The organism is Candidatus Binataceae bacterium, assembly GCA_036495685.1.
In the GTDB taxonomy this organism is placed as follows: domain Bacteria; phylum Desulfobacterota; class Binatia; order Binatales; family Binataceae; genus JAFAHS01.
Window position 1 is genome coordinate 1 of the sequence record DASXMJ010000074.1, and the last position, 51,488, is coordinate 51,488.

The window sequence follows — 51,488 nt, forward strand, 5'->3', positions numbered from 1 at the left end:
GACCAAGCGCATCGAACTCGAACCTGCCGAGACGGTGGAGAAGCGGATCGAGGAGGCGAGTCGCTTCTTCCCCCGCGAGCAGCTGGCGCTTTCGACCCAGTGCGGCTTCGGAACGGTCTGGGAAGGAAACCCGATTCCCGAATCGACCCAGGAAGCGAAGCTGCGGCTGGTCGCCGATATCGCTCATCGCATTTGGAAATGAGGCATCCCAAGCGTTCGTGAGCGTGATTGCGAACCAGACGGGAACACGACCGCCTCCATGCGCCTGAGGACGAAGTGCGCGCACGCAAAATGGCATTCATCAGGTCGTCGGTTTGAATCCGACGGGTGGCGACAGAAAAACGGCGATTTCAACAAATCCAAGGCATGCTAGAAACGCTTCGTCGGAATGTCGCGATTGCCCGAGAACGCAATTAAAGCGCGGCTTCGCGCAGAATCGGTATAACGCGGGCGCCGAAGTCGCGATACCAACCCTTCTGCTCTTCTGGAGATATCCCGCGGCCGAAAATCGCGGCGAAGTGGCCGGCTCCTGCGATGCGGCACTGATTCACGATCTGCTCGGCGACGGCGGCCGGCGTGCCGGCGATAAACTCCTCGTCACCGATCGAAAACGCATGCGCGGTCGGCGTATCGAGCAGCGCGGGACGCTCCGGCGTGTCGACGCGCGGATCGATTTCCAGAAACTTGCGGAAAATGCGGGCTTGCGTCGATTTGATCGACTCGGCGTCGCGATCGCTATCCAACATCGTCACTACGCGGCGCAGGCAGATGTCTTCGGGTTCTACCGGGCGGCCGGCCTTATCGGCTTCGTCACGATAGGCGTCGAAGATCTCAACCACCTTGCTGAGCGGATGAAAGCCCGTGCAGATCTTGGCGCCGCGGCGCGCCGCCTTGCGCGCGGACGCGATACTGACCACCGTCACCCATTTGGGCGGGGAGGGCTGCTGCAACGGGCGCGGGGTCAGGCGCAGGTTGTCGAAATTCCAGAAGCGGCCGTGATGCGAAATCACCGGACTGGCGAGCGCCTGATCGATGATCTCGATCGCTTCGTCGTTGCGGGCTCGCGCTTCATCCGCGCCCAGCCCGACCTGCGCCATTTCCTGCGGGATGCCGGCCGCGGTGCCGATCTCGAGCCGCCCTCCCGTGAGATGGTCAAGCATGCCTATTTCCTCGACCATCTCCCACGGCGAATGATACGGCGGCACCACGCCCATCACACCGAGGCGAATCTTTTTGGTGCGCAGCGAGACGGCGGCGATCAGCAGGTTGGGCGCGGGCGAATAACTGAGTCCGAAATGGTGCTCGCTGAAAAAGATTCCTTCGAAGCCTGCCGGCTCGGCGCTCGCCCAGAGATCGAGATACGCATCGAAATACCGCTGCGATGCTTCCGGATCGAAATGCTGCCCGGGCGAGTGCGGCGAAGCAAAAAATTCAAAGATCCATGGTCTGATCATCGACTCACTCCTATCGCGGTCTTCCCGCTGCTTCAGCGCCGCGTCAACTTCGCGCGAACATTTCATCGCGTTGCCATTTCGATCGCGCACAGGTCGCCGGCATTCAGAACCGGCTCCAATTCAGCTCCTTTATCATCTGCGCCGTTGCTGCTTCCGGCTCGAATGGTTAGTCGCTGCCGGAGAGAATATGGGAGGAATCGAAAATCGTAAACAAAGAAGCAAACGAATCGTCACGCCATGCGCGAACGCTGTCGTAAGAGAATCTCTGCAACGCAGTGATAAATCCGTTGGCTTCGCGCCCGCTCTTCGCAGATTCATTCGGGCTGCCGCTCTTGCGATGCGTCTGGCTAGAAACGGTAGCGTCCCCGAGCGGGCGGTACGATGATCCGCAAATCGCGGCAACGTTCCAGCATGCCGCTCATTACGAGGTTGGTGACTGTGCAGGTGCTGTCGAACGGAAATTCAATAATCGGGCGCGGCAGTCCATGCTCATGGTCGATGGCTTCGTGATGATGACGAACTGCTGCAGCGTTTATCTCGGCGACGCCAAGTTTGATTCGGAGTTCGACGAGCTCAACCGCCATCGCGCGATCATATTTACCCATTCGACTTCGCGCCGTGCCGGGAACATATAGGACTGGGCACGCCAGCGAATTCACCAGACAAGAGTTTTCGCGGCTTCGCTCTTACGATTGCCCGAGCACTCGGCGAAAAGCCCTGTAAGCAGCCTCAACCTCGGTATCGGTGGCATCATAAGGGATACCTGGCGGCAGCCGCTTCGCGTAGAAGTACAAAACGTCGGACGACAGGTTCAGGATCCTTTCCGAGTTGCTCTATCACGCTATCTTTGGCGGCTACCGGCGATCGTGCTCAAGGTCGTTGAGGAAGGGCGGCAGTACCCTTCGACCATCTCCTCGGCGGAGACTCTCTGCGACGCATTTCTGCGTGAGACCAGAGGCCTTGCGCGCCGCAACGATCGCTTGTCCGAAGCTTTTCATCTCATCAGACCCTGATTCGGAGTTTCTGAGAACGAGCATTTGAAAACCACATTTGCCGAAATCCGTTGGCGATTCGCGAGGGCAAAACTGTGGGGGATTTTGTGGGGGGTCTCAATCATTTTCGATACAACTTGGTGCACATCGGTAAGCATGCGCCGCAACCTCGAAGTCCTTGGCAGAGAAGGGCTTGATGCGTATCGAACGATAACAAACGATCCCGACCGAAACCGGCCTTTAACGTCTGTTAACCGTCGGAGCGCTGGTTCGCTTCGTCTGGGGGATCCAATTCGAAACCTCCTGTATACGTTTTTGTGACCGGAATTGGCCTGCAGCGGCCAAATTCTAAGCTCCAGAGAACCTTCATTTCCTAATGTTTTGTTGGTCATTTTGGCGGCGTTGGAGAAGCAAGAGGTTTTGAAGACCGGTGGGGCCACCGGGCCCCTTCCTCCTCCAGGATACTTCTAATCTATCGGCTTCTTGCCGATTTTGGCGGCGCATCATGTATCTCTGCTGGGGTTGTAACCTGCCACCTACGGTCTAATGTCCGTCAGTTTAGGGGCTAGGTTCGCCCAGCGCATTGGCGGGCCTGACCCAGCAGCTCGTCGCCAGTTTTGGATTTACGCCACATGATGACTACCTGGCCGACCCGATACCACCGGATTCTTCTGCAGAGAGCGAGAGGACACCGGGCATTGTTGGCTGATAACCATGAGCAACAGATGTCTGTAAGAGATACCAAAGTGTTGTGCATCGGGTCGGACCACACAGAATTCCTCGCGACTGCCTCGGTGGTTTGGTGACTCTATGGTGAATCGACTGAGGTAAGCTCGAGCCCGAGGTGCATCCGTGGACGCTATCGAGAAATATCAGAAGCAGCTTCTGGAACAGACGCTCAGCATCTACCGTGAGACGCCCATCAGTGAGGCCACCCAGCGAGCGTATCTGGCAACCCCCCGCCATCGCTTTGTGCCGCGCTATCGGGAATGGGGCACCAAAGAATGGCACGAGATAGCGGAAGAAAATTTGACCGAGCACGTTCCGATTTTGTACGCAGATCGGCCGTTGATCCTTCATGGAGACCAGGAGGAAGACGAAAACGTCCCCTCCACGATTTCACAACCCTCCTTCGTCCTTCGAATGCTCGACCTGCTGCAAATAAAGCCAGACCACCGCGTCTTCGAACTCGGGACGGGCAGCGGATGGAACGCGGCACTGATTGGTCAGCTAGTCGGACCGGGTGGGCACGTCCAGAGTGTTGAGATTATTCCGGAGGTGGCCCGCAGGGCGTCGAGCACCCTTCGGTCACTGGGAATTTCGAACGTTCGGGTAGTCGAGGGAGACGGAGCAGCAGGGTATCCCGACGCTGCTCCCTATGATCGTGCCATCTTCACGGCGGGTACGTTCGATCTACCGCGCCACTTCTACGAGCAGATCCGCGTGGAAGGATTGCTGCTGGTCGTGATCAAGACCCCCGGTGGCGGAGATAATCTATTTCTGCTGCGCAAAGCCGGCGATCACTTTGAGTCGGTCGAATCCATGATCTGTGGGTTTGTCCAGCTGCGTGGTAGCTACGAATTCAAGGATCTAGAACCTGCCCTCGTGGAAAAAGCGGTGCCGGAATGGAACGAGCTTAGGAGTCATGAGATCAGCAGACGGCGCTTTTGGTGGGGCAGCAAAGGAAAAGCGTTTTTCGTATGGGCGACCCTGGGTATCCGTTCCTTTCTTGGAATTGTCGAGCCCACTTTTCGTGCATTCAAGACCGCCAAGGACGACATCGGTAACAAGAGGGAACATCACTACTTCGGTCTTTGGGACGCCGAACATCATTCACTGGTCATCGCAAACGATGACTGGCTGATCGCCTACGGCAACCCGCGTGCTGAGGAGCGGCTGTCGGAAAGGCTCCGCTCCTGGGTAGAGCTCGGCATGCCCACTGCGGCCTGTCTTGACCTCAAGACGTATCCCATAGAGGTGCGATTGGAAGCTGACGATCACCAGTGGATTGTGAGACGAAGGGATTCGCAGTTTCTGTGGAGTTTGCAGAGATAAGGAATTTCGTAGGCAACTTGCTGCATGGTCTGCAAAAGAGCATTTGACGGACCCCTCGAATGGCTTGGGGGATCGCCGCCCCCCCCGGGGTGCAAGTTCAAAGCTCAGGTTGCTGCGCCGCAAAATTAGCGTGGCGAATGGACGGCAGCAGTATATCTTTTCGTGACTCCAATTCTCCGGGTTCACGACTCACCGCCTTCAAGGAAGGGTTAGACTTTGTTAATTTTGCCCGGTCGGCGCGGCTTGGTTTTGAAGCCGGGCGGGGTCACCGGAGTCTTCTCACTTCATCGGTGATCCTGTTTGCGACCCGTCGACGGTCGAACCTTCGTGCAAAAACAGGACTACGCTTTGCCATATTTGGGATTGGGCAATATGGTTGGGTTGAAGTCTGACCGTGGAGATGAACCGCCATGCCTGTCGACGAAGATGAAGCGCTACGGCGCGAAGCCGAGGAATCCCCGGGCCCTTCTGAACTTGAATCTGCCTTGGCCAACGACACGCTCGCTGATGTCGTTACCCAACCTCCACTGATCCTTGAGGGTGCCACTTCGCTAGCCGATGCGATTAGCAAGATGCGCGACGAGCGGCGCGCGTGCGTGCTGGTTGTTGAAGCGGGAAAGTTGGCAGGGGTTTTCACCGAACGCGACATCCTGATGAAGGTAGCGGCAACTTCGATGGACCTCGAACGCACGCGTCTCGAGGAGGTGATGACGCGCGATCCAGTTACGCTCCCCGCGGACTCCAGCGTCGCTTATGCTCTCAACCTCATGGTCATCGAGGGATTCCGCCACATTCCGATGGTCGACGAGGACGAGCATCCAGTCGCCGTCGTCTCGATGCGCAGTCTGATCGAGTATTTGGGGTCTTTTTATAGCCGCGACCTTCTCACCATCGCGCCCCATCCACACTTGTCGCGCTTCAAGAATCGCGACGGCGCCTGAAAGGAACGCACACGACCTGTAAGGGCGTTGTTCGAAAAGCGGCGGCCACACGGGAGTCGGGTCATGAATATGCAAACCACAAATGCTGGCGTGACGTGCTCTTTGGTGCGCGCAGTTCGCGACATTCGCTGGGAAGAGAGCCCCGCGGACGCGCGCGAGGCAGCGCGTCAATGTCTTCTCGATTTTCTAGGCTGCGCGGTCGCAGGTTCGCGCCAACCGCTCGCGCAGATTCTGCTAACCGAGATCGCTGCGCGAGAAGGATCGTCCGAAGCGACACTGGTCGGCCGACAGGAACGGTGTTCGCGGTCAACGGCCGCTTTAGTCAATGGCGCGGCCGGCCACGCGCTCGACTTCGATGACACCCACATGGCAATGGGTGGTCATCCGTCCGTTCCAGTAATTCCGTCCGCGCTGGCACTGGCGGAGACGATCGCAGCCAATGGCCAGTCCTTGCTGGAAGCAATCATCGCTGGCATCGAGCTTGAGTGTCGGCTGGGCGCGATCGTCGGCGGGGAACACTATGCAATCGGGTTCCACTCCACCGGCACCCTCGGCGCGTTTGGAGCGGCCGCGGCGTGCGCGCATCTCTTGCAACTGGACGAGGATGGGTGGCTCCGTGCGATGGGTCTTGCGGGAACCCAGGCGGCCGGACTCAAGTCGGCCTTTGGCACTATGGCGAAACCGCTGCACGCCGGGCGGGCGGCGTCGAACGGATTGTTGAGCGCGCTCGCGGCACGCGGCGGGTTTACCTCCAGTGCCGCTATCCTCGAGGCTGAGCAAGGATTTCTGGCGAGCCACGCCGGCGCAGCGCCCTCGGCGCAGCCGATCGATCAGGTCGCCGGACGCTTCCTGATTCGCGACACGCTCTTCAAGTACCACGCGTCCTGTTATCTTACGCATGCCCCCATCAACGCGGCGGCGCGTATTCAGGCGGAACAGCATCTCGACCCGAAAACGATCGATGATGTGGAGGTTCGGGTGGCGCGCAGCTTGCTCAAGGTGTGCAATATCCAATCGCCAACCACCGGACTCGAAGGAAAGTTCAGCTTGCGCGCCACCACCGCCATGGCGCTGCGCGGAGAAGACACCAGCGACCTTGGGACCTTTAGCGATGCTCGACTGACAGATCCGGATTTGGTGGGGCTTCGCGATCGCGTCCGTATCGTAACCATCGACAAGACGCCGCAGACACGGGCGCGCGTGATCGTTAGAGCCCGGGGACAGCAATTCGAAGCGGAATCTGATTCCGGACAACCCGCCTCCGACCTCGACCTTCAACGTGAACGACTCACGAGAAAGTTCCGTGGTCTGACGTCGCCAATTCTCGAGCGCTCCGGCGCCGAGGCCCTCGCGCGCGCTGTGATGGAGGTCGAAAAGCTAGCAACCGTATCCGAGCTGATGCGGTTGACGATGCCACACTAGAATTCTCGCGCCCACCCCAGTCCCCTTCGACAGAGCGCCTTTCGTGTCCATCCGCCTATAGGCTAACCTGTCGGCGATTCATCGCCCTTAAAATGCGCATCTACGCCCTCACGATTTTTGTCGGTGCCTTTCTTCTCTTCCAGATCGAGCCGATGATCGCGAAATACCTGCTGCCGTGGTTTGGTGGCACCGCGATGGTCTGGACGACCTGCCTGCTGTTTTTCCAGATTCTCCTGCTCGCCGGCTACACCTACGCTCACCTCATCGGCACGAAACTGGCGCAGCGCTACCAGTTCATCGTTCATGTGGGACTGATCGGGATATGCGTCGCCGCGATGTTGCTCCTGGCGCTGCTGTCGAACTCTCCGGTGATGCCCAGCGCGAGCTGGAAGTCCGTGCACCCCGCTTTTCCAGTGCTGCGCATCCTGCTCGTACTCGGGGTGAGCGTCGGATTGCCATTCTTCGTGCTCTCGGCAACCGCGCCGCTGCTCCAGTCCTGGTTCGCAACCATCTATCCGGGCGCTTCCGTCTACCGTCTTTACGCGCTTTCCAATCTTGGTTCGTTGCTGGCGCTGCTCACCTATCCCTTCGTGGTGGAGCCGACTCTCGCTCTCCGAACCCAGGCGAATTTGTGGGCGGCGCTCTACGGGACGTTTGCGATCGGAATGCTGTTATGCGCGCTACCGCTTCGCAGCCGACAGGCGCTGGCGCGCGCAAGTGTGGACGAGTCCGCAGATCCCAGCGTAGGTACCAAGGTGCTCTGGATAGCGCTCGCCGCCTGCGCTTCAGTCCTCCTCTATGGGGCCACCGGTCAGATGACCCAGGATGTGGCGCCGATTCCGTTCCTGTGGATTCTGCCGCTCGCGCTTTATCTGCTCTCCTTTATCATTTGTTTTGACAGCGACCGCTGGTATCGGCGCGGAATTTTCCATCCGTTGCTGGGCATCGCGATCTTCGCAAGCTTCTTGATAGTCATCTACCTCAATGCGATCGCGCCGCCGATCGGGCATGTGTTTCTGTCGCCACAGATCGTCACCCTCGCCATCGAGGTCGGAAATCTCTCGCTGCTGTTGTTCGCTGGATGCATGGTTTGTCACGGAGAGCTGGTCCGTCTGCGGCCGCATCGGCGCGATCTCACAGTGTTTTACCTGCTGGTTTCCGTGGGCGGCGTGCTGGGTGGGGTTTTGTCGGTCGTCGTTGCGCCGCTCCTTTTCCGCGGGTTTTGGGACTTTCGCTTCGCCGTGTGGGCGAGTGTTGTACTGATGGCAATTGCACTGGTGCGCGATCGCGAATCGTGGATCTATCGCGGCCCGCCGGTGGTGGGCATCGCAATCCTGGCGGTGGCCCTGGCCTATCCGCTGGTGATCCGCGTAATTGAGCATGCCTGGATCTATTCGGTGCTTGTGCTGACCGTAATCGCCGCGGTCGCACTGCTGCCACGATGGAAGAGTCGGCCCCGGTGGCTGAGGCGACCGGGAATTGTCTCACAGCTTTCAATGCTGGCCGTGATCGCGGTGCTCGGTTTCATCTTCCTCGAAACCATCGAAGTGGCGCTCCACGACACGCTGTGGATCACGCGCAACTTCTATGGCGTATTTCGCGTGGTTGAGAACGAGGGCCCCAACCATCAGTGGCATTCCTATCGGCTTCTCAACGGTCGCATCTCCCATGGCATGCAGGTGTATTCGGCGAGCGACCCGCAAGCGCGCTACTACCCGACTACCTACTATGACATCGACAGCGGGATCGGGCTGATAATGATGAACCATCCGCGACGCGCCGAAGACGGGAATTCAGGCTTGCGCGTTGGAATCGTGGGCCTGGGCGTCGGTACCATAGCCGCGTGGGGCCGGCCGGGTGACTACTTCCGCTTCTATGAAGTGAATCCAGCCATCATCAAGCTGGCCAGCGACCCCAACGGGTACTTCAGCTATCTTCGCGATTCCAGCGCGAAGGTCGCCATCGTGCCCGGCGACGCGCGGCTTTCGATGGAGCGTGAACTAGCTGAAGGTCGTTCTCAGCAGTTCGACGTACTCGTCATTGATGCGTTTAACGGAGACTCGATCCCGACTCATCTGCTGACCCGCCAGGCGATGCTCATCTACCTGGCTGAGCTCGCTCCGGACGGCGTCCTGGCAGTTCACGTCTCCAACCTGTTTCTCGATCTGCGCCCGGTGCTCGCCGAAAACAGCCGGGCCCTGGATTTGCGTTACGGCTTCGTCAGCAGCGAGGAAAAGGACGCGATGAACTGGGCGAGCGACTGGGTCCTGCTTGCGCGCAATGACAAAGTGCTGGGACAGCCTCGAATTGCAAGCCGCCTGAAATCGCGCGATGGGCTACGGCGCGTGCGCCCCTGGACCGATGACTACAGCGATCTGTTCCAACTGCTCAAATAGGTGGGGCGGTCGGTGGTCCCAGGATTAGAGGTGGACTTGACGCAATCGAGCCCCACGCGCTAGAGGCGCCTTCATGCAGGTGGCGCATGGATCGCGAATGACCTTCGCACCGGTCTCTGGGCATCGTTCAGGCGGTATCGACTTTAAGCGCCTTATCCAGGGAACCCCCGGCGCTCTCGACAACTTTGAGTTGAGTCTCGTGCGCACGGCGGGCGACTATTACACGCCGCGCCATCGTCACAACTTCGACCAGGTGCGTTTCTGCCTGGAGGGCGTCATGAACTACGCTCCGGACAAGAACCTGGAGAGAGGCGCGGTCGGCTATTTTCCCGAGGGAACCTTTTACGGTCCGCAACAGGACACCGCGGTGTCTGTAACGCTGGTGCTGCAGATTGTGGGGGCCAGCGGTCACGGCTTCATGAGCTACGACCAGTTGAGTGCCGGGTACCAGCAACTCTGCGACTACGGAAACTTCGAGGGGGGCGTATTCACGCGTACCACGGCCGACGGACGCATCGTTCGGAAAGACGGCTATGAAGCGGTCTGGGAGCATGTGATGCGCCGTGAGGTAAGGTATCCGGCGCCGCGCTTCGACGAGCCGGTCGTGATGTTCCCCGATAATTTTAACTGGATCGGGCTCGGCGGCGGGATCGAGGTCAAGCGACTGGGCGCATTTGGCGAGCGCGGCCTCGAACTAAGCTTCATCCACGCGCCGCGCGGCGCCAAACATGTTATTCACAACCTGGCGACGTGCGAACTGCTGTTCGTGGTGAACGGCGCCCTGCACGCTTTCGCCTCTGACGATCCGATTGACGCGCATTCGGCTCTGCGCGTTGAGGCGACCGACTCCGGCATCATGCTGGAGGTCGACGAAGAGGCCCTGATCTTCGCGATAAGGCTGCCACTTTTCCGCTGAAAGGCCGACACCATCGGGAGGAAATCATGGCAGCTGGAACAGCACGCTCATTGGCGCGATCGGGCCTATCGACCCGCACCGCCGCGTCTTCGCCGGGGTTCCATGCGAGCTGGTACGCGATCGCGCGCGCCGATGAAGTAACGCCAGGTCAGGTAGTTGGACGCGATTTCCTGGAAGGACGGGCGATTGTCTATCGGGGTGAGAGCGGGCGGGGGTCGGTAATGAGCGCCTACTGCCGTCACCTGGGCGCCGATCTCGGGGTCGGGAAAGTTATCGGCGAGGATGTGCGGTGCGGGTTCCATCATTGGCAATACGGTCCAGACGGCAGGTGCACCAAAATTCCGGCGTCCGACAAGATTCCCCGAGCGGCGCGTGTCTTCAAGTTTCCGACCGCGGAAAAATGGGGACTCGTCTGGGCGTTCAACGGCGAACAGCCGCTGTTCGAGGTCCCCGATTTTGCGGGGTATCAGGAGGCCGAGCTCGAGTATCGCACCATCGAGGCCTTCGACCTTCCGGTCGAACCGTGGGTGCCGTTTACCAATTCGATGGACTTTCAGCATTTGCAGGTGCTGCACGGTCTGAAAATCGATTTCGATCCGAAGCAAATCCAGGTCGGCGACTACCAAATTCAATACGACGTGCGCTTCGAAGATCCTAACCTCGGAGTGTTCGATCAGTGCATTCGCGTGACCGGGACCAACACCATCGCGCTGGCCGGCAAACTCAACGGGATGAGCGTTTGCTCGATGGCCACCGGAACCCCCACCCCCGATGGGCGGACCATCGGCTGGATGGTCACCGCCACGCCGCGTTCGGAGGCGCCGCCGCAGCAGCGGGCCCGGCAGCTAGAGATTGGTGAGGCATTTTTTAAGCGCCTCATCGAGGAAGACACACCGGTGTTGAGCACCGCGCATTTTCGTGAGGGCGTTCTGATCGAGGCAGATCGAGCGCTCGCCATGTTCTTTCAGTATGTGAAGCGGTTTCCGCGCGCCCGACCCGCCGCCCGTTTCGCTTGAAGGGCGCGAAGCTACTGCGCGGCTCGCTCTATCGCGGGTTTCCGCTTGCCGGCAAGATTGTGTGCGGTGTTCACTAGGCAGACGTGGGTGAATGCCTGCGGAAAATTCCCGAGCTGGAGCTTGCCGGTAGGATCGTATTCTTCCGCGAGCAAGCCAAGGTCGTTGGAGATCCCGAGCAGTCGTTCGAAAATAGCACGAGCTTCTTCGGTTCTGCCCAGCGCAGCCAGGTTGTCCGCATACCAATAGGTGCAGGCCAGAAAAGCGCCCTCGCCGCTGGGCAATCCATCGACGTTGCCGGAGCCCGAATAGCGCATCACGAACCCATCGACCATCAGTTCCTTCTCGATGGCCGCGACCGTGCCGACGACGCGAGCATCGGTTGCCGGAAGAAAACCAACCAGCGGCATCATCAGGATCGAAGCATCCAGCGAGGTGGCGCCGTAATACTGCACGAAGGCGTTGCGGGTTGCATTGTAACCGTTGCGGCAAACGTCGTCGTGGATCTGCTGACGCAGCGAGCGCCATTGCTCGACCGGGCCATGGAGGTTGAACTTTTCGACCGCCTTGACTGCGCGATCGACCGCGACCCACGCCATGACCTTCGAATGGGTGAAATGGCGGCGCGGTCCGCGCACCTCCCAGATACCTTCGTCGGGCTGATCCCAGGCCGACTCCAGGTAGTCCATAAGCTTCTTCTCGAGCGCCCACGCATAGTTCTGTTCGGGCACGCGATGCTTGCGCGCCACATGCATGGTGTCCATCACTTCGCCATACACGTCGAGCTGGAACTGCTCGTGAGCGGCGTTGCCGATGCGCACCGGCCGGCTATTGGAGTAGCCCGCCAGCCACGGCACTTCACGCTCGGTCAATTGGCGCTCGCCGGCGAGTCCGTACATGATCTGCATTTCTTGCGGGTGACCCGCCACCGCGCGAACCAGCCACTCCCGCCACGAACGAGCCTCCTGCGTGTAGCCCGCGATCAGCAACGCGTATAGCGTCAGAGTCGCGTCACGCAGCCAGCAGAACCGATAGTCCCAGTTGCGCACTCCGCCCAGGGCTTCGGGCAGCGAGGTGGTAGGTGCGGCAACGATACCGCCAGTCGGTGCGTAGCTGAGTGCTTTCAAGGTGATCAAGGAGCGCATGACGGGATCTCGCCATTCGCCCGTCCATTTGCATCTTGCAGACCAATCGCTCCACCACTTCTCATTTGTCGAGAGCAGCGCGTGGGCGTCGTCACCATGAGGAGTCGGGCGATGGGACGGATACCAAACCAGGGTGAAGGAAGCCTCTTGGTTAGCAGTGAGCGAGAATTCCCCTGTGTGAGCGAGGTCGTGGCCTACCAGTCGAATGGGCGACCGTAACTCGACAGCGTCCGGTCCTGCCATCGCACGCAGACCGTAGTCGGCACGGCGCACCCACGGGATCTCGCGGCCATAGCCAAAGCGCAGGATGAATTCTGTGCGCATGGTCACGCTGCCCGAGTTGCATCGGACCAAACGGACCAGGTCGACACGATCTTCGCGCTTGGGAATGGGCATGAAATCGATCAGCGTGGCGGAGCCTTGAGGGGTCTCGAAAGTAGTCTCCAGGATCAGGGTGTCGCCCCGGTATCGGCGCGTCACCCGGTTTACGTCACCGGCCGGCTCGATTTGCCAGCGGCCATTGGTTCGATCGCCGAGCAGCGCGGCGAAGCATGCCCCCGAGTCGAATCGTGGCACGCACAGCCAATCTATAGAGCCGTTGCGGCCGACCAGCGCGGCCGTGCGGGTATTGCCGATAAGGCCGTAGTCTTCGATCCTCAGGTTCACTTGGTTAGCCCCGTTACGGAAAACTCGCGCCGCCAGACTACCATGCAAGGGCAATGTCTACGACGCGGAACCATCGCCCATCGCCTGGGGTTTGCCTGCGGCACCGGTCCCTTAACAGTTCGTGGCTCGGTGCGGGGTCAGCTTGCCCACTGCGCTTTCAGTACGCCATTTTGACGGCGCGCCCGATGGGCGTCGTGTTTTGAGAGTTTGCTTCACCAGGTTCGGCTCGCCCGTGAGGTTGTAGAGATTTCTGAGCTGGGCCGCAAACAGGGCAGCGCAAGCAGATCCTTTCACCTATGAGGCAGCTCTGCGTGTCGAAGGAAAGGCGACTTCGGCGTTTGCCCTATTCAAGTCCGCAGCGACTGCGCTATGTCTCAAGTCATCCACAGCAAAGGAGACGACGATGGGTCGGCTCGACGGCAAGATTGCCTTGATCGTCGGCGGGGGCGCCGACGGACCCCCCAACACGGGTGAGACACTCGCCATCGGCAACGGGCGCGCGACCGCAATTATGTGCGCACGCGAAGGCGCAGCAGTGATGGTGTCCGATCTTAAGCTGGCGCTGGCGGAGGAAACCGCCGCCGCCATCCGGTCCGAAGGCGGCCGCGCCAAAGCAGTGACGTGCGATGCGAGCAAGGAGGAGGACTGTCGCGGGGCGGTCGAAGCGACGGTGCGCGAATTCGGCGGTCTGCAGCTGCTGGTGAACAACGTCGGAATCGGAATCGGTGGCAATTTGCTCAAAACCACGACCGAGCAATTTGACCGGATGGTTGCGGTGAATCTGAGGAGCCATTTCCTTACGATGCGATACGCGGTACCGGAAATCGCGAAAGCAGGCGGCGGAGCGATTGTAAACGTCTCGTCGATGGCAGCACTAAGGAGCAATCGGCTGATTCCATACGAGGCCACCAAGGCTGCGCTGCTGGGATTGTCACGCTCCGCTGCGGCGTCCCACGCGCGAGACAAAATCCGTGTTAACACGATTCTGCCCGGACTGATCAATTCCACCATGGTGCGGCGCGAAATCGGTGATCGCGAAGCGGCGGTCGCACCACGCATCCCGCTGCGGAGGCAGGGGACTCCCTGGGAGATCGCCAAAGCGATCGTGTTTCTGCTCTCCGACGACGCTTCCTATATCACTGGGACGGAACTGATCGTGGATGGCGGGCTGTCGATGGGGTGAGCGCGGGCGAGGAAACGCCGGCCGGTGCGTCAGGACCAGCCATAAAACGTGCGAGCGAGGACCCTGAGGATCTCAGTTCCGGGAGAACGGCCGCACGCCGCAAGTCGGTCCACGCGGCGGACCCTTGAAAACGTTCACGGACTTCCAGGAGCGGGAGAGGACGCATAGGTCGCGAATATGCGCAAAGTAAGATTCGGTTATCAGCTTGACTTCCGGAATCCGCCTAGATCCGAGCGCAGTTTTGCCACGCTGTATGGTGATTCATTGGAGCAGGTGGAATTGGCCGAGGCCCTCGGCTTCGACTCCATTTGGCTAACCGAGCATCACTTCACCGACGATGGTTATCTTCCCGCGATGCTCCCGGCTGCGGCTGCGATCGCGGCGCGCACCAAGCGCGTTACCATCGGGACCTTCGTGCTGCTTGCGCCATTTCAGCATCCACTCAAACTCGCTGAAGACGCGGCGGTGGTGGACGTTATTTCGAACGGCCGTTTGCGGCTGGGGTTGGGGCAGGGCTACCGACAGGAAGAGTTCGATGGGTTCGGTGTACCCCGCGCGGAGCGGCTGGGACGTACCCTGGAGACCATCGAAATTCTAAAGCTGGCGTGGACCGGCCAGCGCTTCAGCTTCGACGGCAAATATTTTCACTTCAAAGACGTGCGGGTGCTGCCCACCCCGGCAAGCCATCCCTATCCGGAATTGCTGTGGGGGGCGGGAGCGCCGAAAGCGATTCGGCGTGCGGCGAAGATGGGATTGTCGTTTGCATGTGTCGGCGGACGCAAGGAAATGGGAATCTATACCGAGGCGCTCAAGGAGGCCGGGCGCAATCCGGCGGACTTCAGCCTGGTTAACAGCCGGGTCGTCTACATCGCTGCCACGGCGCAACAGGCCTGGAAGGAGGTCGGCGATGCGCTTATGTATCAAGCCCAGCACTATGGCAAGTGGCTCAGCGCGGCGGCCGGCACGAGCGACATGAGCCAGGTGCTGATCCGGCCCGATCCGGAGCGGTTGAAGCGCACCAGCATTCTGGGTCCGCCCGAGGAAGTCCGTGCGCGGATAACGGCGGTGATCGAGTCGGGCCCGATTACCGACTTGATTACGGTGGCGCAGCTACCCGGTCTGGATCCGGCCAAGGCGCGCCGATCTCTGGAACGCTTCGGCCGCGAGGTGCTGCCCGCATTCAAGTAGAAAACCGAGTCAGCCATCGAGCGTAAGGACAGCCGCCAGGTCTGTCGGGATCTCCCGGGTTCCTGAGTGCCGTGATCTCGATTAACGTGCCGAAGTCACCGGTTGTACGCAGATGTTTCTGCAGCCCCGGGAGTTTATCTTTTCATCGGTTCGGCGAGGAGGAGATCGATGCGACTGTTCACTTTCGCCACCAGTCCGTACGCGCGCAAAGTCCGCATGGCACTGGACTTCAAGGGCCTCAGCTACGAGCCTATCGAGCGCTGTTATTCCCTGGACCACAAACAGGACCTGTTCGCCGCCAGCCCGCGCGCGGAAGTTCCCGCCTTGATTCTCGACGACGGCCGCACCCTCGCGGACTCCACGATCATCTGCGAATACCTGGAAGATGCGTTTCCCAGCCCGCCTCTGCGACCGTCCGATCCGTATCAACGGGCGCGGATGCGCCAGGTCGAAGATTTGTGCGATCGCGTGTGTGACGCGGTCACCTATGGCTACTGGATAGCGGAGGCGCGAAAATCCGCACCGGAAGCGGCAGCGATGAGCCAGGCGTCGCGCGCGGAATTCGCCGAGCTGCTGCAAAAGCTTGAAGGCGAACTTGGCCAGGGCGACTTCTTCTGCGGCTCACCCAGCATCGCGGATTTGGCGGCCATCTGCCACGTGCCGGCGGCGCGGGCGATGGGCATTGACCTTGGCGGGATGCCGCGGCTGAAAGCCTGGATCGCCAGGATGACGGCGATTCCCGCGGTGCAGGGCGATCGTCAGCGGCTAGTGCGGGCTCTTGCCAAGGTTCATGATATCAGCAGCGAGCTGGTGGGCCCCGACGGGCGAATTCACTGGCGCGACAGCCGCCTTGAGTGGCCGGTGCGACGCGGGTTTATCGATTTCGTGGCGCGCGAATTTCACGCGGGCAAGATGATGTTCCCGCCCCAGGCCACCTAGGCTCGCGACTGGAGGTTACCAGCATGCCAGTGTCCTACATTCCGCGGACTCGGGAGCTGTATGCCGAGTTCAACAATCCGTATCGTTGGGTGACCAATGAGTCCGTGCCCTGGACGCCGCTCACCAAGCCGATCGCGCTGTGCAAGGTGGCACTCATGAGCTCCGGCGGCGTCATGTACCGTGATCAACCGCGGTTCCATCACGAGGATGCGTCCTACCGACGCATTCCCAAGAGCGCGACCCGCGAGGATTTGAACGTCTGGCACTTCGGATATCCAACCAAGGATGCGCAACTCGATCCCAACTGCGTGTTTCCGTGGGAACGGCTGAAGCAGCTCGAGCGCGAGAAAGTGATCGGTGAATTGCACGATCCATGCTTTAGCTTCATGGGCGGCATCTACTCCGCGCGCAAAGTGCGCACCGAACTCGCTCCGAAAATCGCGGCTGAACTCAAAGGCGCCAAAGTTGATGCTTTCTACCTGGTGCCCGCCTGACCCGTGTGCCATCAGTCCGTCGGACTGATAGCGCGCGCAGTCGAGGAGGCCGGAATCCCGACTTTGTGTATGACTTCGGCGATCGACATAACCAAGGCCGTCAAGCCGCCACGCGCGGTGTTTGTCAATTTTCCGCTGGGCCACCAGACGGGCAAACCCAATCAGCCCGAGTTGCAAAAACGTATCGTCGTGGATGCGATGCACGAATTTGAGGCCATTGCACAGCCGGGAACAATCGTCGAGTTACCCTACATCTGGGACGCCAACGATCGCAGCTGGGAAGAACGAGACTACACGAAGGGCTGGATGCCGGAGAGGCCTTCGAAGGGAGCTGCAGACAGAGAGGAAGCGGAAAGGCGCGCGCGTTACTCGAGCTGAAGGGTTGCCTTGCGCGCAGCAGTCTGGCGTGGCGCAAAGAGGAGCGAACTATGAATGGCGTGGCGGCAATTGTCGGCCTGGCAGTACTGGAATACATGATTTTCGGGGTCCTGGTGGGAAGAGCGCGCGGTACCTACCACGTACCGGCACCGGCAACGACCGGAGACCCAACCTTCGAGCGCTACTTTCGGGTACATCAGAACTCGATGGAAGCACTGGTAGTGTTCATTCCGTCGCTGTTGCTGTTTGCATACTATGTGAGCGTATCGCTGGCGATCGCGGTAGGGTTAATTTTTCTGGTCGGTCGGATCATCTACGGGACCGGCTACATCACTGCGCCCGAGAAGCGCGGCCCCGGGGCGATGATCACCTTTAGCGTGAATGCCGTTCTCGTGCTCGGTGCGATTATTGGACCGATCGTTCATCACTTCCGGGTCCACTAGGGTTTCTGGCCGCGTCGACTGGCGGCCAGCCACGACTTGAAGGTTTTCGCGCGTCCTCATCCGCCCCTCCTTAGGGAATTATCCCCGAAACGCGAAGAGAACTTCCGGCGCAGAGGAACTGGGAACTTGGCAGATTTGGGGCGACCTACTAAAGTCGGGTCTTCGGAATTCTGCTCCTAACTATCAATCCGGAATAAGGAGATTTTTCTCATGGCGGAAGAACGCAAAGGCGTCGTTACGATGAGGGGTAACCCCATGACGCTGGTCGGTCCTGAACTCAAGCCCGGCCAGAAGGCTCCGGGCTTCACCATAGTCGGTAAGGGACTGCAACCGGCGGGGCTCGACCAGTTCAAAGGCAAGGTCAAAGTCATCACCACGGTTCCCTCGCTCGACACGCCGGTCTGCGATGCGGAGACGCGGCGCTTCAACGAAGAGGCATCCAAGCTTCCCGGCGACGTGCAGATTTTGAGCATCTCGATGGATCTTCCGTTTGCACAGGCGCGCTGGTGCGGAGCGGCCGGGGTAGACAAGGTGACGACACTGAGCGACTACCGGGGTGCGGAATTCGGCCAGAAATATGGGGCCTTGATCAAGGAGCTTCATCTGCTGGCGCGCGCGGTGTTCGTGGTCGATAAGAACGACAACGTCACCTACGTCGAATACGTCAAGGAAGTCGCGGAGCATCCAAACTACGAAGCCGCGCTCAGCGCCGCTCGCAAGGCTGCCGCCGCATGAAAACCTCGGCCGGGGAGGTGCGCGTCCATAGCGCACCCTCCTGAGCTATTCGCCATCAGACGGAGCACAATCTTGCAGGAGAATGAAAATTCGCCGCGGTCTTTCGCGCATGGGCTTCCTTTCGCGGTGGGACTGAAGCGCGGCCTCTACGAGGCAATTTTTCGCCGGCGCGACATGCGCGAGTTTTTGCCCGATCCGATTCCTGACGAGGTCCTGGCGCGAGTGCTGATCGCGGCGCACCATGCGGCCAGTGTTGGATTCACGCAGCCGTGGGACTTCGTCGTGATCCGTGATCTGGAGCGGCGCCGACGCGTGCATGCAATCTTTGACGAGGAGCGAATCAAGAACGCCGATCAGTTCGTCGACGAACGCCGCGCGAATTTTCTGTCGCTCAAGCTCGAGGGAATCCTCGAGTCGCCCCTCAACGTGCTGGTGACCTGTACTCCGGGCCGTTCGGGTCCCGGGATACTCGGCAAGACCAGCATTCGCGACGTCGAGATTTATTCGTCGTGCCTGGCGGTGGAAAATTTCTGGCTGGCAGCGCGAGCCGAGGGATTGGGCGTGGGATGGGTGAGCATTCTCCGCAATGAGGCGCTGGTGGAGATTTTTTCGATTCCCGCTGGAACGATTCCTCTCGCATACCTCTGCGTGGGCTACGTTCGCAACTTTCCCGACCAACCCGTCCTCGCGACAAAAGGCTGGGCGCGCCGGCTACCTCCTCGAACGCTGCTGCACTTCGATTCATGGCATGGAGACCATTCGTCCGGCGACGACCTGATCAAGGCGATCCAAAATCCGGACATCTGGCACGAGATCTTTCCCGACGAAGATCCTGGAGAGCACTGAAGCTCGTCTTGGACCGCTCGATCCCCTGGCGGTGGGAGGTCCGTGACCGCACCCTGATAGTCCGGTTCGACACTCCGTTCCGCACCCTGGGATGGGCGCCTATGGGAGGTGGTTTTTCACGAGCCCGCGTCGTCGCCAACCACCAGGTGTCGGCTGACGATAGCGGAGCGACCGAAGCTCCCCTACGGTACCTTCGCCGCACGATTCGTCATCTTGCGATCGATCCTCGCGGCGTTGTTGCGATGATGACCGGTGCGAACGTCGGCCAGGCCGCATACGCTTTTGCCAGTCGCGGATCCCTGGTCGCAGGTGCGTGGTGCACGGCGGGGTGCACGAATGCCCTGCGGGTCGGAGACCGCGCGACCTTCGCTTCGGCGGCACCTGGTACGATCAATCTAATCGTCGCGCTTAATGAGCCTTTTGATGACAGCGCTCTGACAGAGGCAGTGCAGATAACCACCGAAGCGCGGGTTGTGGCGGTTCAGGGAGCCAAAGTCGCCAGCACAAGATCCGGCAAGCCTGCTACAGGAACCGGAACCGATTGCCTCGTGGTTGCGACTCCCGTGGGAAAGGATGCTCATCGCTACTGCGGGAAGCATACGGTGGCCGGCGAATTGATCGGCCGCGCCGTACTGGCGAGCTGTGCAAGAGCCTTGGTGCGCGAGGCGAGGAATCGCTGATGGTGCGGAAGAATCCGCCGGATGCTCGGCCCCGACCTGGCCCCGGATTCGTTTCTGGGCTGGTGGAGCCAGCCGCGGCAATGACGCCATGGGGCGGTTTGCCGAGTCACCGGACCGCTGGACTCGGGCTCGTCGGTTAGCGCGATGACGCACGCGCTTCATCTCTCCACGACGTTGATCGCCTTGGCAATGCTGCTCGATGTGACTTTGGGTGATCCGCGCTGGTTGCCGCATCCAGCGCGGATTATGGGGGCCGCCATCTCCTGGGGCGAGGACACTCTCCATACCGGCGATGGGCAACAGGACCTCCGACGAGGGGCGGTCTTGGCCACCGTGGTGGTAGTGCTCTCGGCGGGAGTGACGTGGGCAATCATCGAAATATGTGATCGCGTCGATCCAACCTTGGGCGCGCTTGCCGCGCTCGCGATTGCGTGGACCACGCTGGCTGCACGCGGGCTCGATTCAGCCGCGCGGGAAGTTCAAGATGCATTGTTGCGCGGCGATGAACCCGCTGCGCGTCGCGCGATGCCCGCGCTGGTGGGCCGTGATCCCGGATCGCTTGACCGTGACGCGATGATTAGAGCGACGGTAGAGTCGGTTGCGGAAAACGCGAGCGACGGAGTCATTGCCCCGCTGCTATTCCTGTTCCTTGGGGGGCCGGTGGGAGCGATCGCCTACAAGGCCATCAATACGCTGGATTCGATGATTGCCCATCGCGATGAACGCTACACTTACTTCGGGCGGTTTGCCGCGCGCCTCGACGACGCCGCGAACTGGGTTCCCGCGCGAGTCACCGCGCTGTGCATCATAGGGGCGTCGGAGGCCTGGTCGCGTCGAGGTAGCGATGCCTACTCGGTGTGGCGGCGCGATGCAGGCAAACATGAAAGCCCCAACGCGGGTCATCCTGAAGCTGCGATGGCAGGCGCGCTCGGAATTCAACTCGGCGGTGCCGCTGTGTATGAAGGTAAAAAGATAGAGCGTGCGTTGCTCGGGGAGGCCGTGGGTCCGGCAAAAGTAGAAGCCATCGCGAGTGCGCGGACCATCCTCAAGGTCGCGACGCTCATCGCGTTCGTGGGCATCGCGACCATCCGAGCGGCCGTCGTATGACGAATCCGGTCCCCATAGATCGAACCCATGGCGGAGACCAGCCACCTGGCATCATCGATTGTAGTGTGAGCATCAACCCGCTTGGCCCACCCCCCGGCGCGGTCCACGCGTACTCCACGGCACTGACTCGCATCACCTCATATCCTCCACCCAAGAGCGCCGCGCTGGAGAAACGACTGGCGACCTGGTTCGGCGTCGACCCGCGCAACGTGCTGGCCGCCAATGGAACGACCCAATTGATCTACCTGCTGGCGCGGGTGCTGGAACCGGCGCGACCGTTCGTCGTGGTTCCGACTTTTAGCGAGATCGCCAATGCCTTGGCGGGCGAGGGACTGCCGCCGGAGCCGATCTTTCTAGCCCCCGAACACCGGTACCAGCTCGACTTGCGCCAGATCGATGAGGCGCTGGCCGGTCACGCCGGTGCGATTTTTCTTGGCCGCCCCAATAGTCCGACCGGTACGATGGTGACGATGCTGGAGATTGGCGAGATCGCCGCGCGATGCGAGAGGCGCGGATGCTGGTGCGTGCTTGATGAGGCATTCATCGATTTCGTGGATCCTCCGGATTCTGCGGTGCAGATGGCCACCCAAAATCCGCGTGTGATCGTACTGCGGTCGCTCACCAAGTCGTTTGCGATACCCGGCCTGCGCCTCGGCTGCGTGGTTGCGGCGGATGAAGTGGTCGACGCACTCCGCGACGCGATCGAACCCTGGTCGGTGAATGTGGTCGCCGAGAGCGTCGGTCTTGCGTGTCTTGAACACTCCGACGAATACCTGGCGCGAACGCGCGCACTGATCGCGACAGAGCGTGCTTACTTGGCGGAGGCTTTGGCCGGCGCGGCCGGGGTGAGTGTGTTTCCCTCCGTGGCAAACTTTCTGATGCTCGAAGTCGAAGCTGAGATTACGCCGGGGAAGTTCGGCGCGCACATGTTGAGCCACGGCATCGCGGTTCGCGACCTGCGCACGATGCCAGGATGCAAGGTGGGCCTCTACCGAGTTGGAGTCCGGAATCGCGAGGACAATGAACGACTGGTGAATGAAGCAGGAAAGTGGAGGAAATAGGCGTTAGCCGACCAGAGCACCGGTCGGGAGTCGCGTCGAGAGATCCTTGGAGTGCGTAGGGCTTCCGAATTTTCCCGTCGATGGAGTTGTTAGAAGAAACGCTCGGCTCGATTCGGCCGCTCGACTCCGACGCCGAGCGCGCAGCTGCTGCTCGTCTGGACTCGCTGACCAAGCCGCCCGGCAGTCTCGGATACTTGGAGAAGGCGATCCGCCGTTACGCCGCGATTCGCGGTGACGGTAGTGCGCACATCGGGCGGGCCGCAATCGCGGTGTTCGTAGCCGATCATGGAGTCGCCGACGAAGGCGTCAGCGCATTTCCGCAGGCCGTAACGGTCGAGATGCTGCGCAACCTCGCCAGCGGAGGAGCCGCGATCAGCGTGCTCACGCGTCGGCTGGGCTACGATCTTCGAGTTATCGATGTAGGAGTGAAAACCGATACCAGCTCGGTACCGATTGGCGACGTTACATACCGGCGAATCGGCGCCGGCACGGCGAATTTTGTACGCGGTCTCGCAATGAGTCGGGAGCAAGTCAAGCGCGCTCTCCAAGTCGGAATTGAGGTTGCCCGCGAACTGGCCCAGGGTGGGGTGACGCTGATCGGAATCGGCGAAATGGGAATCGCCAACAGTACGGCGGCGGCCGCGGTATTGAGCGCAATCACCGAAATCGCACCGAGCGGGCTGGCGGGGCGGGGGACCGGCCTGGATGAGGCAGGAGTGCGGCGCAAGGTCGCAATCATCGAGCAGGCACTCAAGCTCCATAGCGGCTCGCTCCAGACCGGAGAGTCCATTCTGGGCGCAGTCGGCGGTTTCGAGATCGCCGCGATGGCGGGGACGTGTCTTGCGGGTGCGGCACTGCGCGTCCCGGTGATCGTCGACGGATTCATCGCGACCGCGGCAGCAGCCGCGGCCGAGAAAATTCGTCCGGGCCTGTTCGAATATCTGTTTTTCAGTCATCGCTCGGCCGAAGGCGGTCACGCTCTGGCGCTCGAGCGGCTGGGAGTGCGTCCGATCCTCGATCTCGACATGCGTCTCGGCGAGGGAACCGGCGCCGCGCTCGCGATGAATGTTTTGGAGGCCGCGCTGGATTTATTTCACTCGATGGCCACCTTTTCATCGGCCGGAGTGTCGGGCAAGGTCCGATGAGCCCGCCCGATCAGGACAAGGGCCCGCTCGCGACGCTGCCTAACTTGTGGGAAGGAATCCTGTCCCAGCTGCGCCTTGCGGCGAGCTTCCTGACCATCTTTCCGCTCGGACCGGGCCTCGCCGACAACGCGATCGTCGCGGCGTCGTTTCGATGGTTCCCGCTAATCGGGTTCGCGATCGGCGCGACACTCGCCGTGGAAGACAGTCTGCTCCGGATGCTATTCCCGGCGATGCTGCGTTCCGCGGTGGTGATTCTGTCGCTGGTAATCCTGACCGGCGCCGTGCATCTCGATGCGCTCGCTGACACCGCGGACGCCCTCGGAGCAGGACGCAATCGCCAACGCGCGCTCGAAATTCTTCGCGACAGCCGAATTGGCACGTTCGGCGCGGCGGCGGTCTTCCTTTCGTTGGCGCTGAAGATTTTCGCGCTGGGAACGTTGCCCGAGTCGCACCGCTTGGTGGCCCTGTTCGTCGCGCCGGGTCTTTCGCGCTGGTCAATGGTGGCGGTGGCGGCGGGTCTTGAGTATTTGCGTTCCGAAGGCGGCGCAGGCGCTACGCTGCTGCAGCGCGATTCGAGCAGCCTCTTCGTCGCGAGCACGGTCGCTGCGACGCTATTGTTAATTACGCTTTCGCTAAAAGCGATGGTCGCGGCCGGAGTGGCAATTGTGCTGGTGTTGGGGGCGCGATGGTTCTATCAGAGGTGGCTCGGCGGCGTGACTGGTGACCTGATAGGAGCGTGCGGAGAAGTGGTGGAGATCGCAGTGCTGCTGGTGTTTGCGGCGCTGCTTTAGCGGTCGGCGGCTGGCGTTCCGCGCCACCTCTACCCGGGGGCGCTTCGCCACCGGAACCGCGGTAGCGCCGGCTTGCGCTGACCATGATTTCCATGGGCTTCTTCTATACCAGTTCGTGCTGGTTCTCTTCTTGCGGAAGGTAGCAAACTTCAGGCTGACGGCACGTGCGGAATCTCGAAGCAAAATTCCCGCTGGATGATTCGCGCAAAGCACGTGACCGTGCGGCTGTGATTGGGTACAGGCAACGGTCCGTCCTTCGCCAGCGTGATACGTTCTTTCGCAGCGCGAGCGGCAAGCTCAAGCTGCGCGAGGAAGACGGTCGCGCAATGCTTATTTACTATGGCCGCCGTACCGCCGACGCGCTGCAGCTCAGCACCTATGAGATCGTCGAAATCGTCGATCCTGAAAATACTCGCGCGATGCTGGCCGCTGCGCTGGGAGTAATTGCCGAAGTCCGCAAGGAACGCACGTTGCTGATGCGGGCCAATGTGCGGCTGCATCTCGATCGCGTCGAGGAACTCGGTGAGTTCGGTGAGATAGAAGCGGTGATTCCCGAGGGCAGTGATCCAGAGTGCAGCCGGGCTGCCGTAGATGAACTTCTGGCGGCGTTGCAGATCAGCCGAGAAACTCTGATCGACGTCTCATACTTCGAACTTGCTGCCCAAAGCCGCTAGTGCGGGTAACCCGCGCGGCGGCGCGAAAGCGCGTTCCCGTGACCCCAAAAGGTTTCCAGATTCTCGCGATGAGCGGCGCCGGCGATCGGCGGAGGGTGTTTGCACCTTGCTTAGTGGCGTTTAGGATGGGATCGAAATTACCAACCGGATTGGCGCATGATTTTCTGCGCAGGAGCGCCCAGGTCCGGGGATTTACGCCACTCCGCGAAAGGTCAGCTCCCCGGTCAGGCTGCCCCCCCGAAATAGTCGTCAAACAGTCGGTCGGTTGCAGTGACCACCTGCTTGGTGGAAAAGGGATCGTTCGCCGTCGAGTCCCTGAGAGCGCTGGCCAGCGCGAGCATGTTTTCGCGAAAGCGCTGATGACGATCGCTGCTGATGTAGCCGAGAGGATCGTCGTCGCTTAGAAAACTGCCCATTTCGGCAAATCCCAAGGCGCGGTTGCGAAAGGATCTAGCGCTGCGGGGCGAAGTCGGTTCCAGCGCGTACCCATACACGAGGCAGGCCATTTCCATCCGACCCGCATGAAATCTCTGCACGTCCATCCTGCTGCGCCGCGCCTGCAACGCGGCCGCGCCAATATTTTTGAGCAGCACGGCGGGGGGCGCCATCTGGTTGTTGCTCGCGTGATCGCCTAGCCAGTCCGCATTCTCCTCGAGAAGCTGCAAGACCATCGGGCGCAACGCGCCGGGGTCGCCTCGCTCGAGCAAGGTGACAACGGCGGTGTCGGGGGTGCCGCCCCAGACCCGAATCAGGCCGCGGAATTCCATCATGCGCAGTACAGGATCGTCAGGAGCCAAAGGTACGACGTAGAGCTTGACGCCGGCGGATAGTTCAAGAGCCGGGTCGATCTTGGGCTGAACCTCCACCCAGTGGCCACTTTGCAGGACCAGAGGAGTGAAGACCGCTATGGCCGGGCCGAATGAGTTCTGATAGACGGCGGCCAGCCGATCGTTCAGATGGTTGTGTGCGATCACATGGGCGACGGCGCTTGCCCGCTCCCAATCAAGCGAGCGCGGAAATTTGAGCCCGACGTCCCAGGTGAGCTCCGCGAGGAGGCTCGGAATACCGAGTGGAAATAGCGTCGCCAGCGTCACGATAACAGCGATGAAAGTCGCACGCAGGCGGGGAGCGGGGAGATGGCGGGCGAGGTCAGCCAGAAACAGACCACCGAGAACGGAACCCGCCATCGTGGACTGCGCAGCGAAGCGACTGGGATCCTGCAGCAGCCAGGCGAGTGGCGCGAAGGTCCATGCAAAGAGAAAAGGGTTATTGGCCGGCCTGCGCAGATAGAGCACGAGGCCCGCGATCGCGAGCAGATCGATGAGCAGGTCAAAATGCGTCGCTTCGTGGCCATGCTGGCCCCGATACCAAGCAAGATTGGAGAGAAAGTGAATCGAGTAGGGCGCCGTGAGCAGCGCGGTTGCAACTCCGACGATGACCAAAGGACGCCATTTACGGGCAAGGATAGCCGCGATCGTAATCCCGACCGGCGCAGTGACGAATCCGCCGAGGTGCATGTAGCAGGACAGCGCGGTGATCAGTGTCGCAAGAATGCGTCGCTCCTCCAGAAAGAAATAGATGGCCCAGGGAATCGAGATGAAAAGCCATCCGGAGGGTATTCCGATCGCAAATGACCCGGAGGCATAGGCGCTGCCCGCGAGCATCGCAACCGCGAACAACGCCGCGAAGTCGCCACCCAGGCGCCGAGCGAAATACATGACCGTTAGAAGTGCAGCGAGCCACTGAATCAGGCCGAGAAGCGCGTTGGCGAGGATAAACGCGTGCGGGCTGCCGCCGAATAGCAGACCGAGCGCCGCAATCGCGAGATGCAAGGCCGGACCCTGAAGATTGGGACGGCCAGCCGGGCCGAAATTGATGTGATCCCACCAGACTGCGCCGTGGGCGGCGTACTGCTCCGCGAGGGAAATGTGGTACCCGGCGTCGATCGCGACGCGATAATCAGGCAGGGCATAGAGAAGCAGTGCACCATTAAGGGCGACGATCGACCACATCACGGCGCGCGCGACGCGACTGTCAGTGCGCGGGAAGATTTCTCGGACCATCAAGAGTCTATGTGGGATGAAATGGTGATCGCGATCAATGCAGTGGAAAGTGTGCGGGCCCTACTTGAACGAAAGAGCAGCTACGGCAGCCGCCGTCCATTCCTTGCGCTACTCCCCAACCGCAAATATCGCCGCGACTACCGACAACCAATCGGGAGGGTCGTTACGCTGGGGCGTCGACCGAAAGCAGCGGGTCGCGCGGTTTGGGCAGATTGTCGTAGAGGTCGGCGATTAGGTCTGACCTCAGCTTTTTATAGCCCGCATCGCTCCAGAGGTTGCGCCACTGCAACGGATCCTCCGCAAGGTTGTAAAGCTCGCCCTCGGTTCCCTCGTAAAAGATGTTCGGGATGGGCGAGGTGCCACGCAACAGCGCGGGAATCTGCGCCATATCGAAGCCGATATCGCGGGTCGACCGTTCGTAGACGGTGCAGAGCCATCCATCGCGATAGATCGAACGCAGGTGCATACCGATCTGCTTGAACTGGCTGTCCCATTCCGTGATCACGCGCTCGCGGCGCGATGCGGTGGTGGTCGGCAGGGGCGAGCCCTCGGCCCAATCGGGAATCGGGACGCCGGCTATCTGGCAGAACGTCGGTGCGAGGTCGAGGTGACCGACCGGGTCGCTGATTTCGGCCGGGGCCACTCCTGCAGAAGGCGCGGGGCGCCAGATGAATGGGACTCGCATGAGCGCGTCAACGTGGTACGGCCCTTTGTAGAGCAGGCCAAAGTCGCCTTGGAGTTCGCCGTGGTCAGTGGTGAACAGAACATCGGTGCGATCCAGCCACCCGCGGTCCGCGATCCGACTGAGCACCCGGCCCATGGCTTCGTCGATCAATTGGTTTTCGACGTGAACCAGTGCGTTGATCTCGCGGACCTGATCGGTGGTCATTTTGCAAGGCACAAAAACCCCCGGGCCACCTTCATCGTTGCCGAAGCGGCCCTGGTACCAGTCGAGCCAGTGGTGCGGCTTCTGCCCGAGAATACTTTCGATTTTTTCGCGCGAGCCCGGGTAGCCGGGCGGGAGATCGAGGTCGCGCCAATTGATTCTGCGCGCTTCACTGGCGGGCGGGTCCCACGGGTGATGCGGGTCGGGAAAGCTCATCCACACAAACCAGTCGTCGCTGGCCTCCAGCGAATCGAGGTAAGCGATAGTCCGGTCAGCGACCCAATCGGTGTGGTAGTGCTCGCGCGGAATCGGATTGTAGGCGACCTCGGGAGCGCCGGTGTCGCCGCCGGGCGCAGCGCTGAGCACGCGCGAGAATCCACCAAGCTCGTTTGGATAGTTCTGCTGCAGCCACAGGGAATAGTGCCATCCACCAAGCGGCGCGTGCATCGCAAGTTCCATCCGTTCGAAGCCGCGATACGGACCGGTCGACCCTTCGCGTGCCATGCGGTTTTCGAACCAGCGCCCCGCGAAGTCAAAGGCCGGCTCGAAGTGGGCCTTGCCGATGAGCGCGGTGTGATAGACGGCCTTCTGGTGCAGCCACCCGGCGATGCTTGGTGCGTCGGGAGGCAGCGCGACGCCATTGGCGAACACGCCATGGGTGCGGACGTACTGCCCGGTAGCCATCGTCGATCGCGCTGGCATGCAGACCGTGTTCTGGTTGTGGGCCCGCCGATAGTTGATGCCCGCCGCTGCCAGACGATCCGCAACCGGGGTACGCGCGATCTTGCCGCCGTTGCAGCCCAGCGAGTCGTAGCGTTGCTGGTCGGTGGTGATGAAAAGAATGTTGCGACCCATAGGGCTCCCTCCAACTCCTCTGCAATTTGAGCGCTTCTCTAGTTTCCTCCGATCAGAATGGCGCGGACCATGTGCGCGACAATCCGGCTTGCCTGTTTGACGGAAAGTTCACTGCGCGTGCGCAGGAATTCCCATATCTCCCAGCTCGTGACGCCGTCCAACGCCGCGGCAACCTCTGCCCGCTGCCCCGCGGGAGCCCTTGCAATTTCGACAGCGAACGCGTGCAGGGTGTGTTCGCGTGCCAGCTGATGCTCCACCCGCATCCGGCGAGAGATCTCAGCCGATGAGGTCTCCCGGCGAAGGCTCGCGCGCCGCACCGGCGATACGTATTCGAAAACGCGGGCACGGATCTTTAGAAACGTCGCCACCCGTTCTTCGAAGGGCAGGGCGGAGTCGACCGGCTTGCTGAGGGTCCGCACCCGTTCGATCTGCAGATCCCCGGCGCTCGCATAGATGGCTTCGAGATCGTCGAAATGATGGAAGACCAGCCGCAGCGAGACGCCCGCCCGCTCCGCGATTTGCGCCGCGGTGGGTCGCTCCACCCCTTCGTTCAGGAGGTCCAGGAGAGCGTCGGCGAGTGCCAGGCGCGCGCGATAACTGCGCGCGGCACGTCCATCTTTAGGGACGACGCTGGTGGCGACCACGCGGAGATAATTATTACACTAAGAGTGCAAATACAAGAACCGGCTAAGGGACCGAATTCAGAATGGCGAGCAGGTTCTCGGTGATTCTGAGAGTTAATCCCCAGATAGTCTGCCCGCCGTACAGAATCGCGGGAAACTTGGAACGGTTGCCACCCCACTCGTAGTGACCGCGATAGCGGGGATCGCGCAGGGCGCCGAGAGGGACATCGAAAATCTCCGCTACTTCCTTGGGACAGGGGCGCAGCGCGGTCGTTGCCGGAATGACCCCCGCGAAGGGAGCGACGATAATTCCGCTGGTCAGCGTACTCATCTCCGGAAACGCACCAAGCACGTCCACGGTGAGCGGATCGATCGCGACTTCTTCCTGTGCTTCGCGCAAGGCGGTCTCGAGCAGGGTGGCATCGCTAGGGTCGACTCGTCCGCCCGGAAAGGCAACCTGCCCTTGATGACTGGCGACATGGTCAGCGCGCCGAATGTAGACGACGTGAAGTTCGCCGTCACGTTCGAAAATCGGGACCAGTACCGCGGCCCCCTTGGCATTGTTGGCGAGCTTTGCGCGCGGAACCGGTATTTCCTTGGAGAGGACCTGGCGCAGCCGTTCTATATGATGGCGGTTGCGGCCCAGTTTCCCGGCGGTGGTGGGCAGACCCATCGCTCCAAATCATCACGCGACGGCTATCCCATGCAAGCGGTCTCATTGGATCACCGGCGATGCTGCGCGTAAGCTCGGGTTACCGCGATGCGTTACCTGGTCGGGAGATATCATGAGATTGCCCTGAAGGGGCGCAATCAGTGGCGCTTCGTAGAGCAGCTGCGGCACAACCTGCGTTCGGTATTCGCCGACGTGAGGCTCGGCAAGATACGCAGCGAGGGACCGCGCATCATCGTGGAGTTGCCCGACGAAATGGACGACGCGGCCGCGATTGCGCGGGCAGCGGGGATTTTCGGGTTGGCCAACTTCTCGCTCAGCTATCGCGTGCCCCTGGATATGGAAGCGATCAAGGCCGAGGCGATCGCGCGCGCGCGGGAACATCCGGCGCACAGCTTTCGGATAAGGACCCGGCGCGGTGACAAGCGCTTTCCGATGAACTCGATGGAGGTGGACCGAGAAGTGGGCGCGGCGATCGTCGATGCGTTTGGCTACCGTGTCGACCTCCACGATCCCGAGCTGACAATCTCGATTGAAATCCTGGCTGATGGCGCGTTCGTTTCGGCCGGCAAGATTCCCGGACCCGGCGGGTTGCCGGTCGGAATTTCGGGGCGAGCCTTGGCCCTGATCTCCGGCGGAATCGATTCGCCCGTGGCAGCCTATCGCATGATGCGGCGCGGACTCATGCTCGATTTCGTGCATTTTCATGCGTATCCGCTGGTGTCGGCGGCGAGCCTTGAAAAAGCCTCCGACCTGGTTGCCCAGCTGACTCGCTACCAGACGCGATCCACGCTGGCGCTGGTGCCGTTTGGGATGCTGCAACGAGAAATCGTGGCACGTTCGGAGCGCCCGCTGCGGGTGGTGATGTACCGGCGCTTCATGATGCGCATCGCCAGCGCGTTAGCGGTCCGCTTTCGCGCACGCGCGCTGGTGACCGGTGAAAGCCTCGGGCAGGTGGCATCGCAGACCCTCGACAACCTGGCGGTGATTGAGAACGCGGCCCGCCTTCCGGTGATGCGTCCGCTGCTCGGGATGGACAAGAACGAGATAGTCGAACAGGCACGCGCGATAAGCACCTTCGAAACCTCAATCCTAGCCGACCAGGACTGCTGCACGCTGTTTGTTCCCGAACATCCGGAAACTCATGCGCGGTTGGCCGAGGTCGAAGCGATGGAGGCGCGGTTCGATGTCGATCGGATGGTGGAGGACGCGGTGAGCGCGACCGAGGTGAGACGATTCACCTTTCCTCCGCGCCCGGAAGGGCCCGGCATCGTCCGGGAGTATCGCGATGGATAGACCCCTCAAAGTCGCCGAGCTTGATCACGTTGTTCTCAGCTGCCGCAACCTGGAGCGGGCCCTTGATTTCTACACCCGCATTCTCGGACTCACCGAGGAGCGGCGCATCGCTCAGCTCGGTCTGGTTCAGCTTCGGGCTGGTCGGAGCATGATCGATCTGGTTCCCGCGAAGGCTGGGCGGGCGGAGGAGGGCCTCAACGTGGATCACTTCTGCCTCGGCGTGGAAGCGCACGACCTGAACGCGGCCGCAGTCTACCTGCGCGCCCGCGGAGTTGAGGTGATGGGAGAGCCGGCCGACCGCTACGGCGCGCGTGGAATGGGCAAGTCAATCTATGTGCGAGATCCGGAGGGCAACGTCATCGAGCTGAAGCAGATGCTGGGGCAGGTTTCTTGAGCATGGCGAGCCGCTGGCACACGACCCTACGGCACACGACAGGACATCCCGCCACTATGAGCACTCGCGCTACTACGTTTCGCGATGAGCAAGAGTAGCCAGAGGAGCGCGCGAGGACGCAAAGCCGGTGCACGCGCGCTTTGCTGGATCGTTCGAACGACCGCACTCAAGGCGGGCGCACGAAACCTGAAGGATCGCGCGACCACGAGGCTTGGGAGGCAGTGCCCTGGTCACGTCATTCGGTGGCCGCTTCTCGAAATCGACGCCTCGACATAACGAAGCGAGACCCGTTTGAGCCTCCCCTGCTGAGCCGCCCTGAGGGCCATTCACTCAACCGGAACTTGTTTTTGGGCGGCGAGGCATTAGAATCCGTAGCGTTTGGCGACCCTGGGGAGGGGAGTTCTACCATGCGCAAACCTGGATTTCCTGTACCGCGTCTATACCTATGCCTGGCCGCGATCGCTTCGGGGCTGGTCGTCGGATGCATGGGGAAAACGCCGCAGCATAGCGCCCAGTCTTATTTGGAGGCCCTCAAATTTTACAACTATCCGGCCGCCTACCAGCTGCTGTCGCATCAGGACCAGCTCGACCGGACGATGGATCAATTTCTGACTGAGGTTCCTCTGGCCGCCGACGTCAGCCGCGATTGGTTCAAAACCGTTCTTCACGCGACCGACTATCAGGTTGGCGACGCGAAGGTGGAGGGCGACAAAGCGAACGTTACGGTCAAAGTTACGCGGCCGGACCTGGCACTGTGGGAACGGACCATCGATGCCACCATGGGTCCCAACGACGCCGCCAGTTCCATCGCGCAGAAACAGGTTAACGACCAGACCTATCCGAAGCTCGTTTACGACGACAACATCGCCCTGACAAAGGTAGGCGATGACTGGAGGGTGTACGTGGACTTTCCGGCTAAGGAAAGCATCGCCAAGATGCGCAAGGACGCCATCGACGCGTTCCACAAATACGACTACGACAAGGCGCTCTCCATCTACCAGAATGCAATAACTGAACTGGACAAGGAGCAGGCTACCGGAAACGCGGGGTTGAAGTTCCTCTACAATCGCGAAATGCAAACGATTCAAAACGTCAAGAACCAGCTCCCCGAGTCACAGGCATACATTTCCAAGATCGGGCTCACCGACGTGGATATGAAGATGGCGGCCTCGCGGGTGCCTGGAATCTTCGGCAAGCTCACCAACACTGGCGACAAAGCGATTGACGAGATCCAGTTCACCGTCACCTACTACGAGGGCAAGGGAGCCAAGAAGAAGTCCGTTTACTCGGAAACCCACACACCGGTGGCGACGCCGTTTGAATTTACCGATTTCGTTCGTCCGGTCACACCATTTGTTCCCGGCGAGACCCGCACCTTCGGTTTCCGTCTGAGTGCACCGGCCGATGTGCAGCAGAAGGCGACGCCCGACCTGAACGTGAGCCAGGTTGTGTTCACGCAATCGTCCGCACCGCTGCCCAAGCCCCCGACGCCGACTCCTTCGCCGGAGGCCAGCGCGTCCGCGAGCCCGGGTGCACCCCCTGCCGCAAGCGGCTCGCCTGCCGCAGCCGCCGCGCCATCGATGCCGCCGCTGCCATCACCACCCAAGCATTAGCTGGGGCAGTCACTGGCGCTCGGACAAATGGTGCGCGACGCCCGGTCCTCCGGCGTCGCGCGCTGTTTCGCTAGTATGGCCGCTGCGCGGTGAAGCGCTCTCGCCGTTGACAACTACGATCACGACAGCAGTTCCGACGCACAATCGCGCGGCCACCCTGGGCGACACGCTGGCGAGTATCGCCGCACTGAAGATCCCGTCAGGAACGGAGCTCGATTGCCTGGTCATTGACAATGCATCAACTGACGCAACCGCCGAGGTGGTGGAATCGTCGGCAAGTGCAGCGCCATTCGCGATGCGCCGGATTCTCGAGCCTCACCTGGGATCCAGCTTCGCGCGGAATCGCGCGATAGCGGAAGCGGCGAGCGATTTCATTTTTTTCATCGACGACGACGCCACCGCGGAAGCATCGTGGGCTATAGAGATGCTGGCAGCGCTCCAGAGCCGCGGCCTCGATGGCGCCTGCGGGATGGTACTGCCGCGCTGGTCTTCGCCGCCGCCCGCCTGGCTAGGGCCAAGCCTGTGGGTCAAGCTCGCGGTCCACGTTCGCGAGCAGATCGAAGCCGTCCCGGTCGAGCAGGCAGAGGTGCTGGCCAACTATTACAGTGCCAACGTCGGGTTTCGCAGGTCAGCTTTCGAACGCTTCGGCAAGTTTCGCGAAGACCTTGGAGTCGTGGGCGGGAATCCGATCTCAGGTGAGGACACCGAGCTGTTCGAACGAATACTCGCTCACGGTGGCGCGATGGGGCTGGCGCCGCGCGCCATCGTGCATCACCTGATTGCGCCCGAACGGATGACGCGAGCCTATTTGCTCCGCAAAAGTTTCGCCTACGGATTCGGCAGTGCGATCGCAGGTGGACGGAGTCACAATCGAATTGACAAGCTCGTAAAGAACCTGGTGCGAATGACCGCCGCGGCACTACGTGGAAATGCAGAGCGCACGATTTATCACGAGTTGGAATGCGCGAACTTCATCGGCTATTGGCGCGGCCGACTGGCACAAAGGCGCTAGGATGTGGCCTAGAGCTAACGCGCCAATGTTGTGTTCGTCTTAGAATCGACGCGCTAGCCGATCTGCTACCTCTCGGTGGATGCGCAGAACGTCGACCAGTGTTTCACTGGGGCGCCGGCCGAGACCGCATTCGGTCGCTACACCGAAATTTTGAAGATAGCTCTTTGCTGCTTCCGCCCGCTTGACCGAACCCTCGACCCCGTCGTGCAAATGAATGAGCCCGAGAAAGACGGCAGTGTCGCGGCTCGAGAGCTCGCGCAATGGCGCGAAATACGCTTCGTCGGCTCGGCCTATCGGCACGGGCATATGAATCCAGCTGACCGGCCGAACTGAGTGGGAAATCGCCAGATTCGCCATCCGAACTGATAGTGCGAGGTTTTCTGGCTCTACCAGATGATGATGCGCCAGGTCCCCGTAACAGAAGTGAAAGCCAAGCATCACTGCTGGCGGGACAGCCGTGCTGATCCGCTCGAATTGAGCGGCTGCCCGGATCCAAGGGTCGGGCGTCAAGAGGTTAGCGAGACTCGGTCCGTCACCGGCATGGGTTTGCGTTTGCTCGGCAGCAGCGATCTCCAGAATCTCGACGCACACGTCCCATTGAATAGCCAGATCTTCATACGGAATCCGGCGACAGATTTCACCAACCTCGCGCATCATCGCGAGTTCGTAAGCATCGCAAACGCGCTCGCGGTCCCGCGGCTGGTCGAAGAACGGAGTAGAGCCGCCCACCGGAGTTGGCAAACTTACTTGGAAACGTGCTCCTCGGGGAATAGCACCTTGCGCGCGCAACCTATGGAAAGTCGCGTACGACTCGCTCGCCCAGCCCGCGTATTTGAGGTCGTCAAACTGGATGCCCTCTGTGCCGGACCGTAATCGGAAGGTCCAATTATCGTCGTACTCTCTTGGAAATCCATCGTCCGAGCGCGGCCGTTTGACAGTGTCGATCGCCGGATGGCGGTCGAAAACAAATTTTGCCTGACATTGGATCCAGTTCTTGCGCGCGCCGACTTCACCATCAGGGTAGAGTTTGAGGTGGTCGCCCAAACCCTCCGCGCAGGTTTTGAATACCTCCTCGGCCGAATCGAGCGGCACACTTCCGACCAGCAAGACCTCGCCAACTGATTGTGACATTCGATTCGTCCTCCGATTGTTGACGATGGCCGCTCGTCCACCAGATTGAGCTAAGAAGGCCTTTAAGCACGATTACTATTTTCAGGTTGGATGAGCCTCGCATTAACACTCTGCGGTTGGCAAACGCGAGAATGCTGGCCGGGGTCGAGTCCACGGAGGCCGGACCGGTGCCTCAGGAGGGAATAGTCATTTCACATACGCCAAGATTCCGCGCGTGAGGATTTGCTTCAGGTATGGAATCAGCTCGAGGTCTTCCATTTCTGCCGGCGACACCCAACGCGCTTCGAGATGTTCCTCTGGTTGAAGTTTCAGGCTTCGATACACGGTCAGCCTACAGGCGTACAGGGCTTGCATATAGGGTTCATCGATCATGTTGTGGAGCCCGAGCAGCCGATCGACTGCCACGTCGAGCGAGGTCTCTTCCTTGATTTCGCGAAGCAAACCTTCCTCGGCGCTCTCGCCCAACGACAGATGACCGCCGGGCAGATCCCAGGTGCCGGGACAATAGTTCGCGCGATGCGAGCGCTTGAGCACCAGCAATCGCCCCCGGTTCGCGATCACCCCGTGCACGCCCACAAAAAATTGCGTCTCAGCCATGGAAAGAGAAGCGCTCCGAAACGACCTAAGGCTAGCCTGCGGGCGAAATCCTCGCCAGTCGGTTTGTCCGATCGCCGCGATGCGCAGTAACATCCGCGGGTCTTCGAGAAAGGAGCGGTCGATGGAAAAGTCGGACTTTTATCGCGATGCGCGCCAGGACCTGCCGGGACCGCTTGCCGGGATCCGCGTGCTCGAGGCCACCACCAGCTGGGCGGGTCCGATGTGTGGATGCGTGCTGGCCGATCTCGGCGCGGATGTCATTAAGGTCGAAGACCCAGCCGGGGAAGTGGGGCGTCGAATCCCGCCATTTCTGCCGGGCGCTAACCGCCCGATAAGCTTTCTTCAGGCCACGGTAAATCGCAACAAGCGCAGCCTCACACTCGATTTGCGCACACCGCAAGGGCGCGAGATTTTCTTGAAGCTCACCCGGAAGGCCGACATCGTGGTGCAGAACTTCCGACCCGGCACCTTCGACAGGTGGGGAGTTGGCTATGCCGCGTGTTGCGGCGTCAAGCCCGACATCATCTATGTTTCGATCAGCGGCTTCGGACAGTTCGGCCCCATTCACGACCGAGTCGGCTACGATCCACTTGCGCAGGCCATGTCCGGATTCATGTCGCTCAATGGGCCGGTCGAGGGAGGGCCCAGCAAGGCTCCAACTTTTCTCTGCGATGACCTGGCGGGACTGCACGGCGCGATCGCAGCGCTCGCGGCGTTGCAACATCGCGCGCGCACCGGCGAGGGACAGCACTGCGATGTGTCGCTGCTGGACGCGGCCATTTTTCAATCCAACGGTTACCTCACGCTGGGCGCGCTCGGGGCGCCGATGCCGCGGATGGGCAACGAATTTACCTTCTCCATTCCCTGCAACACGTTTCATTGCCGCGATGGCATCGTGATGATGGGAATCCTGCTGGATACGCACTGGAAAGTGCTGGCGCGAATCTGCGAACGCGATGACCTGGCGGACGATCCTGAATACGCGACTATCCCGGGTCGTATGAAGCATCGCGCTGAATGCAATGCGATGGCCGCGAAGTGGTGCGCAGATCTGACGGTCGACGAGGTGGTGGCGATTTGCGCGCGGGAAGGTATCGCATGTGCTCCGGTCAATACCTACACGCAAGCGGCGCAGGACCCGCATGTGCATGAGCGCGACATGTTACAGGAGACGATTCAGGAGGACGGCTCCCGCGCCCCGATCACCGGACCGGCCGCGAAATTTTCCCGCACACCCGTGCGCATACGGAACGGATCGCCCGCCCTCGGGGCGCACAATGACCAGATTCTGGACGAACTCGGAATCGATGCGGCTGCCTGCGCGCGCCTGCGCAACGCCAAAGTCATCTGAACGGCGCGCAGTCTTCGAACCCGCCAAGCGGGCGTGAACCGTGGTCGGCGGGCGCGGGTGAGATGGGTTTTCTCAGGGACGACCCCAGCCACCGCCGCCGGGGGTTTCAATCCGCACCCGATCGGTCGGCTGCAGGGTCGCGTTGGTCTTGGCGGCTAGCCCGGTGCGCCGCTTGCCACGCACCAGATAGTTCGCGCCGGAGGCGCCCGCGCCACCTCCCGCGAGTCCCCAGGGTCGCAGCGCGCGTCGCTCGGTCAACAGGCTGACGTTGGATTCGACCAGGCATTCGAGCTCGCGAACCAATCCATCACCACCTGGCGCTTTTCCTCGTCCACCTGAGCCGCGGCGGATCCGATACTCAGTAATCCGCATCGGATAGTACGCTTCGAGGGCTTCGATCGGCGTGTTGAGAGTGTTGGTCATATGCGTATGGATGCCAGAGGCGCCCGCATGGCCCGGAGCACCGCCGGCGCCACCCGCGATAGTCTCATAGTAGGAGAAATGACGATTTCGAAAGCGATCAAATCCGCCAATCGTCAGATTGGACATCGATCCCGAACTTGCCGCGGGCACTTTAGCTGGTGCGGCCTTGGCTAGTGCACGGAACAGGACATCGACTATGCGTTGCGAGGTTTCCACGTTGCCGCCCGCTACCGCAGCAGGGGGAAGCGCATTCACGACCGATCCCAAGGGCGCGACCAGCTTGATCGGCTGCATCAGCCCTTCGTTTGCGGGAACGGCTTCCGAGGCCAGGCACTTCATAACGTAGAAGGTGGCGGACAGGGTGATCGCGTAGTTGGCGTTAACCGAGCCGCGGACCTGGGGCGCCGATCCCGTAAAATCAACGAGCGCACGACCCTCGCGAATCCGGACGCTTACCTGAATCCGAATTCGTCGGGTGCCGAAGCCGTCGTCGTCGAGAAAGTCGCGGGCCCGGTACAACCCAGGCTTGAGAGCGCGCAAGGAGGACCGCATCAGCCGTGCCGCATAGTCTTTGAGCTCGTTCATCGCGGTACTGACCACCATGCGTCCCGAGTTCCCGACCAATGCGCGGAGACGGTCGGCGCCGACTCGAAGCGCGGCGATTTGCGCGCGCAGGTCGCCTTCACGTTCCTCGCGCACTCTGGTGTTGGCGAGAAAGAGTGCCATCACATCACGCGACACGGTGCCACGCTCGACGACTTTCACGGGCGGCAGGCGAAATCCTTCCTGGTAGATCTCAGTGGAGAGGGCCATTGACCCCGGGGCCATGCCGCCGATGTCGGCGTGATGCGCGCGGTTGGCCGCGTACGCAAATGGGCGGCGGTCTCTGCCGAGAAAAATCGGCATCACCAGGGTGAGATCTGGAAGATGGGTGCCGCCGGCGAAGGGATCGTTGAGCGCGGCGATGTCGCCTGGGTAGAGTTCGAGGTGCTGGATCGCGGCACGTACCGATAGCGGCGTGGATCCAAGATGAACGGGTATGTGCGCGGCCTGCGCGACCAACTCACCCTGCGCATCGAACAAGGCGCAAGAAAAGTCGTGGCGCTCCTTGATATTGGGTGAGTAGCCGGTCTGACCGAGCACCACTCCCATTTCCTCCGCAATCGCGGCCAGCCGGTTGTTCATTACCGCGAGCGCCACCGCATCGAGCTTCATCGCCCTGCCTCCAGATGCAGATTACCGTAGTCATCCACCCGCAGCGTGAATTCGGGCGCGACGTAGGCGGTCGCGCTCAGCTCGACCACAATCGCGGGGCCGCGGATGCGCGCGCCCGCGCCCAGCGAGTCACGTGCAAACACCGGGGCACGGCGTTGGCGGGAGCGGACGAGCACGTCGGCCCGCCCAAGTGGAGATGCGGCCCCCCGCTGGCGGGGGATCTTCGCGAGCGAAGGGGGCTTGTCTGCGGCGCTGGCGCGCAACCGCAGATTAACCACCTCGACCGCGGCTTCTGATGCGCTGTGTCCGAAAGTTCGACGATGGGCGGCATGAAAGGCATCTTTGAAATTCCGCGTTAGCGGCACTTCGAGCTCGTAGGATTGTCCGCGATAGCGCATGTCGAGATGGACCTCGGCCGCGAACGCCGAGCGGGGTGCGCCCTCGCCTGCAAGCTCGCGCCGCGCCCGGACGATCAGCGGCCGCGCGCGCTGCATGAGGCGCGCGTATGGAGGATCGACCTCGCGCACCGTCGTCGAGTATTCCCGCCCCAGCGGCGCGCCAATTGCTCCCCAAGCGCATAACAGCCCTGGATTTCTCGGAAACACAACGTGCCGGATACCCAGATCCAGCGCGAGCTCGGCCGCGTGCATCGGCCCCGCGCCGCCAAAGCCGAGCAACACGAAATCGCGGGGATCGAAACCGCGCTCCACAGTGATCACGCGAAGGGCGCGCTCCATGTTGGCATTGACGACTTGAATCACGCCGCGGGCAGCCGCAATCAGGCTGGTCTTCATCACGGCCGCGATCTTGCGCACGGCAGTGCGGGCCCGGTCCGGATATAGGCGCATCCGACCGCCTAGAAAATTCCCTGCGACCAGGCGGCCCGCGATCAGATCCGCGTCGGTTACCGCTGGCGCGGTCCCACGTCCGTAGCAGGCGGGTCCGGGGTCCGCGCCCGCGCTCTCAGGGCCGACGCGAAGAGAGCCGCCTGCATCGACCCGCGCGATCGATCCGCCCCCCGCCCCGACCGTATGAATGTCGATTACCGGCGCGCGGACCGCATATCCGTCCGGATAGCTCAGCGTTCGGACGCGGGCTGCAGTGTAAAAGAGGGAAACGTCGGTGGAAGTACCACCCATGTCGAAGGTAATGAAACGATCGGTACCGATGACGCGGGCCAGCGCGGCGGCGCCGACTACGCCCGCGGCCGGACCTGACAGAATAGTCCGGATTGGTTCGGCGCGCGCCAGTTCTACCCCGGTGGCGCTGCCGTTCGATTGCATGATGCGCAAGCGCGCGCCGCGGAGATTGCGACGCAGATTTTCCAGATGCGACGCCATCTTCGGCGCGACGTAGGCGTTGACCACCGCGGTCGAAAAGCGTTCGTACTCGCGGTATTCCGAGAGCAAACGGTGCGAGACCGACAACGGCCGGCGAAGTGCGGCCAGTGCGCGCGCCAGCCCCTCTTCCGCCCTTGGATTCGCGTAGGAGTGCAGGAGGCAGACGGCGAACGAGTCTGCGCCGGAACGTCGCGCGAGATTGGCGACGCGTGCGATTTCGCGCCGGCTCAGCTTGGTGAGCGACCTACCGTCATAGAGGGTCCGCTCATGGACACCGATTCGCCGCATGCGCGGCACCAGGGGCTCAGGTCGCGATGGCGCCAGCGCATAGAGATCGTCACGATTCTGTCGGCCGATTTCGATCAAATCTTCGAACCCGGCGTTAGTAAGGATCGTGACTCGCGCTCCCTTGCGCTCCAGGAGGGCGTTGGTCGCGACCGTGGAGCTGTAGGTGACCAGGCTGGGCCAAGTGTCGGGAAGCATCTCGCGCAGGCCCTTCAGGACCGCTCGTGCGGGATCGTCGGGGGTCGACGGAACCTTGTGAACACGCAGGGCTCCGTCGACGATGGCAATCAAGTCGGTGAAAGTTCCACCGGTATCGATGCCGACCGCAATGTTGGACGAAGCATGTCGAAGCCTTGATGGCATGATGGCGGGACGAGCCGACGCTTTTCGAACGACCCGCTCGCTCACGACGGTTTGAGAAGAATTTTGAAATTGGAAGATTTTGCCGCCGCTTCCATTGCCGCAGCGCCTTCCTCGAGCGGAAAAGTCCCATCGATCAGCGGCCGGGGATCGAGCCTGCCGCTTTCAAGTGCCGCCAGCGCCGGCGCTAACCGTCCGCATCGCGACCCGACCACGGTGATTTCGTTTACTACCAGGGGCGCCAGGTTGAGCGTCGCGCCGGTCGCCGCTGTGCTCTTCAGGACTATCGTGCCGCGCGGTTTGACCAACTCGGTTGCGCGGCGCAATCCGTCACCGTGGCCGGTGCAATCGACCACGTAATCGAACCTTTCCTTCAGATCCTGCTCGAGGGAAGTGGAAAGTCCCAGCGACACAAGCCGGCCGAGCTTTTGGGGATGGTGGCCCGCCACGATGGGCAGGTAGCCCTCGCGCTTCAGCGCCAGGGCAATCAACGCACCCAGCCGTCCATCACCCAACACGACGATGGTACGATCGCGGGCGACGTGGAGCTGCTCGAAGATCTCGTAGGCGGCCGCCAGCGGTTCCGTGAAGACCGCAGTTTCGTCCGGGATGGAATCCGGAACTGGGAGCAAATTTTCGTTTGGGAGGCACAGGTATTCAGCGAAGGCGCCGTCGCGGCCGAGAATCCCGAGCACTGTGCGGTCCGGGCAATGACGCGCGAGGCCGTTACGGCAATAGGGGCAGCGGCCGCAAGCGGTGTTGATTTCGCCAACCACGCGTTGGCCGCGAAGTTTCGGATCGTTCGTCGCTGTCACTCGACCGACGAATTCGTGGCCCGGTACTCCCCGATAACCCATGTACCCGCGCATAAGCTCGAGGTCGGTGCCGCAAATTCCCGCCATGGAGACACGCACGATGGTTTCACGCGCGGTCGGGGCCGGATTCGGGCTATCAGATCGGAAGATCAGTTTTGGGTCGACCACGAGCGCGCGCATGGCTAGGAGCGGCGCGAATCAAATTCGCGCGATCGGCCCCATTCAAACAGAAAGAGCGCGGGACATGCCACCCCACGTGACGGTTGGGGTGCTAATCTGCAGACTTAGCGGGGGTCGTCTTCTCGGAAGAGGAAGGCTTGGACTCGGTAGAAGTCTTTGCCTCGCTCTTGGCTTCAGTTTTGGACTCGCTCTGCGACTCGCCCTTCGGGCTGCCGTTCGGTGCCGATGCGCCGTCTTCAGACGCCGGAGCGTGGTCCTTGCCCTTGTTTGCATAGTCGGTGGCGTACCAACCGGTGCCTTTGAGCACGAAGGAGCTCCGCGACATCATCCGCTCCACCTTGCTCTTGCAGTTTGGACACTTTTTTAGCGGCGCCTCAGTGATACGCTGCATCACCTCGACGACGCCGCATTTGTTGCACTTGTATTCGTAAATTGGCATTTGCGGTCTCAGACTGCCAGTCGCGCGAATGCGACCCTACTCACCATTTAGGTAATCACCCTCGCCTACCGTGTCAACGTCGAGGGAAAGAATTCGGTTTTGATTCGCCTGAAAGCCAGCACTCCTCGGCTTGGAGTGCCGATCAAGGTCATGCGAACCCCGGAACGAGAACGTGGACCACGGTGGGAATCAGCCACATTTGGACGAACTCTATGGCGACGATTACGACCAGAGGGGAAAAATCGATTCCGCCAAAGAACACCGGCAGGTGATCCCGCACCCACCCGAAGAGCGGTTCCGTCACACCGTAGAGGAAGCGGACGATTGGGTTGTAGGGGTTCGGTTCAATCCAGGTGAGCAACGCCGCGATTATCACAATCCAGAAGTAGATGTTGAGCAATCCTTCCAGGACGTTCCTGAAGAAGAGGACTAGATTTACCCAGGGACTCAAGTGCGACGCTTCGCCTCAGCTTACCCGGCCAAGTTCGCGAGAGCGATCGGCCGCGGCGTGAATTGCGCGGGCCACGATATCAGAAAATCCGCTCTCCGCGAATCGGCGGAGCGCGGCTTCGGTGGTTCCGCCCGGCGATGCGACCACCCGGATAAGCTCGGCCACCTCGCGCTTTGACCCTCGCATCACGTGTTCAGCGCCGCGAAGGGTTTGCAGCGTCATACGTAGCGCCAGGTCGCGTGGGAGACCCTCATTGATAGCGCTATCGACCATCGCTTTGGCGAATACATAGACATATGCGGGGCCGCTACCGGAAAGCGCAGTGACCGCATCGAGCAGGCGTTCGTCACTGACGGCGACCGCGTCCCCCACTGCTTGGAAAATGCGCATTGCGAACGACTCGTCGGCCTTGCTGGCACCTTTGCTGCGGACTAGGGCGGCCATTCCCTGTCCCACCATCGCGGGCGCGTTCGGCATCACGCGGATGACTCGGGCGCGGGCGCCGAGAAACCGGCATATGCGTTCGCTGGGAACTCCGGCTGCGATCGAAATGAAAAGATGGCTTTTCGCGTCTGGCTTCAGAGCGGCCCCGATTTCGCTCAGGACCTCATCAATGATCTGTGGCTTTACCGCAATCACGATTGCGCGCGCCTGACGGATGATCAGCAAGTTATCAGCGGTGGTTTCAACCTTGAGCCTGCGCTTGAGGGCGCTGCGCCGCGCCGGCGCGATATCAGAGACGATCAAATCACTGGCGCGGAATACCTTGTGCTCGACCAGCCCGTGCGCGAGCGCCTCCGCCATATTGCCGCCCCCGATGAAGCCAAGTTTTTTCACCGCGGTCTTTCGCCGAACACCGCGCGTCCTACCCGCACGATGGTGGCGCCTTCTTCGATCGCGACTTCGAAATCATCCGTCATACCCATCGAAAGCTCGGCGAGGCGCAATCCGCTGCGCGCGGCGAGAGTATCGCGCATTTCGCGCAGGCGCGAGAAGTACCGCCGGGAGTGCTCGGCGCGTGGCGCCGGCGGCGGTATCGCCATCAGCCCAGCGACCTGAACCTGGTCGCGGATTTCCGCGACCAGCCGCTCGGCATCGCCCGGCGGGATTCCGCGCTTGCTCGTCTCACCGCCGAGATTGATTTCGAGCAGTACGCGGATTGGGGGTATGGGGTGCACTTTGTGCAATGCCTGCGCGAGCCGCTTGCTATCAAGGCTGTGAATCAGTTCGAACATCGAGGCGGCGGGTCGCGCCTTGTTGCTTTGCAGGTGGCCAATCAGGTGCCATCGAAGGTCGGCTAAGTCCTGAAGCCTGGTCCGCTTGGCCATGGCTTCCTGCACGTAGTTTTCACCGAAGTGTCGCGCCCCAGCGCGATAGGCGGCGACAATCGCTTCCGGATGCTGGGTTTTGCTGGCAAGGACCAGACAGATAGCGCCCGGATCCCGCGGCGATCGTCGAGCTGCTGCGGAGATGCGATCGTTCACTTCGGCAAGTCGGCGCCCGATTTCATGCTCTGACAACATCAGGTGGGACTGGCGACTCCACATCGCTGCAGCGCGGCCAGAACCTTCTCCACAGGAAGCCCCATCACGTTGTCGCGGGATCCGTTGACTCTAGATATGAAGCTTCCCCCGATGCCCTGAATTCCATATGCGCCGGCCTTGTCGAATGGCTCGCCACTGGCGATATAGTCGCGGATTTCCGTCTCGGACAAGGGACGAAAAAAAACCTCGCTCTCCACTGCTTCGCTTTCGACGAGGCGCCTGTCGTGGGCAACCGCGAAAGCGGTTATGACCACGTGCCGGCGGCCGGCGAGAAGAGTCAACATGCGCTGCGCGTCAGCGGCGTCGACGGGTTTCTCGAGGATTTCGGCCTCGCATTCCACCACGGTGTCCGCGCCCAGGACGATAAAATCGGGATGACGGCGCGCAACTGCCAGGGCTTTAGTTTGTGCCATCCGTAGCGCGTATTCGCGGGCGTGTTCCTGGGGCTGACGACGTTCTTCGACCCCGCTCTCAGCGAGCTCGAAGCTCAGGCCTGCTGCGCTGAGCAATTGCCGCCGACGCGGCGATGCTGATGCGAGAATGAGTTTGCGCGACATGGTGGTGAGGGCTGGGTCGAGTGTTGCCAGACGGAAATGGGTCTCGCAAGCGATCGCGGATCAATCCGCGCTGAGGAATTGAAAGACAGTCGTCGTTCGAACGGAGTGGCGATGATCTTGGAACATGGAGCCCGCCCCCTTCCCTCGAAGAGGACGCGCGGGTCGGAACCGAACCCCCAATTGAAGCGGATTGATTGGTACGCTAACCACGATCCAGTGGAAATACACCGCAGACCCGGGATCGCGCTCACCATTCTCCTTGCAATCGCGATTGCCGGGTGCGCTACCGCGACCGCCCGATCGCAGCCGGTGACCTCTGAGCCGATGCCTGCCAAGACGACCCCCGGCGCCGCGGCCGCGTCCCCCGCCGCACAGCCACTGCCACCTGAAATCGTGTCGGCCGACGCGAGGCAGGCTTTTGCCACCGGGTACAAGGCCTTCATGAACCATGACTACGCGCGCGCGATCAAAGATCTGACCCTGGCCGCTGACCACTACCCTGGGCTGGGCGACTACGCACTTTTCTATCTGGCCGAGTCGCAGGCGGCGCAGGCGGACTTTACGGGCGCGTCGGCAACTTTGGAGAGGTTGCGGGCGGAATATCCGCAAAGTGTTTTGACCCCGCCTGGGGAACTAAAGCTGGCGCAGATATTTCTCAACCTCGGCCGCAATGCCGACGCACTGTCGGTAGCGACGCATGTGGTTGCCACCACGAGCGACGCTTCCCTGGGCCAGAATGCACGATTCGTGCAGGCGCAGGCGGAGCGCGCGATGGGGCTGGACAAAGAAGCCTACCAGCACGCGATGGCCATTCGCGAAAGTTACCCACGGAGCGACGCGGACTCCAAGGCGCGGGGGCTGGCTTACTCGATTCGGGCCGCAAACCCCTCGGTCTCTACCGTCCCAGCCTTCACCTACCATCGAAGCGAAGCTGCCCTGCTGTTGCGAGAAGGACTCGCCTCGTTGGCGTTTGATGAGGCTCAACGGGCGCTCGCTCTGGCACCCACGAGCTCGGATCGCGCAGAGCTTCTGTGGATCCAAGCGCAAGCCTCGAAGTCCGACAGCGATCGCCAGAAGCGCGCCTTGCTCGATTACCTTTCAATCGCGCCACTCGGCCCCGAGGCATCGGCGGTGCTCTATGACCTCGCGCTGGTTTACTGGAAGGAAGATGAGCCCGATCGCGCGCGTGCCCTGTTCGAAAAGGTAATCGCGGAGTTTCCGTCGAGCAGCCACGCGTCGGCGGCAATGCTTCGAATCGGCCGAATTTACGAAGAACAGCAAAACTATGATGCTGCCCGGGCCGAAGATGGCCGGCTGGTTGAGCGCTATCCGGGGACCGAAGCGGCGGAAGACGCCCGTTTTCGCATTCCCTGGTCGCTGTACATGGCGCACCAGTACCCGCGAGCAATCGCGAGTTTCACCGCGATGCGCAAGCGAGCCGAGGGTCCGGGGGAGCGCGAAATGTTTGACTATTGGCGTGCGCGCTCGCTGGAAAGAATCGGCGACACCGCCGGCGCGCACGAAATCTATGCGCGCCTCGCGCAGAGCGTGGAAAGCAATTACTATCCGGCGCTGGCCGCAGAGCATGTGCCCGCGGTGCACGCAGAGCTTGCGGCGGCGTCGCTGCCCGAGTTGAGCATCGAGCCCACGCCCCCGAGCGCGTCGCCCACGGTACGCTTTCATTTAAGCCGCATTCTGGCGTTGCGGGCGCTTGGCATTTCGGACCTTCAGGCGGGCGAATATCGCGCCCTGGAAGATGCGGCTGGCGAGGAACATTCCCTGCGGGAATTTATCCTGGCAGGACTACAAGCGGCGGACGCCTGGTATGACGCAATCGTTGCTGCGACCCGGATGTCGAAGAATGGACATCTGACCGCCGGGGTGGCGGAACGAGTTCGCTATCCACGCGCGTACTGGGCACTCTTCTCGCACCTGGCGGAGCAGCAATCGCTCGATCCGTGGCTGGTGCTCGCCCTGGCCAGGCAGGAAAGCCTGTTCAACCCGCGCGCGCGGTCGGTTTCCGACGCGCGCGGGCTCATGCAGCTGCTGCCCTCGACCGGGGACCGAGTTGCTCACCAGGTGGGCGAACAGTCGTCACCCGATCTGTTTGATCCCGAGACCAACGTCAGACTCGGTACCGCATATCTGAAAAATCTTTTTGAGCTGTTCCAGGGAGATCGGTTCAAAGCGGTAGCTGCTTATAATGGGGGCGAGCATGCGGTCGAGGGGTGGACCCGCAGATTTCCCGGAGACGACGACGAATGGGTCGAGAATATCGGCTATCGAGAGACGCGCGATTACGTGAAGAAGGTTATCGGTGGGCGCCGCGAATACCTGCTGCTGTATCCCTCCCAGGACGAATCACCCGCTATGCGATCGGTTCCACCCAGCCGGTAGCCGGTATCGATGTCGGCGAAGACTATCTCGATGTCGCGATGCTGGACGGCAGAGCGAACTCGCTCCGCCTGGCGCGCGTACCGATCTTCCCCGCGACCACGCATCCGGTTGCCCAAATCGCTGAAAGTATCTCGAAATTTTTCCCCGAACTCGGGCCGGGGTCGCTCGCGCTGGTCGATTCACCGCGTGCGCCATGCGTCGTCCGGAGCGAGTCGCGCCAGCGTGATCTGGATCTCATGCTCCGCCGCGTGGTTGCCGCAATAAATCGCGCCCGAAGTTCCGCAGAGTACCTCCGGCTCGCGCTCTTTCCGACCCCAGCGGCTGACTACTTCGCTCGATGTGCGAGCGCGACAGCGTGCAAGCCGCACCTCATCCGCATCGCCCACGAGCTTCGCCTGACCGACAAGGGAACAATGTCGGTGCCCAGAGGTCGCGGGTGGCTCTTCACGCGCTTCATGCTCGCGGGCTTTGCCACCCACCGGGCGCTCGAACAGCTCGGCGTCGACAGCTTCGAGTCGTACCCGTATCTGGTGTTTTCGTTGTGGAAGGCTGCGTCCGAGCGATTACCGCCCAAGTCTGATCGGCGGGCGGCTTTAAAAGCGAGACGGGCGATCCTTGCGCGACTGACCCGGAGTTGCCGGTTGACCGCACCGGCGGCGAAATCTCTGGATGAAGCTGATGCGGCAGTCTTGGCTGTCACGGCGCACTTGTCGGCCATCGGGCGCGGCGGTGCCCTGATGTTTCACAGCCAAATGCACGGCAGATTCCTGCTGGCGCTGAGGAAGCGCGACCTGGCAACCGCCCTGGCGTTGGGCATTGTTTCGCTACCTCCCCTGGGTGTCGTCGATGGTCCCGCGGCGAGGGAGGGAAGCGGAGGAGGACGAGGTTTTTCCCCGAGGTAGAGACTCGTCGGAGGCTTTTGGGCAGCTCTCGTTCGATCAACCGGGGAGCGCTTTTTCGATGCGAGCTTGACAAGTTGCGAAGCAAAAGGGTTCAAAAGGGCAACGCATCAGGGGACCCGGACCAGCAGGTTGGCTGCACGCGAATTCAAGGCGATTTTCTTCGATCTCGACGGAACCCTCGTCGATATACACGGGCCGCTCTACATCGCCGCGCGCAACGCACTCAGAGACATCGGGCACCACTCCGATCTCACGCCCGAGCAATACCGCGAGGCACTGAACCGCAACGAGGTGTGGCTTGGCGTGCCGGAGAATCGTCGACCCGAGTATGTCCAGCTGGCCTTTGCCTATTTCATGACGGAAATCGACAAGACCGAGCGACTGGAGGTCCTGCCGCACGTGGCGGAGACGCTGGCCGAACTCAAACGAAGACGCTACGCGACTGCAGTGGTGACCAGTCGTCCAGGAGAGGCTCGGCGGCTGATCGAGAAGCTTGCGATGGTGGGCCTGGCCGCATACCTGGACCACGTCGTCACACAACCGACCTCATCGATGAAAGACTTGCTCGACAAAACCGAGTTGCTGAAGCAGACCGCAATGAGGGTATCGGTACTGCCGCCGGCGTGCCTGTACGTGGGCGATGAGCCTCGCGACATAATGGCCGCGCAGCAAGCCGGGTTTGGAGGGACAGTTGGAGTTGCGACCGGAGCTGCGTCGTTTTCGTATCTTAAGAATCATCCACAGCACCGGCCCGACCACGTGATCAATTCGATGGCTCAGCTCTTGGGTCTCCTCGAGGCTATGCGTCAGGGAGTGCCACGGTGAGCCGCCAACCGCTGCCTGAAGCGCTCGAGGGCCTTCGCGTGGTCGAGCTTCCCTGCCTCGACTCGATGCCATTTCTGGCTGCGGCGATGGCGGCGAAGTCGTTTGCCGATTTCGGAGCTGAAGTTATCAAGGTCGAGCCGCCGCGGGGCGGCGCGCAAGAGCGTCAGCTCGGGCCCTTCCGCGACGATCGGCGCGATCTGGAGACGGGAGGGCTCCACTTGTTTTTGAACACCAACAAACTCGGCGTCACGCTCGACCTCGAAAACTCCTCGGCCCGCAGAATCCTCTTTTCGATGCTGGAGCAAGCCGACGTCCTCTTCAATCCCAACCCTCCATCGCTCAACGACCGAATCGATCTCTCGTGGCAAAGGCTGACCGAGCATTTTCCAAAACTCATCGTCGTTTCGCTGACCCCGTTTGGAGAAGACTCCCTGTACCGGAATCTTCGGGGCGGAGATCTGGTTGCCACCCATATGAGCGGCGTCGGTTACGAAACGCCTTGGCATCAGGTTACGGATCCAGCCACTCAGCCGCCCCTCAAGCTCGCAGGGCGTCAGTCGGACTATCTCACCGGGTACACCGCTGCAGCGGCAGCGATGGTGGCGGTGTTCGATCGCGCGCGCAATGGCTCGGGCCAACATGTGGACGTAAGCCAGTGGCTGGCGATGGTTAGCATGGTCCGGCCCAATCTCGGAGGCTCGACTCACGAATCTCCTCGGGCGCCCGCATACCAGCGGCTTAGCATTCGCAAAAAGGCGGGCGCACAGTGGGTCTATCCATGTGCAGATGGCTGGGTGAGCTTCAACGCGGGAACGCAGAGATTCTGGAATGGATGGAAAGCGGCCATAGGCCAGCCCGAGTGGATGGAGGCCGAGATTTTTGCAACTGCCGCTGACCGAGCCGCGCATGTCGACGTCATCGAGGCCGCCATTCACGACTGGCTATCGAACATCACCAAGAAGGAGGCCTTCCAGCGCGCGCAGGCTCAGCACGTACCATGTTTTCCGGTGCATACGGTTCGTGAGGTAGCGGAGAACGAGCAATACCAGGCGCGCGACTTTTTCCAGGAGCATGACCATCCGAGCGCGAAGCAGATTCGTACGCCCGGTGCACCGTGCAGATTTGGAAGGACACCCTGGCGAATCAAGCGCCCTGCGCCGCGCCTGGGCGAGCACAACCGCAAGATCTTTGGAGAACGCTTGGGTCTCGACCAGGTCGAGCTAGAGCGACTGGCTACGGAGCACATCGTGTGAAAAAGCGTCTGCCGCTCGACGGAGTCCGCGTGCTCGACTTTGGATGGATCTTTGCAGTCCCGCACGCCACCGCCTGGTTGGGAGCGCTGGGGGCGGAGGTAATACGGGTTGAAAGCATGCGCGCGCCTGATCTGGTGCGGTTTTTGACCGGCACCGACGGCGTGATCGGACCGAACCTCTCGGGCGTGTTTCATTCGATAAATTTCTCCCGCAAGAGCCTGGCGCTCGATCTATCGCGGCCCGAGGCGCAGGAAATCGCGCGACGGCTGGTCCAATACAGCGACATCGTTACCGAGAATTTCACGGTGGGTAACATGCAGAAGTACGGACTCGATTACGAAAGTATCCGCCGGCTCAAGCCTGACATCATCATGTTGTCGGGCACTCCGCTGGGTCAGAATGGACCCTTCGCGCGTACGGTAGGATTTGGACCCACGACGCAGGCATTCGCAGGACTGTGTCATCTGACCGGCTACCCGCAGAGCTTTCCATGCGGAATAGGGGGGACCTGGCCGGATTTCGCGGTGGGAACCGCGATGGTCTTCTTTCTGCTCGCTGCGCTCCACTACCGAGACCGCACCGGGGAAGGCCAGTATCTGGATCTGTCGATGGCCGAAATGGTGACGACGATGATCCCGGAGGCGATGATGGATTTCTTCTTGAACGGGCGCGAACAGAGCCCGCAGGGAAATCGAACTCCATCGATGGCGCCGCACGGTGTCTTTCCCGCGGCCGGGGAAGATCGATGGGTCGCAATTGCAATCGCGAGCGACGCTGAATTTGCGGCTTTGTGCGAGGTGCTCGGTGTGCCTTCGCTTGCATCGGATAGCGCCTACGCGCACCTTCCCGAGCGGCTTGGCAATGTGGAGATGCTCGAAAATGAAGTTGCCGCCCGCACGCGCGATCTCGACCGCGACGAGTTGGTGCGGCGGCTGCGTGAACGAGGACTGGCAGCCGGACCGGTGTACAATACCCACGAGTTGGCCGCCGACCAGGCGTTCCGCGCCTCGGAGATGATGATCACGCGAGAGCATGGCGAGTCCGGTGCGCGCGCCGTGCCTGGGCTGCCGGTGAAGTTTAGCGCCATTGAACCCGACTATCGCGGTGCACCGCGAATCGGCGAGCACAGCGATGAAATTTTGGCAACCTTGCTGGGAATGGACTCTGAAGAGATCGCCCGGTTAAAGGAAGGCAAGGTCATATTTTGACCGCCCTGTCTGTCTCCCATGCGGATAGGGTTCTGCGAAAATTCTGCGGTCCGCGGCGGTCTGGTCAAGAGGTGACGAGTTTGAGGCGCTTGGGGATGAGCTCACTAAATCTGTGCCCGCCAGCTGACCCCATCGAGAT

The 51,488-nt window shown here is 61.3% G+C and carries 48 protein-coding genes; 31 read left to right on the forward strand and 17 right to left on the reverse strand.

Features of this window, described 5'->3' with window-relative positions:
- The coding region (locus VGI36_08100) for a hypothetical protein (protein ID HEY2485096.1) at positions 1-202 on the forward strand (202 nt) is incomplete at its 5' end.
- Positions 203-413: 211 nt separating this feature from the next.
- Here the strand turns inward: VGI36_08100 and VGI36_08105 are convergent.
- A complete protein-coding gene (locus tag VGI36_08105; protein ID HEY2485097.1) occupies positions 414-1,454 on the reverse strand; it encodes an LLM class flavin-dependent oxidoreductase in 1,041 nt (346 codons plus the stop codon).
- A gap of 347 nt (positions 1,455-1,801) precedes the next feature.
- Entirely contained in the window at positions 1,802-2,059 is a 258-nt protein-coding gene (locus VGI36_08110) for a hypothetical protein (protein ID HEY2485098.1), read from the reverse strand.
- Positions 2,060-3,298: 1,239 nt separating this feature from the next.
- On the opposite strand from VGI36_08110, the gene VGI36_08115 reads away from it, so the two are divergent.
- The 6 genes from VGI36_08115 (at position 3,299) to VGI36_08140 (ending at position 11,192) form a co-directional block, all read left to right on the forward strand.
- The gene (locus VGI36_08115) at positions 3,299-4,501 is read left to right on the forward strand and encodes a protein-L-isoaspartate O-methyltransferase (GenBank protein ID HEY2485099.1); all 1,203 of its coding nucleotides are present in this window, start codon (positions 3,299-3,301) and stop codon (positions 4,499-4,501) included.
- Positions 4,502-4,911: 410 nt separating this feature from the next.
- Positions 4,912-5,442 (forward strand): CBS domain-containing protein, encoded by a 531-nt coding sequence (locus tag VGI36_08120; protein HEY2485100.1) that lies wholly within the window; start codon positions 4,912-4,914, stop codon positions 5,440-5,442.
- A gap of 63 nt (positions 5,443-5,505) precedes the next feature.
- Positions 5,506-6,864: an MmgE/PrpD family protein gene (locus VGI36_08125; protein HEY2485101.1), complete on the forward strand. Its 1,359-nt coding sequence runs from the start codon at positions 5,506-5,508 to the stop codon at positions 6,862-6,864.
- 92 nt (positions 6,865-6,956) lie between these two features.
- Positions 6,957-9,260 carry a hypothetical protein gene (locus tag VGI36_08130; protein HEY2485102.1) on the forward strand — a complete coding sequence of 768 codons (2,304 nt, stop codon included), beginning with the start codon at positions 6,957-6,959 and terminating at the stop codon, positions 9,258-9,260.
- 73 nt (positions 9,261-9,333) lie between these two features.
- Complete coding sequence (locus VGI36_08135) at positions 9,334-10,176, forward strand: hypothetical protein (protein HEY2485103.1); 843 nt, start codon at positions 9,334-9,336, stop codon at positions 10,174-10,176.
- Positions 10,177-10,202: 26 nt separating this feature from the next.
- Entirely contained in the window at positions 10,203-11,192 is a 990-nt protein-coding gene (locus VGI36_08140; protein ID HEY2485104.1) for a Rieske 2Fe-2S domain-containing protein, read from the forward strand.
- Between the two features lie 11 nt (positions 11,193-11,203).
- Here the strand turns inward: VGI36_08140 and VGI36_08145 are convergent, their stop codons facing one another.
- Complete coding sequence (locus tag VGI36_08145; protein ID HEY2485105.1) at positions 11,204-13,000, reverse strand: glycoside hydrolase family 15 protein; 1,797 nt, start codon at positions 12,998-13,000, stop codon at positions 11,204-11,206.
- Between the two features lie 403 nt (positions 13,001-13,403).
- On the opposite strand from VGI36_08145, the gene VGI36_08150 reads away from it, so the two are divergent.
- The 14 genes from VGI36_08150 to VGI36_08215 all read left to right on the forward strand — a co-directional run bounded on the left by VGI36_08150 (position 13,404) and on the right by VGI36_08215 (position 24,664).
- Positions 13,404-14,183 carry an SDR family NAD(P)-dependent oxidoreductase gene (locus tag VGI36_08150; GenBank protein ID HEY2485106.1) on the forward strand — a complete coding sequence of 260 codons (780 nt, stop codon included), beginning with the start codon at positions 13,404-13,406 and terminating at the stop codon, positions 14,181-14,183.
- Between the two features lie 177 nt (positions 14,184-14,360).
- Entirely contained in the window at positions 14,361-15,371 is a 1,011-nt protein-coding gene (locus VGI36_08155) for an LLM class flavin-dependent oxidoreductase (protein HEY2485107.1), read from the forward strand.
- Between the two features lie 168 nt (positions 15,372-15,539).
- Entirely contained in the window at positions 15,540-16,310 is a 771-nt protein-coding gene (locus VGI36_08160) for a glutathione S-transferase family protein (protein ID HEY2485108.1), read from the forward strand.
- Positions 16,311-16,333: 23 nt separating this feature from the next.
- Positions 16,334-16,804: a glycine/sarcosine/betaine reductase selenoprotein B family protein gene (locus tag VGI36_08165; GenBank protein ID HEY2485109.1), complete on the forward strand. Its 471-nt coding sequence runs from the start codon at positions 16,334-16,336 to the stop codon at positions 16,802-16,804.
- A gap of 3 nt (positions 16,805-16,807) precedes the next feature.
- Positions 16,808-17,182: a hypothetical protein gene (locus tag VGI36_08170; GenBank protein ID HEY2485110.1), complete on the forward strand. Its 375-nt coding sequence runs from the start codon at positions 16,808-16,810 to the stop codon at positions 17,180-17,182.
- Between the two features lie 50 nt (positions 17,183-17,232).
- Complete coding sequence (locus tag VGI36_08175; GenBank protein ID HEY2485111.1) at positions 17,233-17,625, forward strand: MAPEG family protein; 393 nt, start codon at positions 17,233-17,235, stop codon at positions 17,623-17,625.
- A 210-nt stretch (positions 17,626-17,835) separates the two neighbouring features.
- Complete coding sequence (gene tpx, locus VGI36_08180) at positions 17,836-18,360, forward strand: thiol peroxidase (GenBank protein ID HEY2485112.1); 525 nt, start codon at positions 17,836-17,838, stop codon at positions 18,358-18,360.
- Between the two features lie 72 nt (positions 18,361-18,432).
- Entirely contained in the window at positions 18,433-19,206 is a 774-nt protein-coding gene (bluB, locus tag VGI36_08185; GenBank protein ID HEY2485113.1) for a 5,6-dimethylbenzimidazole synthase, read from the forward strand.
- Positions 19,207-19,214: 8 nt separating this feature from the next.
- Positions 19,215-19,886: an adenosylcobinamide amidohydrolase gene (locus VGI36_08190; protein ID HEY2485114.1), complete on the forward strand. Its 672-nt coding sequence runs from the start codon at positions 19,215-19,217 to the stop codon at positions 19,884-19,886.
- Between the two features lie 144 nt (positions 19,887-20,030).
- A complete protein-coding gene (cbiB, locus tag VGI36_08195; protein ID HEY2485115.1) occupies positions 20,031-20,993 on the forward strand; it encodes an adenosylcobinamide-phosphate synthase CbiB in 963 nt (320 codons plus the stop codon).
- On the forward strand, positions 20,990-22,054 hold the full coding sequence (locus VGI36_08200; protein HEY2485116.1) for an aminotransferase class I/II-fold pyridoxal phosphate-dependent enzyme: 1,065 nt from the start codon (positions 20,990-20,992) through the stop codon (positions 22,052-22,054). The genes cbiB and VGI36_08200 overlap by 4 nt, the downstream gene beginning before the upstream one ends.
- Before the next feature lie 80 nt (positions 22,055-22,134).
- On the forward strand, positions 22,135-23,199 hold the full coding sequence (cobT, locus tag VGI36_08205; protein ID HEY2485117.1) for a nicotinate-nucleotide--dimethylbenzimidazole phosphoribosyltransferase: 1,065 nt from the start codon (positions 22,135-22,137) through the stop codon (positions 23,197-23,199).
- On the forward strand, positions 23,196-23,990 hold the full coding sequence (gene cobS / locus VGI36_08210; GenBank protein HEY2485118.1) for an adenosylcobinamide-GDP ribazoletransferase: 795 nt from the start codon (positions 23,196-23,198) through the stop codon (positions 23,988-23,990). The genes cobT and cobS overlap by 4 nt, the downstream gene beginning before the upstream one ends.
- 164 nt (positions 23,991-24,154) lie before the next feature.
- Positions 24,155-24,664 (forward strand): class IV adenylate cyclase, encoded by a 510-nt coding sequence (locus tag VGI36_08215; GenBank protein HEY2485119.1) that lies wholly within the window; start codon positions 24,155-24,157, stop codon positions 24,662-24,664.
- A 224-nt stretch (positions 24,665-24,888) separates the two neighbouring features.
- On the opposite strand, the gene VGI36_08220 is transcribed toward VGI36_08215, so the two are convergent.
- From VGI36_08220 to VGI36_08235, 4 genes are all read right to left on the reverse strand, one after another.
- The gene (locus VGI36_08220) at positions 24,889-26,727 is read right to left on the reverse strand and encodes a hypothetical protein (protein ID HEY2485120.1); all 1,839 of its coding nucleotides are present in this window, start codon (positions 26,725-26,727) and stop codon (positions 24,889-24,891) included.
- 163 nt (positions 26,728-26,890) lie between these two features.
- The gene (locus tag VGI36_08225) at positions 26,891-28,468 is read right to left on the reverse strand and encodes a sulfatase-like hydrolase/transferase (GenBank protein ID HEY2485121.1); all 1,578 of its coding nucleotides are present in this window, start codon (positions 28,466-28,468) and stop codon (positions 26,891-26,893) included.
- Positions 28,469-28,506: 38 nt separating this feature from the next.
- Positions 28,507-29,112 carry a TetR/AcrR family transcriptional regulator gene (locus VGI36_08230; GenBank protein HEY2485122.1) on the reverse strand — a complete coding sequence of 202 codons (606 nt, stop codon included), beginning with the start codon at positions 29,110-29,112 and terminating at the stop codon, positions 28,507-28,509.
- Positions 29,113-29,155: 43 nt separating this feature from the next.
- The gene (locus VGI36_08235) at positions 29,156-29,764 is read right to left on the reverse strand and encodes a CoA pyrophosphatase (protein HEY2485123.1); all 609 of its coding nucleotides are present in this window, start codon (positions 29,762-29,764) and stop codon (positions 29,156-29,158) included.
- Between the two features lie 87 nt (positions 29,765-29,851).
- Here VGI36_08235 and thiI point away from each other — a divergent pair, with 87 nt between their 5' ends.
- The 4 genes from thiI to VGI36_08255 all read left to right on the forward strand — a co-directional run bounded on the left by thiI (position 29,852) and on the right by VGI36_08255 (position 34,076).
- A complete protein-coding gene (thiI, locus tag VGI36_08240) occupies positions 29,852-31,057 on the forward strand; it encodes a tRNA uracil 4-sulfurtransferase ThiI (GenBank protein HEY2485124.1) in 1,206 nt (401 codons plus the stop codon).
- Entirely contained in the window at positions 31,050-31,451 is a 402-nt protein-coding gene (locus VGI36_08245; protein ID HEY2485125.1) for a VOC family protein, read from the forward strand. Before thiI ends, VGI36_08245 begins: the two co-directional genes overlap by 8 nt.
- A gap of 407 nt (positions 31,452-31,858) precedes the next feature.
- On the forward strand, positions 31,859-33,064 hold the full coding sequence (locus tag VGI36_08250; protein ID HEY2485126.1) for a hypothetical protein: 1,206 nt from the start codon (positions 31,859-31,861) through the stop codon (positions 33,062-33,064).
- Positions 33,065-33,170: 106 nt separating this feature from the next.
- Entirely contained in the window at positions 33,171-34,076 is a 906-nt protein-coding gene (locus tag VGI36_08255; GenBank protein HEY2485127.1) for a glycosyltransferase, read from the forward strand.
- Between the two features lie 39 nt (positions 34,077-34,115).
- On the opposite strand, the gene VGI36_08260 is transcribed toward VGI36_08255, so the two are convergent.
- Positions 34,116-35,207: a hypothetical protein gene (locus tag VGI36_08260; GenBank protein HEY2485128.1), complete on the reverse strand. Its 1,092-nt coding sequence runs from the start codon at positions 35,205-35,207 to the stop codon at positions 34,116-34,118.
- Positions 35,208-35,393: 186 nt separating this feature from the next.
- A complete protein-coding gene (locus VGI36_08265) occupies positions 35,394-35,804 on the reverse strand; it encodes an NUDIX hydrolase (protein ID HEY2485129.1) in 411 nt (136 codons plus the stop codon).
- Between the two features lie 121 nt (positions 35,805-35,925).
- On the opposite strand from VGI36_08265, the gene VGI36_08270 reads away from it, so the two are divergent.
- Positions 35,926-37,155, forward strand: a complete 1,230-nt coding sequence (locus VGI36_08270) for a CoA transferase (protein HEY2485130.1) — start codon at positions 35,926-35,928, stop codon at positions 37,153-37,155.
- 72 nt (positions 37,156-37,227) lie between these two features.
- On the opposite strand, the gene VGI36_08275 is transcribed toward VGI36_08270, so the two are convergent.
- From VGI36_08275 to VGI36_08310, 8 genes are all read right to left on the reverse strand, one after another.
- Positions 37,228-38,793: a hydantoinase B/oxoprolinase family protein gene (locus VGI36_08275; GenBank protein HEY2485131.1), complete on the reverse strand. Its 1,566-nt coding sequence runs from the start codon at positions 38,791-38,793 to the stop codon at positions 37,228-37,230.
- The gene (locus VGI36_08280; GenBank protein ID HEY2485132.1) at positions 38,790-40,781 is read right to left on the reverse strand and encodes a hydantoinase/oxoprolinase family protein; all 1,992 of its coding nucleotides are present in this window, start codon (positions 40,779-40,781) and stop codon (positions 38,790-38,792) included. The genes VGI36_08275 and VGI36_08280 overlap by 4 nt, the downstream gene beginning before the upstream one ends.
- A 41-nt stretch (positions 40,782-40,822) precedes the next feature.
- Positions 40,823-41,773, reverse strand: coding sequence for an alcohol dehydrogenase catalytic domain-containing protein (locus VGI36_08285; protein ID HEY2485133.1), 951 nt, complete (start codon positions 41,771-41,773; stop codon positions 40,823-40,825).
- Between the two features lie 91 nt (positions 41,774-41,864).
- A complete protein-coding gene (locus VGI36_08290; protein ID HEY2485134.1) occupies positions 41,865-42,212 on the reverse strand; it encodes a zinc ribbon domain-containing protein in 348 nt (115 codons plus the stop codon).
- Positions 42,213-42,360: 148 nt separating this feature from the next.
- Entirely contained in the window at positions 42,361-42,663 is a 303-nt protein-coding gene (locus VGI36_08295) for a YggT family protein (GenBank protein HEY2485135.1), read from the reverse strand.
- Between the two features lie 15 nt (positions 42,664-42,678).
- A complete protein-coding gene (gene proC, locus VGI36_08300) occupies positions 42,679-43,500 on the reverse strand; it encodes a pyrroline-5-carboxylate reductase (GenBank protein ID HEY2485136.1) in 822 nt (273 codons plus the stop codon).
- Positions 43,497-44,186 carry a YggS family pyridoxal phosphate-dependent enzyme gene (locus VGI36_08305; GenBank protein ID HEY2485137.1) on the reverse strand — a complete coding sequence of 230 codons (690 nt, stop codon included), beginning with the start codon at positions 44,184-44,186 and terminating at the stop codon, positions 43,497-43,499. The genes proC and VGI36_08305 overlap by 4 nt, the downstream gene beginning before the upstream one ends.
- Positions 44,186-44,764 (reverse strand): Maf family protein, encoded by a 579-nt coding sequence (locus VGI36_08310; protein ID HEY2485138.1) that lies wholly within the window; start codon positions 44,762-44,764, stop codon positions 44,186-44,188. Before VGI36_08310 ends, VGI36_08305 begins: the two co-directional genes overlap by 1 nt.
- A gap of 324 nt (positions 44,765-45,088) precedes the next feature.
- On the opposite strand from VGI36_08310, the gene VGI36_08315 reads away from it, so the two are divergent.
- From VGI36_08315 to VGI36_08335, 5 genes are all read left to right on the forward strand, one after another.
- The gene (locus VGI36_08315) at positions 45,089-47,161 is read left to right on the forward strand and encodes a transglycosylase SLT domain-containing protein (GenBank protein ID HEY2485139.1); all 2,073 of its coding nucleotides are present in this window, start codon (positions 45,089-45,091) and stop codon (positions 47,159-47,161) included.
- A 38-nt stretch (positions 47,162-47,199) separates the two neighbouring features.
- Complete coding sequence (locus tag VGI36_08320) at positions 47,200-48,063, forward strand: hypothetical protein (protein ID HEY2485140.1); 864 nt, start codon at positions 47,200-47,202, stop codon at positions 48,061-48,063.
- Between the two features lie 129 nt (positions 48,064-48,192).
- On the forward strand, positions 48,193-48,888 hold the full coding sequence (locus VGI36_08325; protein ID HEY2485141.1) for an HAD family hydrolase: 696 nt from the start codon (positions 48,193-48,195) through the stop codon (positions 48,886-48,888).
- Entirely contained in the window at positions 48,885-50,141 is a 1,257-nt protein-coding gene (locus VGI36_08330) for a CoA transferase (GenBank protein ID HEY2485142.1), read from the forward strand. Before VGI36_08325 ends, VGI36_08330 begins: the two co-directional genes overlap by 4 nt.
- A complete protein-coding gene (locus tag VGI36_08335) occupies positions 50,138-51,349 on the forward strand; it encodes a CoA transferase (GenBank protein HEY2485143.1) in 1,212 nt (403 codons plus the stop codon). Before VGI36_08330 ends, VGI36_08335 begins: the two co-directional genes overlap by 4 nt.
- Positions 51,350-51,488: the final 139 nt, after the last annotated feature.

Excerpts from the sequence above, each read along its gene's own strand:
- VGI36_08105 (HEY2485097.1), bottom strand. The coding sequence starts at position 1,454 with ATGATCAGACCATGGATCTTTGAATTTTTTGCTTCGCCGCACTCGCCC.
- VGI36_08110 (HEY2485098.1), bottom strand. The coding sequence starts at position 2,059 with ATGGGTAAATATGATCGCGCGATGGCGGTTGAGCTCGTCGAACTCCGA.
- VGI36_08120 (HEY2485100.1), top strand. The coding sequence starts at position 4,912 with ATGCCTGTCGACGAAGATGAAGCGCTACGGCGCGAAGCCGAGGAATCC.
- VGI36_08125 (HEY2485101.1), top strand. The coding sequence starts at position 5,506 with ATGAATATGCAAACCACAAATGCTGGCGTGACGTGCTCTTTGGTGCGC.
- VGI36_08130 (HEY2485102.1), top strand. The coding sequence starts at position 6,957 with ATGCGCATCTACGCCCTCACGATTTTTGTCGGTGCCTTTCTTCTCTTC.
- VGI36_08135 (HEY2485103.1), top strand. The coding sequence starts at position 9,334 with ATGCAGGTGGCGCATGGATCGCGAATGACCTTCGCACCGGTCTCTGGG.
- VGI36_08140 (HEY2485104.1), top strand. The coding sequence starts at position 10,203 with ATGGCAGCTGGAACAGCACGCTCATTGGCGCGATCGGGCCTATCGACC.
- VGI36_08150 (HEY2485106.1), top strand. The coding sequence starts at position 13,404 with ATGGGTCGGCTCGACGGCAAGATTGCCTTGATCGTCGGCGGGGGCGCC.
- VGI36_08155 (HEY2485107.1), top strand. The coding sequence starts at position 14,361 with ATGCGCAAAGTAAGATTCGGTTATCAGCTTGACTTCCGGAATCCGCCT.
- VGI36_08160 (HEY2485108.1), top strand. The coding sequence starts at position 15,540 with ATGCGACTGTTCACTTTCGCCACCAGTCCGTACGCGCGCAAAGTCCGC.
- VGI36_08165 (HEY2485109.1), top strand. The coding sequence starts at position 16,334 with ATGCCAGTGTCCTACATTCCGCGGACTCGGGAGCTGTATGCCGAGTTC.
- VGI36_08175 (HEY2485111.1), top strand. The coding sequence starts at position 17,233 with ATGAATGGCGTGGCGGCAATTGTCGGCCTGGCAGTACTGGAATACATG.
- tpx (HEY2485112.1), top strand. The coding sequence starts at position 17,836 with ATGGCGGAAGAACGCAAAGGCGTCGTTACGATGAGGGGTAACCCCATG.
- cbiB (HEY2485115.1), top strand. The coding sequence starts at position 20,031 with ATGACGCACGCGCTTCATCTCTCCACGACGTTGATCGCCTTGGCAATG.
- VGI36_08200 (HEY2485116.1), top strand. The coding sequence starts at position 20,990 with ATGACGAATCCGGTCCCCATAGATCGAACCCATGGCGGAGACCAGCCA.
- cobT (HEY2485117.1), top strand. The coding sequence starts at position 22,135 with ATGGAGTTGTTAGAAGAAACGCTCGGCTCGATTCGGCCGCTCGACTCC.
- cobS (HEY2485118.1), top strand. The coding sequence starts at position 23,196 with ATGAGCCCGCCCGATCAGGACAAGGGCCCGCTCGCGACGCTGCCTAAC.
- VGI36_08220 (HEY2485120.1), bottom strand. The coding sequence starts at position 26,727 with ATGGTCCGAGAAATCTTCCCGCGCACTGACAGTCGCGTCGCGCGCGCC.
- VGI36_08225 (HEY2485121.1), bottom strand. The coding sequence starts at position 28,468 with ATGGGTCGCAACATTCTTTTCATCACCACCGACCAGCAACGCTACGAC.
- VGI36_08235 (HEY2485123.1), bottom strand. The coding sequence starts at position 29,764 with ATGGGTCTGCCCACCACCGCCGGGAAACTGGGCCGCAACCGCCATCAT.
- thiI (HEY2485124.1), top strand. The coding sequence starts at position 29,852 with ATGCGTTACCTGGTCGGGAGATATCATGAGATTGCCCTGAAGGGGCGC.
- VGI36_08245 (HEY2485125.1), top strand. The coding sequence starts at position 31,050 with ATGGATAGACCCCTCAAAGTCGCCGAGCTTGATCACGTTGTTCTCAGC.
- VGI36_08250 (HEY2485126.1), top strand. The coding sequence starts at position 31,859 with ATGCGCAAACCTGGATTTCCTGTACCGCGTCTATACCTATGCCTGGCC.
- VGI36_08260 (HEY2485128.1), bottom strand. The coding sequence starts at position 35,207 with ATGTCACAATCAGTTGGCGAGGTCTTGCTGGTCGGAAGTGTGCCGCTC.
- VGI36_08265 (HEY2485129.1), bottom strand. The coding sequence starts at position 35,804 with ATGGCTGAGACGCAATTTTTTGTGGGCGTGCACGGGGTGATCGCGAAC.
- VGI36_08270 (HEY2485130.1), top strand. The coding sequence starts at position 35,926 with ATGGAAAAGTCGGACTTTTATCGCGATGCGCGCCAGGACCTGCCGGGA.
- VGI36_08275 (HEY2485131.1), bottom strand. The coding sequence starts at position 38,793 with ATGAAGCTCGATGCGGTGGCGCTCGCGGTAATGAACAACCGGCTGGCC.
- VGI36_08280 (HEY2485132.1), bottom strand. The coding sequence starts at position 40,781 with ATGCCATCAAGGCTTCGACATGCTTCGTCCAACATTGCGGTCGGCATC.
- VGI36_08285 (HEY2485133.1), bottom strand. The coding sequence starts at position 41,773 with ATGCGCGCGCTCGTGGTCGACCCAAAACTGATCTTCCGATCTGATAGC.
- VGI36_08290 (HEY2485134.1), bottom strand. The coding sequence starts at position 42,212 with ATGCCAATTTACGAATACAAGTGCAACAAATGCGGCGTCGTCGAGGTG.
- VGI36_08305 (HEY2485137.1), bottom strand. The coding sequence starts at position 44,186 with ATGTTGTCAGAGCATGAAATCGGGCGCCGACTTGCCGAAGTGAACGAT.
- VGI36_08310 (HEY2485138.1), bottom strand. The coding sequence starts at position 44,764 with ATGTCGCGCAAACTCATTCTCGCATCAGCATCGCCGCGTCGGCGGCAA.
- VGI36_08315 (HEY2485139.1), top strand. The coding sequence starts at position 45,089 with ATGCCTGCCAAGACGACCCCCGGCGCCGCGGCCGCGTCCCCCGCCGCA.
- VGI36_08320 (HEY2485140.1), top strand. The coding sequence starts at position 47,200 with ATGCTGGACGGCAGAGCGAACTCGCTCCGCCTGGCGCGCGTACCGATC.